The sequence below is a fragment of the Aureispira sp. CCB-QB1 genome (assembly GCF_000724545.1).
GTDB lineage: Bacteria > Bacteroidota > Bacteroidia > Chitinophagales > Saprospiraceae > Aureispira.
This window is the reverse complement of record NZ_JHBV01000026.1, coordinates 57,672-107,184: the sequence shown is the minus strand read 5'-3', so window position 1 is coordinate 107,184 and position 49,513 is coordinate 57,672. Positions and strand designations below refer to the sequence as shown.

Annotated in this window: 27 protein-coding genes (1 of these 27 running past the window's edge); 17 read left to right on the top strand and 10 right to left on the bottom strand. The window is 36.9% G+C overall.

What is annotated here, in order from left to right; translation table 11 throughout:
- Positions 1-149 precede the first annotated feature (149 nt).
- The 4 genes from CG11_RS12900 (at position 150) to CG11_RS12885 (ending at position 16,661) form a co-directional block, all read left to right on the top strand.
- Positions 150-7,580 (top strand): gliding motility-associated C-terminal domain-containing protein, encoded by a 7,431-nt coding sequence (locus CG11_RS12900; protein WP_231512793.1) that lies wholly within the window; start codon positions 150-152, stop codon positions 7,578-7,580.
- Positions 7,581-7,642: 62 nt separating this feature from the next.
- Positions 7,643-8,569 (top strand): type IX secretion system membrane protein PorP/SprF, encoded by a 927-nt coding sequence (locus CG11_RS12895; protein WP_052596811.1) that lies wholly within the window; start codon positions 7,643-7,645, stop codon positions 8,567-8,569.
- A gap of 95 nt (positions 8,570-8,664) precedes the next feature.
- Positions 8,665-11,319, top strand: a complete 2,655-nt coding sequence (locus CG11_RS12890) for an OmpA family protein (RefSeq protein ID WP_052596810.1) — start codon at positions 8,665-8,667, stop codon at positions 11,317-11,319.
- A gap of 452 nt (positions 11,320-11,771) precedes the next feature.
- The gene (locus CG11_RS12885; RefSeq protein WP_052596808.1) at positions 11,772-16,661 is read left to right on the top strand and encodes a LamG-like jellyroll fold domain-containing protein; all 4,890 of its coding nucleotides are present in this window, start codon (positions 11,772-11,774) and stop codon (positions 16,659-16,661) included.
- Between the two features lie 139 nt (positions 16,662-16,800).
- On the opposite strand, the gene CG11_RS12880 is transcribed toward CG11_RS12885, so the two are convergent.
- Complete coding sequence (locus CG11_RS12880; RefSeq protein ID WP_052596807.1) at positions 16,801-17,433, bottom strand: TetR/AcrR family transcriptional regulator; 633 nt, start codon at positions 17,431-17,433, stop codon at positions 16,801-16,803.
- 220 nt (positions 17,434-17,653) lie between these two features.
- Between CG11_RS12880 and CG11_RS12875 the strand changes: the two genes are divergently transcribed.
- Entirely contained in the window at positions 17,654-18,073 is a 420-nt protein-coding gene (locus tag CG11_RS12875; RefSeq protein WP_063833096.1) for a DUF3995 domain-containing protein, read from the top strand.
- 80 nt (positions 18,074-18,153) lie between these two features.
- Positions 18,154-19,287 (top strand): FAD-dependent monooxygenase, encoded by a 1,134-nt coding sequence (locus CG11_RS12870; protein WP_052596806.1) that lies wholly within the window; start codon positions 18,154-18,156, stop codon positions 19,285-19,287.
- A gap of 274 nt (positions 19,288-19,561) precedes the next feature.
- Here the strand turns inward: CG11_RS12870 and CG11_RS12865 are convergent, their stop codons facing one another.
- From CG11_RS12865 to CG11_RS12855, 3 genes are all read right to left on the bottom strand, one after another.
- Positions 19,562-20,632: a hypothetical protein gene (locus tag CG11_RS12865; protein ID WP_052596804.1), complete on the bottom strand. Its 1,071-nt coding sequence runs from the start codon at positions 20,630-20,632 to the stop codon at positions 19,562-19,564.
- A gap of 20 nt (positions 20,633-20,652) precedes the next feature.
- The gene (locus tag CG11_RS12860; protein ID WP_052596803.1) at positions 20,653-21,510 is read right to left on the bottom strand and encodes a hypothetical protein; all 858 of its coding nucleotides are present in this window, start codon (positions 21,508-21,510) and stop codon (positions 20,653-20,655) included.
- A gap of 236 nt (positions 21,511-21,746) precedes the next feature.
- A complete protein-coding gene (locus CG11_RS12855; RefSeq protein ID WP_052596801.1) occupies positions 21,747-23,228 on the bottom strand; it encodes a hypothetical protein in 1,482 nt (493 codons plus the stop codon).
- 898 nt (positions 23,229-24,126) lie between these two features.
- Between CG11_RS12855 and CG11_RS12850 the strand changes: the two genes are divergently transcribed.
- The 5 genes from CG11_RS12850 (at position 24,127) to CG11_RS12830 (ending at position 36,465) form a co-directional block, all read left to right on the top strand.
- Positions 24,127-26,778, top strand: a complete 2,652-nt coding sequence (locus CG11_RS12850; RefSeq protein ID WP_052596799.1) for an AAA family ATPase — start codon at positions 24,127-24,129, stop codon at positions 26,776-26,778.
- A 233-nt stretch (positions 26,779-27,011) separates the two neighbouring features.
- On the top strand, positions 27,012-32,651 hold the full coding sequence (locus tag CG11_RS12845) for an alpha-2-macroglobulin (protein ID WP_052596797.1): 5,640 nt from the start codon (positions 27,012-27,014) through the stop codon (positions 32,649-32,651).
- 297 nt (positions 32,652-32,948) lie between these two features.
- Complete coding sequence (locus tag CG11_RS12840) at positions 32,949-33,656, top strand: SatD family protein (RefSeq protein WP_052596795.1); 708 nt, start codon at positions 32,949-32,951, stop codon at positions 33,654-33,656.
- Between the two features lie 119 nt (positions 33,657-33,775).
- Entirely contained in the window at positions 33,776-34,210 is a 435-nt protein-coding gene (locus CG11_RS12835) for a hypothetical protein (RefSeq protein ID WP_052596793.1), read from the top strand.
- Between the two features lie 122 nt (positions 34,211-34,332).
- Positions 34,333-36,465 carry an OmpA family protein gene (locus CG11_RS12830; RefSeq protein WP_052596791.1) on the top strand — a complete coding sequence of 711 codons (2,133 nt, stop codon included), beginning with the start codon at positions 34,333-34,335 and terminating at the stop codon, positions 36,463-36,465.
- 62 nt (positions 36,466-36,527) lie between these two features.
- Here the strand turns inward: CG11_RS12830 and CG11_RS12825 are convergent, their stop codons facing one another.
- The 4 genes from CG11_RS12825 to CG11_RS12810 form a co-directional block, all read right to left on the bottom strand.
- Positions 36,528-38,144: a type IV pili methyl-accepting chemotaxis transducer N-terminal domain-containing protein gene (locus tag CG11_RS12825; RefSeq protein WP_052596789.1), complete on the bottom strand. Its 1,617-nt coding sequence runs from the start codon at positions 38,142-38,144 to the stop codon at positions 36,528-36,530.
- 328 nt (positions 38,145-38,472) lie between these two features.
- Positions 38,473-40,071, bottom strand: a complete 1,599-nt coding sequence (locus CG11_RS12820) for a type IV pili methyl-accepting chemotaxis transducer N-terminal domain-containing protein (protein ID WP_081909544.1) — start codon at positions 40,069-40,071, stop codon at positions 38,473-38,475.
- 206 nt (positions 40,072-40,277) lie between these two features.
- On the bottom strand, positions 40,278-41,057 hold the full coding sequence (locus tag CG11_RS12815) for a hypothetical protein (RefSeq protein ID WP_052596786.1): 780 nt from the start codon (positions 41,055-41,057) through the stop codon (positions 40,278-40,280).
- Positions 41,058-41,130: 73 nt separating this feature from the next.
- Entirely contained in the window at positions 41,131-42,369 is a 1,239-nt protein-coding gene (locus CG11_RS12810; protein WP_052596783.1) for a DUF819 family protein, read from the bottom strand.
- A 554-nt stretch (positions 42,370-42,923) separates the two neighbouring features.
- Between CG11_RS12810 and CG11_RS12805 the strand changes: the two genes are divergently transcribed.
- The 6 genes from CG11_RS12805 (at position 42,924) to CG11_RS12780 (ending at position 47,595) form a co-directional block, all read left to right on the top strand.
- Entirely contained in the window at positions 42,924-43,361 is a 438-nt protein-coding gene (locus CG11_RS12805; RefSeq protein WP_052596781.1) for a hypothetical protein, read from the top strand.
- 172 nt (positions 43,362-43,533) lie between these two features.
- On the top strand, positions 43,534-44,250 hold the full coding sequence (locus tag CG11_RS12800; protein WP_197043841.1) for a DUF998 domain-containing protein: 717 nt from the start codon (positions 43,534-43,536) through the stop codon (positions 44,248-44,250).
- A 3-nt stretch (positions 44,251-44,253) separates the two neighbouring features.
- The gene (locus CG11_RS12795; RefSeq protein ID WP_052596777.1) at positions 44,254-44,649 is read left to right on the top strand and encodes a hypothetical protein; all 396 of its coding nucleotides are present in this window, start codon (positions 44,254-44,256) and stop codon (positions 44,647-44,649) included.
- 178 nt (positions 44,650-44,827) lie between these two features.
- Positions 44,828-45,775 (top strand): cation diffusion facilitator family transporter, encoded by a 948-nt coding sequence (locus CG11_RS12790; RefSeq protein WP_052596775.1) that lies wholly within the window; start codon positions 44,828-44,830, stop codon positions 45,773-45,775.
- 173 nt (positions 45,776-45,948) lie between these two features.
- On the top strand, positions 45,949-46,773 hold the full coding sequence (locus CG11_RS12785) for an Omp28-related outer membrane protein (protein ID WP_052596773.1): 825 nt from the start codon (positions 45,949-45,951) through the stop codon (positions 46,771-46,773).
- Between the two features lie 6 nt (positions 46,774-46,779).
- Positions 46,780-47,595 (top strand): Omp28-related outer membrane protein, encoded by an 816-nt coding sequence (locus CG11_RS12780; RefSeq protein ID WP_052596770.1) that lies wholly within the window; start codon positions 46,780-46,782, stop codon positions 47,593-47,595.
- 58 nt (positions 47,596-47,653) lie between these two features.
- Here CG11_RS12780 and CG11_RS12775 read toward each other — a convergent pair whose 3' ends face one another.
- On the bottom strand, positions 47,654-48,436 hold the full coding sequence (locus CG11_RS12775; RefSeq protein WP_052596768.1) for an enoyl-CoA hydratase/isomerase family protein: 783 nt from the start codon (positions 48,434-48,436) through the stop codon (positions 47,654-47,656).
- 240 nt (positions 48,437-48,676) lie between these two features.
- Positions 48,677-49,513: the end of a C25 family cysteine peptidase gene (locus CG11_RS12770; RefSeq protein ID WP_231512792.1), read on the bottom strand. 4,221 nt of this gene lie beyond the right edge of the window; only the last 837 of its 5,058 coding nucleotides appear in the window; its start codon lies off the right edge, out of view; it ends in the stop codon at positions 48,677-48,679.

The following is a 49,513-nucleotide window of genomic DNA, read 5'->3' as shown; positions in this document are numbered from 1 at the left end:
ACATCAGCACGGATACGACTTGGTATTTAGTAGTGACGGTAAATGGCTGTTCTTCTGTAGCTGGTTCGACAACTGTCATCGTACATCCAACACCAGCAACACCAAATGTACCCGCCAATTTTGCGGTATGTGAAGGAGATAACATAACATTGAGTACAAGTACAGTAGCATCAAGTTATAATTGGAGTGGACCGAATGGTTTCACTTCAAACGTTCAAAATCCAGTAGTAATCACCAATGCGACAACATCGAATGCAGGCGTATATACCTTGTCGATTGTAGATGGGAATGGTTGTGAGAGTGGTGATACGACGGTAACGGTTACGGTAGATTCAATACCTGTGACGCCTGTACTAAGCAGCAATTCTGCGATTTGTTTTGGAGATACTTTAGAATTGAGTACAACAGCGTTGGCAACGAGTTATGAATGGATTGCGCCAGATGGATCAAGGATAACAACAGGGACAAATATCTTGTCAATAAGTTCTAATAATAGCTTGTATCAATCGGGTGATTGGATGTTGGTAACAACCAATGCATCAGGATGTACGTCTATGCCATCGTCAGTAGCGACAGTAGTTATCAATGCGAACCCAGCACAACCCGCGGTATTTAACGATGGACCAGTTTGTGAGGGAGGGAATTCAAATTTGAGTACAGCCACGGTATCGGGTGCGAGTTATGCTTGGTACAGCGATTCTAGTTTGACGAGCTTAGTGTCTACGGCTCAAAATCCGATGATTGTTAACATCAGCACGGATACGACTTGGTATTTAGTAGTGACGGTAAATGGCTGTTCTTCTGTAGCTGGTTCGACAACTGTCATCGTATATCCAACACCAGCAACACCAAATGTACCCGCCAATTTTGCGGTATGTGAAGGAGATAACATAACATTGAGTACAAGTACGGTAGCATCAGGTTATAATTGGAGTGGACCGAATGGTTTCACCTCAAACGTTCAAAATCCAGTAGTGATCACCAATGCGACCGCATCGAATGCAGGCGTATATACCTTGTCGATTGTAGATGGAAATGGTTGTGAGAGTGGTGATACGACGGTAACGGTTACAGTAAATGGTAACCCACCTGTTGCTACGATTACAAGCAATAGTCCTATTTGTTTCGGAGATACATTGACTTTGAGTTCTAGCACGAATTGCGGTCAGTCACAGTGGATAGGACCAAATGGAAATAGCAGTGGTACTTTAGGAACACCAGGAGGAAATAATGTTCTCTGGACAATAGGAAGTACTACGAATATTCCGTCTACAGATGTAAATTATTTATCAGGAGATTGGTATATGATCTGTATTGATACGATTACAGGTTGTCGTTCTGAATCAAATACTATTACTATTGAGATAAATCCAATACCAGTTGTTTCTGCGTTTAATAATGGACCAATCTGTGCTGGAGAAGATGGAGAATTGAGTGCTACGTTTATAACAGGAGCGTCGTACCGTTGGTACAGTGATGCTACTTTAACAACGTTGATTTCTACATCTAGAACTCCCATCATTTCTAGTATGATGAGTTCTGAGACCTACTATGTGGTCGCGACGGTAAACGGTTGTACCTCATTGGCGGACTCTACAACTATTGTTGTTAATCCAACACCAGTAATACCGAATCCAACGTATACACCATTGTGTCAATTAGATACTTTATTCTTGCAAGCGAATGCCGTTGGACCAATTGCAACCTATTGGTGGACAGGACCGAATGGATTTACCTCTCATTTAGAGAATCCTGTCATTCCAAATATTTATCCATTCAATGCAGGAAGTTATATTTTGACTGTAACGGATTCGTTAGGGTGTGAAGCTGTTTCTACGGTTGAGGTAACCATTTATCCGAAGCCTCAAACACCTACTATTGCACACAATGCTCCATTCTGTGAAGGGACTAATGATTTGACATTAACAACTCAAGCTTATTTTGGAACAGACGTGCGTTATATATGGACCTTGCCTAATGGTAATTTGGATACCACTTTTGTTCCCTCTTTGGTACTACCTAATGCAACTGTTCAAGATACAGGAGCTTATAGTTTGGTGGTATGGATCGATGGATGTCTGTCATTGCCTGCTGAAGAGATCATTAGAATTTATCCAACTCCAGCTACTCCAAATGTGCCTGCGGACTTTGCAGTATGTGAAGGAGAGGCAATTGTATTAACAACAACAACGAATGCAACCAGCTATTTTTGGACAGGACCGAATGGATTCCAGTCTAATTTGCAAAGCCCAAGTGTTGTGAATGCTACTTTAGTAGATGCAGGAAGTTATCATCTATATGTAACCAATACATGGGGATGCCAAAGTTTGGATACTTCTGTACAAGTTACAGTAAATGCCAACCCACCTATTGCTACGATTACAAGCAATAGTCCTATTTGCTTCGGAGATACATTGACATTGAGTTCTAGCACGAATTGTGGACAATCACAATGGATAGGACCAAATGGAAATAGTACTGGTACCTTAGGAACACCAGGAGGAAATAATGTCCTTTGGACCATAGGAAGTACGACCAATATTCCATCTACAGATTCAAATTATTTGTCAGGAGATTGGTATATGATCTGTATTGATACGATTACAGGCTGTCGTTCAGAGTCGAATACCATTACTATTGATATTAATCCAATACCTAGTACTCCTGCAGCCTTTAATAATGGACCTATTTGTATAGGAGGTACTGCACAATTGTCAACAACTACTGTTAGTGGTGCTACGTATGCATGGTATGCAGATGCTACGTTAACTACTTTAGTGGCAACTAATCAGAATCCTACGATTAGTAATATTACAACAGACAGTACTTTCTACATAGTAGTTACTGTAAATGGTTGTTCTTCTCTAGCAGGGTCAACTACTGTCAGCACATACCCTGTTCCAGCAACACCAGCTGTGCCAGCAGATTTTGCAGTATGTGAAGGAGACAATATTGTGTTGAGTACTACTACAGTCGCAGCAGGGTATAATTGGACAGGACCGAATGGGTTTACATCCAATCTTCAAAATCCATCCGTTGTGAGTGCAAGCTTGGTAGATTCTGGAACTTATACTCTATTTATTATAGATGCGAATGGTTGTCCAAGTGGAGATACTAGTGTTCAAGTTAGTGTACATCCAAATCCTGTACAACCTGTATTGAGTAGTAATAGCGCTATTTGTGATGGAGATAGTTTGGTACTAAGTACAACTGCAACCGCAACAACTTATCGATGGGTGGCACCTGATGGTGCAGATACTTTGACAACGGTCAATACGTTGGTTATTTTGCCATCTAATGCGTTCTACCAAGATGGAAATTGGACTTTAATGACGATGGATGCGAATGGTTGTCAGTCTATTTTGTCAAACCCAGAATCTGTAACCATTCACAGTATTCCAGCAGCACAAGCCGTATTTAATAATGGACCTGTGTGTCGAGGAAGTTCTGTGAATTTATCAACTTCATTTATAAGTGGTGCGACTTATGAGTGGTATGCAGATGCTGCACTAACTATCTTAGTTGCAACAAGCCAAAATCCAACGATTAACAATATTACAACAGATAGTACTTTCTACTTAGTTATTACTGTTAATGGCTGTACTTCGGCTGCTGGTGCGACAACTGTAGTGGTGCACCCAACGCCAACAACTCCAAATGTGCCGTCAAATATTACGGTATGTGAAGGAGATGCAATTGTCTTAACGACAACAACAAATGCGAGTGCTTACGTATGGTCAGGTCCCAATGGTTTTAGTTCTAACCAGCAAAGTCCAACTGTAATTAATGCTGCTACTGTTGTAGATTCAGGAAAATATAGTTTGTATGTTATAGATGCGAATGGTTGTCGTTCAGAAGACACGAGTCTTCAAGTTGTTGTTAATCCAACACCAACTACACCTTTGATTGTATCTAATAATACACCTATTTGTGAAGGAAGTAATATTGTTTTGTCAGCCAATGCTGGCGCAGCAGGAACGACCTATGAATGGTTTAATGCTTCTAACGTGTCAGTTGGAACAGGACAGACTTTAACGATAGTTGGGGCTACTGTGGCAGATGCTGGCGACTATTATGTTATCACAACTCTCAATTCTTGTTCAAGTGCTGCTTCAAGTACTACTACAGCAATCGTTGATCAGGTACCAAGCACCGCAGCGTTTGCAGGAAATGACATCAATCTTTGTAATAGTTTCACGACGACTTTAGATGCTACGCCACCAAATAGTGCTACTGGTTTCTGGACAACCAACTCTGGAGCAACTATTGCCAACCCTAATCTAGCCAACTCGGCAGTTTACAATTTGCCAACAGGAACAAGTACTTTCTATTGGACATTGAGCAACGGAGCTTGTATAGATTTTTCAGTTGATTCTATGGTTGTTGAGGTAACACCAGCAAGCACAGATGTAGCAGATGCAGGGCTAGATCAAAACTTATGTGGACAAACTAGTGCTACCCTAACTGCTGCTAATCCAAGTACTGCAACAGGACAATGGACACAAAGTGCTAGTCAAGCAGGACAAGGAATTGTTATTACGAATCCAACGAATCCAAATACGACAGTTACAGGATTGCAGCAAGGAAATAATTATACCTTTACATGGACGCTAAGTAATGGAAATTGTACAGATTATAGTACAGATATGGTTCAAATTAATGTCGATGTATCGCCTCCTGATAATGCTTATGCAGGAGTAGACATTTTATTGTGTAATCAAAATACGGCAAATCTAGATGCCTTTGTTTCTCAATATGGTACAGGGATGTGGACCAGTACTTCGTCAGCAACGATCATTGATCCTACTTTAGCAAATACAACGGTCATTAACTTGCCACAAGATACAAGTGTTTTTGTTTGGACATTAAGCAATGGGACTTGTCAGAATTATTCTACAGATAGTGTTTTGGTAGTCGTTTCAACAACGACAGATACAGCAGAAGCAGGCAATAATCAAGTTGTTTGTAGTGTTAATGCGTTGACATTGGGGGCAACAATGCCTAGTTCTGGATTTGGTACATGGTCACAAACAGCAGCACAAGCGGCACAAGGAGTGGTTATTGTAGACGTAAATGATCCGAATACACAGGTCGTTGGTCTAAATGCGGGAACAACCTATGCCTTTACATGGACGTTGAGCAATGGAACTTGTCAAGATTATTCTAGTGATGTTACAACAATATCGGTTAATGCAACACCACCAGACAATGCCTTTGCAGGAAATGATATTAATTTATGTGGGGTAGCAACGACCACTAACCTCGCTGCATCAGTACCTACGGTTGCGATGGGATTATGGACTACTACTTCAAGTGCTACGATAAGTAATCCAACACAACCTAATTCAACTGTTTCTGGTTTGAGTGCTGGACAAAACATTTTTATCTGGACATTGAGTAATGGAACTTGCCAAGACTATGATAGTGATACAGTCATTGTCACCGTGACAACTCCTTCTTCAGATGTGGCAGATGCAGGCTTAGATTCTGCGTATTGCGCACAAAGTGTTGTTACCTTAAATGCTGTTGCACCGAGTGTAGGAGGTGGCTATTGGTCACAAACGCCTTCGCAAGCAAGTTTAGGTGCTGTAATAGATAATCCAACAGATACCGCAACTACTGTGAGCAATTTAATGCCAGGGGTAACCTACACCTTTACATGGACCTTGACGAATGGAGGTTGTGTTGATTATTCTTCCGATCAGGTATTAATTACGATTGATGTCTTGCCAACCAATGTTGCTTATGCAGGAGAAGATACTATCTTGTGTGGAGGCAACGCTGTACAATTAGATGGGCTAGCTCCGCCGATAGGGACAGGTTTTTGGACAACCAATGACACAGCTACAATTGTGACACCTGTCGATCCTAATTCTTTGGTCGTAAATATAGCAGAAGATACAACCACTTACTATTGGACCTTGTCAAATGGAGCCTGTGTTGATTATTCTGTAGACTCTGTTACGGTAATCATTTCACCAGCAAGTACAGATTTGGCTTTTGCAGGATATGATGAAGTTTTGTGTGGAGTAGATTCGATTATGTTATCAGCAGCAGTTCCAACAACAAGTACTGGAATTTGGACACAATCTGCGGGGCAGGCGAGTCAAGGTATTGTAATTACGAACCCTACGAATCCTAATTCTTCTGTAACAGGAATTCAAGCAGGGCAAGTGTACACCTTCACATGGACATTGTCCACTTTTGGATGTGCCAACTTTAGCACTGATGACGTTCAATATACTATTAATGCTTTACCTCCAGAGGTAGCCTATGCTGGTCCAGATATTGTTTTGTGTACTGGTAATTCTGTTACAATGGATGCAAACAATCCAATTTTTAGCACAGGAGTTTGGTCTAGTAATTCATCAGCAGTTATCGTAAATCCTACATTGAGTAATTCTAATATTGTAAATATACCAACAGATACGGTAGCGTTTTATTGGTCGTTGAGTAATGGAAGCTGTGCAGATTATTCTATAGACACCATGTTGATTATCGTCACGCCAACCTTCTCGGTAGATACTGCCAATGCAGGTTTAGATATTAATCTTTGTAACGAGGATACAGCACAACTGATGGCAATAGCGCCGAATGTAGCTACAGGTCGTTGGACACAGCCGTTTAATCAATCTAGTGCAGGGGTTGTTATTACAGATCCTAATGCAGCGATGACTACGGCAACAGGGCTACAACTAGATTCTACCTACACCTTTACTTGGTCGGTATCGAATGGACCTTGTCGAGATTATGATAGGGATCAAGTAATTGTTCAAGTAAGTACTTTACCTACAGATGCTGCCTATGCAGGAGAAGATTTTGTCATCTGTGGAATTGATACGGCGATTGTTAGTGCAACAGCACCAAGTATAGGGGCAGGAATGTGGACAACAACAACGACGGCAACTATTGTGACACCTCCAAGTACTAGAACAGAGTTGTTAAACTTAAGCCTAGGGTCAAATGAATTTATTTGGACCTTGTCAAACGGTGCTTGTAGAGACTACTCTTCAGACACGATAGTGATTACTATGGATTCTGCACCAATTGCTAATGCCGATAGTTTTGTAGTTATTTATAATAGCAATGGTAATACGATTGATGTTACTCCGAATGATGGGCTGAATAATAATTGGGTAATTACAATATCAGAATCCATCGCTAGCGGTACACTAGATAATTTGGGAACAGGTGAATTTGATTTGTTTTTGCAAGATGTCTTAGTAGATCAACGTTTTATTTATCAACTGTGTAATCCGAATTGTCCAGCTATTTACTGTGATACCGCTTTGGTTACAATAGATGTACAAGGTGGGACGGAATGCAACTTCCCGAATATGATTACACCTAATAATGACGATGCTAATGAGACTTTCATTGTACCTTGTTTAGATGGCTTGGAAGGAACTAAGTTTGCTGTTTATAATCGTTGGGGAGATCTGATGTACGAGAATGATAATTATAAAAACGATTGGGGAGGAACTCATAATGGTGTTCCTGTGCCAGATGCAACTTATTTCTATATTATGGAATTAGCAGACGGCCAGCGTTTCCAAGGTTTTGTTGAAGTAAGACGATAAGAGAAAAAAAGCTAGTGAGATTTAATCTCACTAGTCTTTATAAAAAATAAAAAATAAGAATCATGCTTAGATTGATTTTAGTTATTGTTTTGGTCTGGACTAGTGTAGGTGTATGGGCGCAACAAGATGCTCAGTATACGCAGTTCATGTTTAATAAATTATATTTTAATCCTGCTTATGCGGGAAGCAAGAAAGCGCTGTGTATTGCTGCTATTTATCGAAACCAATGGATGGGAATAGATGGAGCACCTCAAACAGCAACTCTAAACATCCATGCGCCTGTATGGAAACGTCGAATGGGGCTAGGATTGTCTATAACCAACGATAGAATTGGTTTGACCGATCGTTGGAACTTTGATTTGAGTTACGCTTATCGAATTCGATTTAAGAACGAATCTTTTTTGAGTTTAGGCTTAAGAGGTACAGTCTCTTACATGACAATTCGTTGGGATAATGCCAAATTAACACAGACAGTTGATCAGTCGGTTCCTGCAGCTGTGTCCAGTAAGGTTTTGCCAAATTTCGGAGCGGGAGCATATTATCAGGCTCGCAATTGGTATGTTGGTTTTTCAATGCCTCGACTGTTTAGAAATCGAATTGACTTTAACAACAATGCCAATTCGTCTATTGAGCCAGAGTTAGAACAGCATTATTTTTTGATGGGAGGGGCTTCTTTTGAAATTGCTAAGAATGTGCGTATTCAACCCAATGTATTGCTTAAATATGTTCCTGACACGCCTTTTGATGCGGATATAAATTTGAGTTTTGTCTTTTTCGAAAAAGTATTGGTAGGGGTTACGTATCGAGTTGGGGATTCTATAGATGGGTTGATCCAGTGGAGGATAGTTCCTCAATTTACTATTTCAGCTGCGTATGATTTTACCTTAACTCCTTTACAACAATACAATGCGGGAAGTATAGAGGTGATGTTAGAGTACTGTTTTTGTTGTATGAAAGGCAAGCGATTACACAATCCTCGCTTTTTCTAAAAAACAATCTTTTAGTAGTCTAATGATTAAACAATTGTAGTAGGGTAGCTAACTACCAATTAAAACTATGTTAGTTAAAATTAAAATTATTAAGCATGAAATATAGTATACTTATTGTTGTGTTGATATACTGTTGGCAACCAGTATGGGCGCAAAAAACAAAAGGAAATAGTGCTAAAGCGGAGCGGTACTTCAAAAACCTAGGGTATGCAGAATATATTGCCCTGATGGGAGGCGGAGAATGGACTAAGTACGATAGAGAGACATTATCTAAATTAGGTGTAAGCTATCGCAAAGTAGGGGATTTTAAAAATGCAGAGAAGATTTACCGCACTTTAATTGAGCAAGGAGATGATACGCCGCTATATAGGTTGTATTACGCACAAGCTTTGCAAGCCAATGGCTATTATTTTAAGGCAGGAGAGGAGTACAAAAAGTGCCATCAGGCTTTAAAGGCAGATCAAATTACAGTAGAAGATGAGCGAGCAATAGAAGGATACGAAGCTTGTAATCAAGTTGCTGATTTCAAAGCCAAAGGAGCTGTAAAACTTCGAAATGTAGAGGAATTAAATACAGCTAACTTAGATTTTAGTCCTATGTATTATCAAGATGGGCTAGTATTTGTTTCTACCAGAAAGATGGCTTCTTTAGAAAAAGTAGATCAGTGGTTGAATGAAAATTGTATGGATTTGTATTATGCACCTTTAAATGGTACTCGATTTTCAGAACCTAGCACCTTCTCAGATCAATTGAATACAAAATTTCATGAAGGACCAGTTACTTTTACGGATGATGAGCAGCGGGTATTTTTTACTCGCAATAATTATCAAAATGGAAAGCGTGGGAAAAGCAAGGACAGAATTACCAAATTAAAGATTTATTCCGCTGTTCTCAAAAAAGGACTGTGGAAAGAAGTAACAGAATTGCCTTTTAACGATGACAACATTGATGTTTGTCATCCAGCATTATCGGCTGATGAACGTGTTATGGTTTTTTCTAGTAGCGCAGGAGAGAACAGTCAAGGAGGAATGGATTTATATGTGAGCTATTGGGTAGGCAATAACTGGACAACACCTGTTAATTTAGGACCAGATATTAATACCGCAGGCGATGAAGTGTTCCCTTATATTTATGCAGATGGACGTTTGTATTTTTCCTCTAATGGTCATGGAGGTGTAGGGGGCTTAGATTTGTTTATGGCAATGTCAATGGGAAATGATACCTTGACCAAATGGTCTTTTCCGATGAACATAGGGGTACCTTTTAATTCTCCACACGATGACTTTGGGTTTATTTTAAATCCAGAAGGTACAGAAGGGTATTTAACGAGTAATCGTTTAGGAGGAAAGGGACAAGATGATATTTATCATTTTCAATTGAATGAAGCTTCTTTAGAATCAGTTAAACCAAAGCCTTTGATGCCAATTGAAATTTGTGTTTATGACAAGGCTACGAACGCCAGAATAGAAGGGGCTACTGTAACGATTCGTAAAGCTAACTCTGCTACTTTGTCGGATGATTTGCGTGAAAAAATAGGAATTAAAAACGGGCAGAATATTATATTAAGCCTTACCCCTGTCCGAGAGGGATCCAATGAATATGTCATTCAGTTGAAAGGTGACGAGGATTGGATCGAAGGATTAAATGAAGAAAAAGGTGAAGTGTATGAAACCGATGATGAAGGAACTTTCTTATACAGTTTATATGCCAGTCAAGAGTATGTTTTTGAAGTGAAAAAAGAGGGGTATTTGGAGGTGCAAGAATACTTCTTGATGCCTGCGGATATTGAACTTGAGGAATTTTGTGTAGGTATGAGTAAAGGAACAGATGTCTATGCAAACTCTTGGAATTCCAATAATTCGAACAATTCCAATAACCCAAATGATCCTAACAACCCTAATGGTACGATTAATCCAAATGGCAGTAATCCTAATTATAACATAGACCCTAGTAGTTTGAGAGGCCCAGACGGAAAGCCATTGCCCAAAGGACAACCTTATGTAACAGGAGTGGTCTTAAATAAGGAGTACAACCGTCCATTGCCTAGAACAGAAGTTACTTTATTAGATCGTTGCACAGGAGAAGAGTCTGTCATTACAGTAGACAAAACAGGATTATTTGCTTTTCCATTGGAATGTGGGTGCGACTATGTGGTAAAAGCACGCAAAAATAACTTCATAGGCTCCAATAAGATTCTTTCTTTAGTAAAAGCCGAAGATTGTAAGCCTGTTGTAACTGAATTGTTGATGACGCCAGGGTTTGACAAACTAGGAGAACCAATTACCATTGCTGGACAGACGATAACAGAAAGCTTAAAGGAAGGAGACATCATTCAAATGAGGGATATTTTTTATGATTTTGATAAATATTATATCCGAGACGATGCTTCTCCTGATTTGGATCGCTTGGCAGCCTTGATGCAGCAATTTCCTAGTATGAAAATTGAATTGTCATCACATACAGATAGCCGAGGAACGGATAAATACAACAAGCAATTGTCAGAGAATAGAGCAAAATCTGCCAAAGAGTATTTGGTTCGAAAAGGAATTGCTGCTAATAGAATAAATGCTATTGGGTATGGAGAAAATCGCCTTCAGAACAATTGTAAGGATAATGTTGATTGTAATGAATACGAACATCAACGCAACCGACGTACAGAAGTGCTAATTACGTCTTTTGACCAAGCTGAATACATCAAAGTTTATTATCAAAATAATGAACCTACACGAGTGGACCCTAAAAGAAATTAAAGTTTTTTTTCCACTTGGTGTTCAAGTGATTTGGTGTAACAAGTATAATAATGATGAAGATGACTGCCAACAATTTGTTGGTGGTCATCTTTGATTTTAATAGGAATTGTCTAGCTCATAAAGTAACAAGTCTTCTATTTTTTGCATACATGATAGAGGTATACTGCTTGCTTTTTAGAAAGGTATGCCGTTGAATTTATTGTTTAATAATTGGAATGTAAATTATGTTAATTCTATAATGTGCAATGGATAAAAATAGGCTTTTGTGAATAACAATAGGTATAATATCAGTACTTTACACAATTAATATATATAAGTCCAACAAACTACTAATGAGATAATATGACTCCCCCGAGATACTATTTTATTAATATGGTACATACAAAATTAGGATAAACACTTGCTTTTTAGGTAGCTCCCAATGCTTAAAAAATCACTCAAATTACACCAATATGACACACTCAAATTACACTAAATGGGTATTCCTCTGCTTTTATTTTTGCTTTTATTACTCTAGTAATGCACAAACCTTAGATTGGGTTGGAAGCATCGCCAATCCCCTACACAATGTACAGCCGAATGCTATTATTGAAGATAAAGCAACCAACATCTATGTAGTAGGTCGATTTAGAGAAACTGCAGATTTTGACATGGATGCTGGCGTTACCAATCTTTCTTCGGCTTCTAATTACGATGGATTTGTTGCCAAATATGATTTGAATGGTGCTCTAATTTGGGCAATGAATCTAGGGGCTACTACTACTAGTTTTTCTGAAGATACAAGAGTATATGATGTAGCAGTAGACGGTGCAGACAACATTATTATAGTAGGACAATATAGAGGCGTAAATGTTAATTTCGCTCCAAGGGGAGGCAATGCAGTTTCTCTAACAAGCAATAACACAGGTAGTTTTTCAGATGCTTTTGTTGCCAAATACAATGCATCAGGGCAGTGTATTTGGGTAATGGGAATGGGCTCGACCAGTTCTAGTGATGAGTTTTTAGGAGTGGATGTAGATGCGGCTAATAATATTTATGTGACTGGACGTCTGGACGATAATTTGGGAGGAGGCATCAACATTAATTCCTTAGGAACAGCGCATTTTCTGAATACGTCTAACAATAGTAGTGATGCGGTTTTAATTAAGTATGATGCCAATGGTATCCATCAGTGGGATTTAAGTATAGGAGGAACGGACACAGATTATGGGCACGATGTAAAAGTTGACGGCAGTATCGTTTATGTAGGAGGACGTTTTAGAAATGCAATTACTGATTTTAATCCTCTAGGAACTCCTATACAACGCACTCCTGTTGGCGGTTATGATGCTTTTTTAGCACAGTACAATACTTCAAATGGCTTGTGTAACTGGGTAGTTGATTTTGGCTCTACTGGAACAGAAAGAGTCGAGGAACTAGAAATAGATTCGGATGGAAATGTATACATTACTGGTGCTTTCCAAAATACGGTTGATTTAGACCCGATAGGAGGCAGCAATAGTATCAGTGCACAAGGAGGAAACGACATTTTTGTTTCTAAGTATAATTCATCAGGAGTAAATGTATGGGGATTTGGAATTGGTGGAGCCAATTCAGACGAAGGTTTAGATATATCTATTGACGGTTCAAATTTGTATCTAACGGGTTATTTTGAGAACGCAATGGATTTTGACCCTAGCCCAAACACAGCAACGATTACAGCACAGGGAGGAGCCACTAGTGATGAAGCTTTTTTAGCAAAATACACGACAGGTGGAGCTTATCTAAATGCTTTTGCGATAGAAGGGGCGGATAATGATAGAGCTTATGGCATTGATGCTAATAACAATAGGATTTACCTGACAGGTTATTTTGGTGGTAACAATGTTGATTTTGATCCTAACGGAACGGCAACTCTTAGTGCTGCAAGTGCTTCTCCTAATCACGATGGTTTTGTGGTCGCTTATAGCGATGTTCCTCCAGCAGGTCCAGAGGTAGCTATTGTAGAGTGGTTGGCAAATCCCTCTGGAATAGACGCAGAAGAGGAGTGGGTGGAAATTTATAATTATGGCAGCGCTGCGGTTAATTTAAGAGGGTGGCGTTTGAAAGATGAAGATACTGATAATGCCCTTATTTCGGCAACAGATTTGTTTTTACCCGCTGGAGCATCTTTAATCTTAGCAAGAGATAAAAGTGAATTTGAGCAACATTGGATGAAGGGCTGTGCGAATAATCAAGTAGTCGAAGTTGCAATGATATTAAACAACGGTAACGACGAAATTGTATTAGAGGATGATTTAGGTACTGTTGTTTGGTCGGTTGCCTATCAAAATGATGAAATAGAGGGGCGTGCAACGCACTATACAGAGGTAACTTATACGACAAGCGTATTTGGTAGCAAAGCTAGTCCGGGGGTCAATCGTTCTGGAAATGATGTATCGGGAACCTTGGGATATGAACGCAATGATGCAACGGCAGATGCCAATGCTTTTGCCAACGATATTGGTGACATCGGCAGTCCTCTTTTTGAGAGTAGAATCGATGAGAATAGAGGAAATAGCGTGCTTTTAGATGGGGCAAATGATTATATTGATTTAGGAGCAACAACAGCTTTAGAAAATCAATCTGGTTTTACGTTTGAAACATGGATTAAGCCGATTACGATTGATGTAAATTCAGAACGTATTTTCTCGAAGCGTTTGAACAATACTAGTAGGATTGAAATTTTCTTGGGGAATGGAGGAACAGAGGCTACCAACCAATTTATAAAAATTAGTATTTGTAATGGAACAAGTCAAACAGCTAATGCCCCTAATTTGTCGGTTCCTGTTGGTGAATGGACGCATATTGCTGTTACTTTTGATGGCACCGCTTCGGCAGGAAATCGCCTTAAATTCTATGCCAATGGTATTCGCCAATCGTTGAGTTCGGATCCTGTTGCAACAACAACTCCTTCGGGAACAGGCAACGCTCATATAGGTAAGCGTTCTGATAATAATAACAAACCATCTAACATTGAGCTGGACGAAATTCGTTTGTGGAACCTTGCTAGAACAGAGCAGTTGATTCGAGAAAATATGCACTTGACATTAAGCGGCTGTGAGACAGGGTTGGTTTCCTATTATCAATTGAATGAAACATCAGGTACTGCAACAGAAGATGTGGTAGGAAATAATCCAGCCACCTTGGTAAATGGTGCTGCACGAATAAGTTCAGGGGTGAATACAGGCAATTCTAACCCTTCCAATAGTCAAACGATTGCAGCTATTGCTACGACAGGAGTTCAGTCTTTTTCTAATGCTCATTTGGATATTGATTTTACAGCAAAGACAGGGGCAGAAGATATAACCGTAACCTATCAGAACTATACTCCGAATACAATCTCAGGAGCTACTGCAACCACTATTTATAACAATCCTACTTGGACGATCAATAGTTCCTCTACAACAGGGACCTCTACAGGAAACTTTACATTTACTTTTCCTTCGGGGACATTTAACAGTTTAGATCCTCTAAAATACCGTTTGTATCACAGAGCAATGAACGCAGATGGAGCTTGGCAAGAAATAGCGATTGCTTCTGCTTTGACAAATACGACGGTTACATTTCTTAATATTGAAGTGTTGGGACAGTTTATGGTGGTTCAAGAAAGTGCAGATGGGATAAGTCCTGTTAGAGGAAATATGTATGCCTTTGATGGTGTAGATGATTATATTGATTTTGGAAATTTAGCAAGGTTTAATATGACCAATAATATCACCTTAGAAGCATGGGTTAAAATGACAACTACTAGTGGTGATCAGAAAATTATCACTAAGTTTGGAGATGTAGGTGGAGATGATGCTTATGCCTTGCAAGCGATTAATGGAGAACCACAATTTTTGCTCAATTTTGGTCCTACATGGGTAACCGTTGCCGCAGGGATGACCATGACAGCGAATGAGTGGTATCATATTGTTGGTGTTTATGATGGCACCGCAATGAGGATTTACGTTAATGGAATAGAGCAAAACTCTATCGTACAATCAGGAACCTTTGATGTCTCGGCTTCTACCTTCAAAATTGGAGGTTGGGCAGGCGTTGGTCATTGGAATGGTTGCATTGATGAAGTTAGAGTTTGGAATGCAGCCCGAACCCTATCGGATATTCGAGAAAATATGCATTTAACACTCAAAGGGACAGAAGCCAATTTAGTCGCTTATTATCAATTTAATACAGATGATCCAACAGGTACAGCCAACGGTGTCAAAGATGCTTTGGGCACCGCCCATGGGGTAACGGTTAATATGACTAATACAGCTTATCAAGCTTCGGAGGTGGCAGTAGCTGGAGGTATTTCTCAAACGCTTACGATTCCCAACATTGGACCATTTACAGCGAATTATTCGAGTGTGGGAATGGGAATAGAATTTGGAGCAACAACACCAGATGGAGATGTGGTGGTTTCTAGATTAGAAACAGAAAGTCCGCACGGTGCCAATACTATAGGAGGGCAAGCAGATGATGAATATTTTGTGATTCGAAACTATGGCAGCAATACCACTTTCACAACCTTAACAAGTTTATCCTTACTCAATGTTGGTTATATTGACCCTTCCGATGCTGCTCAACCAGAGGCTTCTTCTCCCTTAGGTGTTTACAAAAGAGCTTCTAATGATTATGGAGCTAGTTGGGGAAGTGCCTTAGCGAATGCAAATACCGCTACCAGTGGTCATAATGGAAGTGTCGTATTTGATAATTCCGCAGGAATTACTAGCTTTAGTCAAGTTGTGTTTGCCAATGCCAACGGTGGTTTGCCAGTAGAGTTAATAGAATTTAAGGCAACTCGCCAAAATGTAGATGAAGTGCTGTTAAATTGGGCAACTGCTACTGAAATTAACAATCAAGGATTTCAAATTGAACGCATGTTGGAAGGAGAGAGCTCCTTTAGTGAGATTGGATGGGTGAATGGAAAAGGGAATTCGGTTGTAACCAATCATTATCAATATATAGACGAAAATAGTAGCTTGGAAACTAGTTACTATCGCTTAAAGCAAATGGACTTTGATGGAACTATCAGTTATTCAGACATTAGAGCAGTAAATGGTCAATCCAGTGGAAAGTACATCGACTGGAAAATTTATCCGAATCCTGTTGGGCAGGAATTGCACCTTACTTTTAAGCAATTGCCCAAACAAGTATCTAATGCTATGTTTTCTATTTTGAATATGGAAGGTAAACGGTTGTACGAACAAAAGCATTCGATTCAGACCAATCAAACAATTGTTTTAGATTGTGTACGTACGTTGCCTAGTGGTACCTATACGTTTGTCTTAACAACGGATGATGATGAAATATCTACTTATAAATTTGTAAAAGAGTAAGCTCTAGGTTTTAGTAATGAGTAATATTTTTATCTGATTTAGAATGGTGCAAATTTCGGAGATAGGAAATTTGCACCATTTTTATGGTGTCAATTGCCAATAGGGAATTAGAGCATTTATTGTTTGACCATTTTAGCAACTACTCTATGATTTCATGAAATTGCTTTTTCCCTTTAGGTGTGAGGTAAGGGTATAAATTTTGAAAAAGAATCATATTGTATTGGTCAACAAGATCCATACTCAAATCTTCTTGCACCATAGCTGCAGACAACCAAAAATCGCCTAATATACTAGAGCGCAGATAGAGGTTGTGTAATTCTCCTTTAAATTCTTCTGGTCGCATAAGCCCTTCGTGAATCCATAACTCAAACATGCCTAAAAATTGTTGTTGTCTAAGGATACTTAATTGTTTGTAATGCGAGTGAATGGTTTGGTTTTCTCGCATGATTTGGACAAAATCAAGCATAAAAAAGCGATAGTTAAAAAAATGCTGCATCATTTTTTTAGAAGTTTGAAAAGAGCTTGCAAGTGTAGGAAGACTCAAGCCAGCTTGATGTACTTCTTTATCCATTAATGTAACTAGTTGAAGATACAGCGCCTCAAGAATGTCTTCTCGCTTCTTAAAATGGTAACACAAATTGCCTTGGCTAATTCCCATTTCTTTGGCAATACTTCGCAAGGTTACTTTGGGTAAGCCCAATTCATTAAACAGCTTTAATGCGGTTGTTAATATTTTTGATTTTGTATTTTTTGGTGTCGATTTAGATTTCACAGAAAATCTTTTAAAGTATTTAAATTAGTAATATTGACCTAAAGATAGATAAAAAAATGAATTTTGAATATTATTCATCTTGAGAATGGAAGTTTAGTTAGAATGCAAAAAAAGCCCTCGATTGTAGGAGATAAAATTATTTTTTGATTTTTTAGTAACTTTGACCTAAAGTTAATTTTTTTTTAGTAACTTTGACCTAAAGTTGATTAAAAATAAAATTATGATGGTACTTAGTAGCTTAAATATGATGATTTTTATTCTCATCAGTTTATTACACGTTTATTGGGCTTTGGGAGGAAAATGGGGGATAGATGCTGTTATCCCTGAACTAGATAACGGAACAGTAGCGTTTAGACCTCCTGTATTTGCAACCTTGGTTGTTGCTGTTGGCTTGTTAGGCTTTGCTTTAATACATGCGAATGCTATAGGACTTGTTTTTTGGATAGATACTTATTATGTGCGTATTGGTTTAGGTGTAATAGGGGGAATTTTTGCTTTGCGGGCTATTGGAGATTTTAACTATGTTGGTTGGTTCAAGAAAAAACGAACAGGTGCTTTTGCTGAAAACGATACGCGCTATTATGTGCCATTATGTGTGCTGCTTTCGTTGAATGCGTGGATGACCTATTTTTTGCTCTAGAAAATAAATTAGTAATTCCTCTCGATAGATTGATGATCAAATAGTTATTGTATGAGGGGTTGCAGTAAAAATATATTATTATGAAAGTAACAATAATCGGTGCAGGAATTGGAGGCTTGACCTTAGCAATAGCTTTGCAACAAAAGGGAATTGAAGTAGAAATTTTTGAAGCTACTCCTGAATTTAAGAAAGTAGGTGCAGGAATAGCTTTGGCAATCAATGCAATGCAAGTTTATCAACGTCTAGGATTGGCACAAAAATTAGAAGCTAGTGGCAATTGTTTGGATACGATGGCTATTACGGATGCTGCTCTTAATATCTTAGCAGAAAATGGGATGGCGTATTTTAAATCGCATTATTCTTTAAATAATGTAGCCATTCATAGAGCGACACTTCATCGCATCTTGTTAGCTCAATTGCCCAAGGTGCCTTTACATTTGAATAAAAAATTAAAAACGTTAAAGGAACATAAAGAAGGGGTGGACCTAGAGTTCTGGGATGGAACCACGCATCGAGCTGATTTGGTGATTGGAGCAGATGGAATTCATTCGGGAGTACGTCAAGCAATTTTTCCTAAGATTCAAGAGCGAATGGCCAAACAAGTTTGCTGGAGAGGAGTTGTTTCACATGATTTGGGGGACGAAAAACGAAACTTGATGCGAGAAGCTTGGGGAGGTGATCGTCGTTTTGGAATTGTTCCTATTGAAGACAAACAAATTTATTGGTTTGCATGTATTAGCTATCAAAACAATGCCGACGAGTTTACAAATACTGATATAGCGCCCTTGTTTTCAAAATTTGCCCCTTTGGTTCAAGAGTTGATTAAAAAAACGCCTAAAGATAAAATCATTACGGCAGAATTAAGTGATTTAGAAATTCTAAAAACTTGGCACAAAGGAAGAGTTTGTTTGGTGGGGGATGCTGCACATGCTACCACTCCTAATATGGGACAAGGCGCGAATCAAGCAATTGAGAGTGCTTGGGTATTGGCCGACTGTTTGACGAGCCAAAAGGATTATACGAATGCTTTTGATGCATACCAAAAAATTCGCCAAAACAAAGCCAGTCAAATTATAAAAACAAGTTGGCAAATCGGTAAACTAGCACATGTCAAAAATCCACTTTTAGTAACCTTTAGAAATGCAGCCATGCGTATGACTCCAGAGTCGGTGGGGCGCAAACAATTGGAAAAAATATTTGAATTGGATTATTAGACCTGATTAGATTGGTGTTCGTACTTATTGGTGTGCTGTCCTAAAAAAAAGTTTGCATTGTATCCATAGAGTTACCCCTAGCTTTGTGATATAGTCTCTATTGGATACGCTGCAAACTTGCTAATGAATATGAATGTTTAATAAGCAATTGTATGCTCGATAATTAAGGTTGCGAAATGTCTGATTGCCTGTGGTGCTATGAGCCAATTAATTGGTAGTGCCACAGGTATAAAAGGATTGTAATCCTTTTCTGTTCGTACTAAAATAGGCTAATTTATTCAGCCTTTAAATCCTTTGTTTTGGGAATAATGCCAGCTTTTTTCCATGAGTTGAATAGAAGCTCGTTGCCCGATTTAAACGCTAATGTGTTAGAACCTTTCTTTTCCGCTTTACATATTTTGCCTGAAGAAGATAGAGGGTTTACGATGGTTAGATACAAATCTAAAGGAATCTGTTCTAAGGGAGTATTGATTCCGAAAATTAGTTTCATAGCATCAGCTGTGTCTTTGCCTCTAGAGGCATCATCTATATATGCTTCGTGGATTTTCCACTTATTTTGCAAGAGTTGTATTGTAACTTTGAATACTCCTGCTTTTCCATTGTCCCAATCTAAACCATCTTTACTTGACTTGACCCATGCTATCATTAAAGCCATTTTTAAAACATCAGCACTAGGTAGTCTCTTGTTGAGATACGTTACTTCCCTTAACGCCGCATTTAAACTTAAGGTTGTTTTTTTAGAAGAACAGTTAGCAATTAAAGCTTGCTTAAAATGTGGAAATATAATTTTTTCATGAAGTGTAGCATTTTTTGCAAAGTTTTGCAATGCAGTTCTCCATTTCCTGCAAAACACTTCTACTTTTTCTCTAGTTTTGTCATTTGCATTACTATGGCTAGCATCAGTAGTTCCATTAATAATCTCCTTGGCAATAGCTTGACCGTACTGTGTATAGGTTTTTTTGAGAATTGATGTCATTGGTCCACCAATATATAGAGTACCTAGTTCTATTGTTAGCTTTACTAAAAAACCATTACCGGAAGAACTAGTCTTTGTCAATTTATTTTCAACAAAATCGATAGCTTTTACCATATTACTAGCCCACAAAATTAGAGAAGTAGAGAATTTGGACTTAATTTGAAGCCAGTCTTTTTCGGAAATCGAAATATTCTTTTCTCCATTGATTTGACAAGAAAGTTGGTGAATATTTAACTTTGCAAGTTTTTGAATTTGCAAGTTTTGCTTATTCTTAAGTTTACCCTTGCTAATAATTTGATTTCTTTTTTTTGCAAGAGCAATTAATTTTTTGATAATTTTTGTATTGACTTCAGATTGTTTGTTTGACATAATGAGTTAATTTTTTGGGTTTATGAAGTTTGGATAGCCTCCTCTAAAGTTAAACCTAAAGAAGCTAGTAATTTATTAATTTCATTATCAATAGAATCTACTTGAGATTCCATGATTTGAGGATCTGAAGAATCTACTTTAATGAGAGCTGTTTTAATTTTTTCTACTTTTATTTCAGCTATATTTAATTTGTTTTTTATGTCAACGAAAGTGTTTTTGAGCTTGGTTGGTAGTTGTTGGTAAATTTTTAAAGCTTGATTAATTTTGAGAAAGGTAGCATTAGCATACTCTATATCTTGAGGTGTAATTTTGTTAGTGTTGATATTTTGAATAATTTCTCCTATCTTCTTCAATTCAGGTTTAACACGCTTAACGATGTCCTTAAATTGTTGCACTAATTGTTGCTGTTCTGCTTGTTTCGGAGATACAGGAGAAGTCTCTTTTTTATCAATCGTCTTCTTTTTAGGATCAGGGATGTTATTATTATCAGGAACTCCATCTTTAAGAACAACCTCCATTTTCATCTTCTGAAATAAAGCGATTACATCGGATTTGATATTGGCAGCGCCTTTTAAAGGAGTGATTTCCAAAGCTGTTTTACCATTACTCTGTTTGACCATTTGAGTGCTCGCTACCAAAAAGAATTTAGGAGCAAGTTCCTTTTTTACTTCTTCCTTATACGTTTTTAAGGCAACTATTTTTTTGCGATAGGGAATACAAACTAATGGAACTTTTCCGTTGGTAAATTTGTGTTTAACCACACAAATCATAGCTTCTGCCTTTTTCCAGTCAACAGGTCTTTTAAAGCATTTGTAATACTCTGTCTTGGTCATTTGCTTGATTCCAGCAAATGGGATAACGTTTTCTTTTTCGTTCATTGTGGTTGGTTTATTTATTTGGGATAAATTGATACCTCTAAAATATTTGAAAATGATCAACCATAAAAGAAGAAAAAAGTAACTTTATTAAGGTCTTAAAGAATTTTTTAAATTTATAAAAACTTGTTTTTTAGTTGTTTGTGGGGTTTGTTTTCTTAGGTTTAAACACCAGTTTATAATTTTTTATCAAGGAAGATAAGTAAGAAAGCCAAATGTTTAACAATCATTTTTAGTGCTCATTTAATATTATCATCCGTCCATCGGATAAAATCAAAGAGTTGAAAAGCGCCGACTTCCATAGGGTCTTTTTGCAACTCGATTAAATCTGCTTTGAATGCTTTAAAAATTTCTTTGGTCTTTTGAGAGGAAGTAATCTGAGCACTTAATTGCCGCAATCGTTTGATTACATTAGCCTCTAGTTTGTACAATCGTTTGTTATACATCAAAAAGCGATAAGTAGATTCATTTGCATTAAGTAGATAGTATTGATGATCTAATTCATAATGAATAATTAATTCAATAAGCCTAGCTGCTATTTTTAAATCAGGAATAATGTTTTTGGTATAATATACTTGAGTCCTGTTGAGCCAATCCAATGCCCTGTGGTATTGATTTTGCCAAAAATAAGAACAAGCCAAACCATAGGGAATTATAATTTTGAAATCATACCCTATTTTATCCTTATAGATTTCAAATTCATCTTCAATATTTTTTAAATCCTTAGAGTGATTGACTTTACTTTTACTATACGTGATATAAATAAGCATTGTTTGCGCCCAAGATTCAAAAATTTGAATGGTTTCATGAGGGTTTTTTGGGGTTATTGCTTTGAGTTTTTGTGCTGTTGTCAAAAGACCTTGAAAATCTTGTAGATGCCGCTGATTTACCCCTAAGTTATTAAGAATGATAATGTAAGCTATCTGATTCAGTTCCAAAAATAATGGATGTGCTTCTAAAAGTGTAATTTGTTCTTTGAGCAGTTTGCTAGAAACTTGAAAATTTCCCTTTTGATTATAATAATCAATACAAGTATGCAACTGAAGGAATTTAGCTTTGGCACTTAAGGGAGGGGCAGATTGCTGAACGTCTTCCAAAATGGTATTGGTGATCTGATCGGAGGCATCTGTTCTGCTAGTATATTGTTGTCGACTCCAATAATTTGACTTGGTAGCTAAATATCTATAATGTCTAAGATTGAGCCATTGCTTTGTAATCTGTATTTCTTGTTCAAAACCACATTCAATATACCGTTGTAGTTCTGGTGTCATTTGTAATCTTAAAATCTCTTCTTCTTGCATTTGGAGCAAAAGCAAATGAAGAAATGCTTCGTGTTTTTGAGCTAGTTTTTGAGCTTTGTGTAGTGTTTTTAGGGCTTGTGTTAATAAAGATCGTTTGGTTAGTAGTTGGATGGTTTCAATTTGTTCATGTAATTGTGCATCAATGGACTTGTTTTTCTGGTAAGCCAACAAAGAAGTTAACAACAAATTATAAAGATAGTGCTTGGCAATAGAAAGTTGTTTTTGGGTCATCTTTCTCTTGCGAAACTTTTTGAGTAATAGCGCACTATTGTAAGTCTCTTGTTGGTCAATAGCATCAAAAAGTTTAAAATAAAAATCATCTTTTTCGCGTTGTTGTTTTCGAGCGTATTTTTTGAAATAAGCCTTCTCAGTACGGGACATGGTTTGGATGAGTTGATGCGTAGTATCTTGGTTGGACATTGGAATAAAGGAATATTTAGGTATAAATAGGATAATTCTAGAACAATTTGTTAGGATCATTCGTATTGTGGGATGAAGAATTTTGATTTTAGTCAATCAGCATGACATTATGCTCGTGTTTGAGGTGGCACAGAATGAAAGACAACGAGATAAAACAACATGGTGATTATAAGTTGATTAACAGCTTATTTCCATAATGCATAATTCAATTAAAGATACTTGACTTAGCTCAAAATTAAAGGTTCATTTAGTAGTTAATGAGCAAAAACTAATCAATGTTTTTGTTATTTATGATTAAAAAAAACACTTTAAAAGAGTTTGATAACTATGCTTATAGCTCAAATAATGAATGTTTTTTTAAGATTTGTTGGAGGTGATGTTTCTATTTAAAAGAAAAAATAGAAAGAAGTATGTTAAGAAAACTAAAAAGTTTAAAAATCTGTTATAGATAACAAACAAAACTAAGGTAAATTTATTACCTTGTATAAGTTAGAGATATTAGTATTGGCATAGTTTGCCAATTCGTTTGTTATACTAGTAAGCATGACAATTTGTAATTGTCTTTGTTACTTTACCTTTGGTACATTAGTTGTGCTACTGTTCGGTGGTTTTTACGAACTACAAGGTAGTTTAGATTCTATACTCGTTTTTATAAAAGAGCATATCTAATAACTTTGGATAGGCTCAAAAAGGAATAGGTTTGTTTTAATAGTAGTTAGCTGTGTTATGGCTGCGTAGTTTTTACGAGCCATTGTCAAAATAAACCAATAAAAAATATGAATCGTTAAGTTTATCTTAGCTAAGTAAGTGGGCAGCAAAAGTATAAGAAGCAAAGCATTCAATTTTCTTATTATTTTTTCTGAACGATTGCTTATTCTCAAAAAAATATATATACACCATGTCAAGAGTTCTTGATCCTAATTTTACAAAATACAAATTCAGAGATTTAAAAGTTTACTGTTCTACGGAATGGTTGGCTGATAATAAGAAGAAGTACCGTCAAGTATTTGATCGATACGAGGCAACTTATATCTATGCTGAGTTATCTTTTTACAACAAACTATTTGATGATGAAGACTGGAATGTTCAGATAAACATCAAATGTTATTCTCTCAAAAAGGGACGCAAAGAGCTTTGTGACTTGAACTTTGATCGTAAAGTTAGCAAATACGACAATGTTGTTTACATTCGAGAAGGATGGGGGAACAAGAAATTTGGTGCTTTTTGGAAAAAAGGTACTTACTATTGGGAGGCTTATATTGATGGTCAGAAGGTAGCGACCAAGTATTTTTATATTGAAGAAAGCTCAGAGAAATATCCAGAGCCGAATGCTTATGTAAACATCAAGTCGCTCAAATTATATGAAGGTCCTTACGATGATCTTCCAAAAGAAGAGCGGGTTTATTACAAAACCTTCTCAAAAGAAGAAACACGCTATATTTATACCGAAATTAGCTTAGAAAACTTACTGCCAAGTAAGAGTTGGTATTGTGAATTGTTTGTAAAGTTCTATAATGGTAGCCGTCAGTTAAAGGGACAAACAATGAAATTGCACCATGTTGACAAAGAGGATGAAACAATTGAATTGTCGATGCATTGGGGCTCTAACATCAAAGGTTCTTGGACCGAAGATAATTATACCGCAGAGATTATTTTTATGGATAAACTCTTAGCCGTTATTCCTTTTGAAGTGGATGTTGATTTTGAAGAAGGTGTAGCTGGAGCTGTATTGCCCAATCAGTATCAACCCGTAATATTGAATGAGGAAGGTACTGATAATGCTAATTTTGAAGAGGTAATGGGCAAGTTAGATGAGCTTATTGGCTTGCAAGATATCAAACGCCAAGTGCGTGACCATGCTAGCTATCTTCAATTTTTGCAATTAAGAAGGGAAAAAGGCTTTGAGGAAGAGGAGGAAATTAATATTCATTCTGTTTTTATTGGTAACCCTGGAACAGGAAAAACAACGGTAGCTCAGATGATGGGCAAACTCTACAAGAGCATGGGCTTATTGTCCAAAGGGCACGTTCACGAAGTTGATCGGGTTGATTTGGTAGGAGAGTATATTGGACAAACAGCACCCAAAGTAAAAGAGGCCATAGAAAAGGCTAGAGGTGGTGTGTTGTTTATTGATGAAGCGTACTCTTTGGCACGTTCTAACGACGATAGCAAAGATTTTGGACGAGAAGTAATCGAAATTTTGGTGAAAGAAATGTCTAATGGAGAGGGAGATATGGCTGTTATTGTAGCAGGTTATCCTAAGGAAATGGAGCATTTCCTAACTTCTAACCCAGGTCTAAAGTCGAGGTTTAAATTGTACTTTACATTTAGTGATTACTTGCCACACGAATTATCAGCAATATCTCAGTATGCTTGTGTCAAAAAGAATGTCGTTTTGGAGCATCATGCTAAAAAAATGATTGATGAAATCATTATTGAAGCTTACCGAAATAGAGATCGTGCTTTTGGCAATGCTCGTTTTGTTTACGACCTAATTGATCAAGCTAAAATTGCATTAGGGTTGAGAATTATGAACGATACAGATCCGAAACAATTTGATAAAGAGCAACTGGAAACGGTTTTGGTAGATGATGTACAAAAAATTGAAGTAAAACGTCCGAAGCGTCTGCCCAATCTGCCTATTGATGAAAAGTTGCTAGAATTGGCAATGGATGAACTCAAGCACATGATTGGAATTGAGAATATCAAGAAGGAAATTGATGAAATGGTTAGCTTGGTTCGTTTCTATCGTGAAAGCAGCAGAGATGTACTCAATAAGTTCTACTTGCATACTGTTTTTGTGGGTAATCCAGGAACTGGAAAAACAACGGTCGCTCGGATTCTAACAAAAATATACAAAGCCTTAGGAATTTTAGAAAGAGGACATATGGTCGAAACAGACCGTCAAGGTTTGGTCGCTGGATATGTTGGACAAACTGCCATCAAAACCGCAGAACGCATTGACGAAGCAATGGGAGGGGTGTTATTTATTGACGAGGCTTATGCCTTGACAAGCAGTGGTAGTGGTAGTTTGGCAGGAGGTTCTGACTTTGGAAATGAAGCCATTCAAACCATCCTAAAACGAATGGAAGATAGTCGAGGAGAATTTTTTGTTTTTGCAGCGGGCTATCCAGATAATATGGAAACGTTTTTAAAGGCAAATCCTGGCTTGCGCTCTCGCTTCGATAAAGTACTAAAGTTTGAAGATTATGACAGCAGTTTGTTGTATCAAATTGCGCTTCAAATGTTAGAAGAAGAAGGTCTAGAAGTTGATGAAGATGCTAAAGCACATTTAGTAAAATACTTGGACTTCTTGTACGAATATAGAGACAAGTATTTTGGCAATGCTCGTACAGTGCGAAACATTATCAACGATATTGTCAAGAATCAAAGTTTGCGCTTAGCTTCTGTTCCTAGCGAAGAAAGAGATCCTAATATTGTGAACTTGATTACCTATGAGGATGTTGCGACACTTAAGTTGAGCCACGATGATGATATTTTTAATAAAAAATCTATCGGTTTTCGTAAAAAATCAGGAGCAGGCAAATAAAACTCCTTTAGAAATATCCTAAATACAATAGGAAAAAACATTGGCCATTTCGATACCACTCGAAATGGCTTTTTTAATGCCAAATAATAAGTATTATTACGGAATACTCAATCAAAGGTGTTAACAGTTGGAAATTAGCAAGATATATTTTATTTTAGAAGACTATGTCAACAGGTATAGCGTACTTGTTGCACATGATATCCAAACACTGTTATACACAAAATTGAAGAACCATGATACCGTACCGCACTCTAGTAAGTTTACTCTTATTGCTGCTTATAACAGCTTGCCAACCCAAAACCACGTCCGATACAACAACAGAAGGCGTACCTAGTTTTAATCGTTCAAATGCCAAATACAAATACTTTGTTAGTGCCTATACTTCTGGAATGATTTCTTCAACGGCAGACATTCGAGTTCGTTTTGCCAATGATATCGTTTCAGCAACCAAAATAGGCACTGTTGCTCCTGTAGATTTGTTTAGTTTTGAGCCTGCAATAAAAGGGACGGCTGTGTGGGAAAGTCGTCAAACAATACGCTTTAAACCTGACGAGAAGTTGCCTGCGGGACAATTTTATAGCGCACAAGCAAACCTTAGAAAGGTATACCCTGATATTGATAAAGATCTGACAACTTTAAATTTTGATTTTAAAGTATTAGAACAAGGTTATGCAGTAGATATTAGAGGGTTAAGAGAACAGAGCCTAACGAACTTAAAACAGATGCGGTTGATAGGAACCGTTTATACAAATGATGTAGCGGTACCTAGTCAAGTAGAAGAAATGTTGACCATTCAACAAGCCAATAATAAAAATACTTTTTCTGTTTCGTGGGAACATTTGGATAACAACAAAGAACATCAATTTGTAATAGAAGGAGTACAAGTGTCTGAAAGTGCGAGTCGTTTGATGTTGAGTTGGGACGGTACACCTATTGGTGCAAAAAATGAAATAAAAACACAGGATACAATTGCAGTACCTTCTACAGAGTTTAGCATTATTAGTACAAAGGTTATTCAGGAGAAGAATGAAAAAGATCCTTACATCATGATCTTGTTTTCTTTGCCATTACAGCAAACTCAAAATGTGGATGGTTTGATAGGAATTGATAACTATAGAGGTAGAGATTATAATGGGAATAGTACGTTTCGATATGTGATTGATGGTAATGAATTGCGTGTTTACCCACTTCAAAATATAGAAGGAGAACATACCATTCGAGTGTCAGCAGGCATACGAAGCATTCATAAAACAGCTATTGCAGCACCAATAGAGTTTGAGGCTTCTTTTGAACGGATGAAGCCTGCGGTTCGATTAGTCGGAAATGGAGTGATTATTCCCAAAACAGAAGGATTGTATTTCCCTTTTGAAGCGACCAAGTTGAGAGCAGTACAAATAGAAATCTTTAAAGTATACGAAAATAATGTATTGCACTTTTTACAAGAAGGTGGATTAGAACGGAACTATATGCGTGAAGTAGGGCGGGTTGTTGCACAAAAACGCCTTTCTTTAGAAGATTTAAACCCTAAAGTAGGGCAGAATGGTTGGACACGCTACGGAATAGATTTAAATGATATTGTTAAAGAAGAAGAAGGGGCAATCTATCAAGTACGGCTTGGATTTTCTAAAAAAGATGCTATTTGGGATTGTTCTGACGAGCAAGATGCCCATATGGTAGAGGTTGATAATGAGCCTGAAAGAAATGAAGATGGGGAAATTATAAGCTTAAATACTATCGCTGATAATAATTATTCTTATTATGATTATGATAAAAGAGACGATCCTTGTTTCAAACAATATTATACGTCTAGTAGAATCGTTGAACGAAATGTTTTAGGGTCTAACTTGGGAGTCTTGGCAAAAAGAGGAAAAGATAAAGAAGTATTTGTGGTTGTAACAGATTTAAAAACAACTGAACCTGTTCGTGGGGCATCTGTTGAGATTTATGATAAGGTATTACAAAGAATTGCAAAAGTATCAACAGATGCAGAAGGAATTGTTCGCACCCAAACAGACTATGCGCCTGCTTATGTTGTCGTTAGTCATAACAATCAAAAAGGCTATTTAAGATTGCAAGAGGCAGAAGCATTGTCTATGTCTACGTTTGAAACTTCTGGTACAAATGATTACAAAGGAATAAAAGGAGCGTTGTATGGAGAGCGAGATGTTTGGCGTCCTGGTGATTCTTTATTTTTAACCTTTGTCTTGGAAGATAAACGAGGTGAATTTCCTGATGCCCATCCTGTTACTTTTGAGTTGTATGATGCGAGGGGCAATTTACATCAAAAATACACCACCAATAGGCACGTGCATAATATGTATGACTTTAGAACCAAGACATCTAGTGATGCAGGAACGGGCTATTGGTCGGCAAAGGTTCATGTAGGAGGAAGGACTTTTTACAAAGGTATTCGAATTGAAACCATTAAGCCCAATCGTTTAAAAGTTGATTTTAATGTAGGAAAAGAGCGTTTGTTATCGAAGGATGCGACGCTAGTTGGCGATTTGGCTGTTAAGTGGCTACATGGAGCACCTGCTTCTAATTTACGTACCCAAATAGATGTCAATTTGAATCCGTCTAATACTTCGTTTGAAGGGTACGAAGGGTATGAATTTGACGACCCAGCAAGAGCATCTTACTATGCGTCACCGATGACTATTTTTGATGCTAAAGTCGATGAAAATGGTCGAGCAAGTGTTACAGGAAATTTAGAATTGGCGTCAGCGCCTTCTGGTTTTATGCAGGCTGGGTTTACAATTCGTGCCTATGAAGAAGGAGGTGATATCAGTGCTGATAATTTTAGCATGTTGTATTCACCTTACGCTGCCTATGTGGGAATGAAGTCTCCTAAGGGAGAGTACGATAAAAGTTTGACTTTAAATGTTGCTAATGAGATTGGCTTTGTTGTGCTTGATGAGCAAGGGAAGCCATTAAAAAATGAGAAAGTTGCTGTAGGGCTATACAAAGTAAAGTGGAATTGGTGGTACGATAGTGATAATGATATTAGTAACTTTAATACGACGCAACATTTAGGAGCGATTACGACAGTTGAAGTAACTACCAATTCTAAAGGAGAAGCAAGCTGGAGTTTTGCACCTGAGGAATGGGGGCGCTATTTGATCCGTGCCGTACATACGGCATCTGGACATTCTAGTGGAGTGATTTTTCATGCTGGTTCACCATGGAATGATGAGAACTTTAATGACAAGCAAGGGGCTACGATGTTGGCATTTGCTGCGGACAAAGAGTCGTACAAAGTAGGAGATGAAGTAGTTTTGGAAGTCCCTACGGGTATGGCAGGGCGAGCTTTGCTAACATTGGAGAATGCCTTTAAAGTAGTTGAGCATCAATGGATCGATATTAAAAATGACGATGGTATACAGACCATAAAGTTCAAAACCAAACCAGGAATGGCTCCTACTATTTATGCTCATGTTACGTTATTGCAACCCCATGAGCAAGTAGAGAATGACTTGCCTATTCGCTCTTATGGCGTTTTGCCCATTAAGGTAATTGATCCTAAAACGAAGTTAGAACCTGTGTTGGATATGGCTGATGTTTTAGAACCAAACTCTAAAGTACAGATAAAAGTATCTGAAAACAATCAACAGGCCATGACGTATACGATTGCCATGGTTGATGAAGGGTTACTTGATTTAACTCGATTCAAAACGCCTGATTTGTGGGAGCATTTTTATCAAAAAGAAGCTTTAGGAGTGCGCACATGGGATATGTATAATTATGTCTTGGGAACTTATGAACTCAATCAAATGCTGGCTATTGGTGGTGGTGCAGGTGAGGAAGATGCTGGAAAAAAAGCAAATCGCTTTAAACCTGTGGTTCGTTTTGTAGGTCCTTTTCATCTAAAAAAAGGAGCTACAGCAGAGCACGTTTTGGAAATGCCGAATTATGTTGGATCAGTTAGAACTATGTTGATCGCAGCAGAAGCAGGTGCTTATGGAAAAGTGGAAAAAACAACTTCTGTGCGCAAACCATTGATGGTTTTGGGGACTTTACCAAGGGTATTGAGTCCAACAGAAGAGGTAAAGTTACCGGTTACTGTTTTTGCAATGGAAGAACAAATAAAGAAGGTGAAGGTAACCATAGAAACCAATGATTTATTAAAAATAAGAGGTGCCAAAGTCAAAGAAATTCAGTTTGATCGAATCGGTGATGCTGTTGCTAATTTTGATTTGATCGTTGCCGATAAGTTAGGAATTGGAAAGGTGAAAATATCGGTAGAAAGTGGTTTGGAAGAGGCAAGTTATGAGGTGGAGTTGGATGTTCGCAATCCGAATCCTTATAGCAATAAAGTCGAACAGGTTGTTTTGGATGGTGGCAAGTCTTGGAATGTGTCGATTGAACCCATCGGAATGAATGGAACCAATGAGGCTTACTTGGAAATCTCAACCATTCCTCCAATTGATTTGGCAAAGCGCTTAGAGTATTTGATTCGCTATCCTTATGGTTGTATAGAACAAACAACGTCAGCTGTTTTTCCGCAATTATACGTTTCGAATTTAATGTCTTTAGATGCCACAAAAGAAAAAGCCATTGAAGACAACATACGTGCGGCGATTAAGCGATTGCAAGACTTTCAAACTGGTTTAGGTGGTTTTGCTTATTGGCAAGGTGGAACAGAAAATAATAATTGGGGAACCAATTATGCGGGGCATTTCTTGTTGGAAGCGAAAGAAAAAGGATACAATGTTCCAACGTCTTTATTGGAAAACTGGAAACGTTATCAAAAGACATTAGCCAAAAACTGGCGGCAAAGAGAAGTTGCTCTTGTTGGTCCTGTTACCAATTATTCGAGAAAGGATCAAGAGGCATTGATGCAAGCATATCGTTTGTATACGCTGGCACTAGCCAAAAGCCCTGATTTGGGGGCAATGAATAAAATGCGGAATATGCAGGATATTCCAGCAACGGCTAAGTGGCGTTTAGCAGCAGGATATGCCTTGTTAGGTAAAAAAGAAGTAGCTAAACAACTTATTCGTGGATTGTCTACTCAGGTAGAGGCTTATAGAGAATTGAGCTATACCTATGGTTCTGCTTTGCGAGACGAAGCTATGATTTTAGAGACATTGACATTATTAGGAAAACGTACGGATGGGGCTAATCTTTTGATGCGTATGTCCAAAGAATTGAGTTCTCCTAAATGGTTGGCAACGCAAACAGTCGCTTATTCTTTAATGGCTATTGCCAAATTTGCAGGAGATGAGAAATTAGAGGCTGAAATACCTCTGGAATATCAGATAGGCAATCAGTCAAAACAATCCGTTGTTATTAAGAAAACGCCAATAGTTCAATATGAAATTGAGATAGAAAAAGATAACCAGCGTTCGGTATGGGTAAAGAACAGAGCTAAAACACCTTTGTTTGCTAGTGTTATCATGAGCGGGCAACCGTCGTTAGAAGATACTAGAGCTACTGCTGCTAATATTGAGATGGAGGTAGTTTATAAAGATATGAATGGAGCTATTATAGATCCAACTGCCTTGCCACAGGGAACCAACTTTGTCGCTCATGTCAGTGTTACGCATCAAGGAATTGGAGGGAATTATGATGAAATGGCTTTACATCAAGTATTCCCTTCAGGGTGGGAAATCATTAATACAAGAATGTCCGCTGCTTATGATAATTCGGGAAGCTCAAGAATGGACTATCAAAACGTCTTAGATGATCGAGTCTATACTTATTTTGATTTGCCAATGGGACGAACCTATCAGTATAAATTCTACTTAAATGCAGCGTATCAAGGAAAGTTTTATATGCCTAATATATCTTGTTCAGCAATGTATGATAATAGCATCTATGCCAATACAGCAGGTAAGTGGGTACAAGTTCAAGCACCTAAATCATCTCTATAAAGTCGTTGCCACTCTTAGAAGAGTGGCAATTTATTGCTTTTTAATTGCAATAAATATGCTTGTTGTAGGAAAATTGCAATAAAGCTATTTATTGCAATTTTTTTGCAATAAAAGATTATGTTGCAACTTTTTTGCAAAAAAAACGTTCTTAATTAAGACGAAACACATACCATACAAACAATAGCAAGTTATGTATTAACAACAATAAGATTCTAAACACTTAACTTATTCGGAAGAAAATAGTAGTTGAGTCCTTGTTGTGGTGTATGAAACAACTTGACCAAAAGCAAACGAGGCATGAAAGAGCAGCATTATATTCTGATGGCTGACATTATTGGTAGCGGAAGCCAAAATGGAGGCGATTTAATGAAGGATTTTAAAGAATTGGTGGAAAAGGTAAACCGTGAAAATAATAATAAGTTACTTTCTCCATTAACCATAACACTGGGCGATGAATTTCAAGGTGTAGCAACTTCTTTGGAGGATGCCATCAACCTTATTATTGCCTTAGAAGAAGAAATTATTGACTTGAAAAAAGCTTTTAAGCTTCGGTACGTTTTGTATCATGGAGTAATTGATACGCCTATAAATTCCGAAGTAGCTTATGGTATGTTGGGGGAAGGCTTGACACAAGCAAGAGCTTTGTTAGAATCGTTAAAAAAAGATCGAAAACGGCGGTTTCATGTCCATCTTATGACCAATGAGTATCTAATGTCTTTGCTCAATTTGACATTCTTAAATTATCAGTCTATTGTTGACGATTGGCGAATGAAAGATTGGGATATGGTTAAGAGTTTTTTAAATTTGAAGGATTATAAAAAAGTTGCAGAAGTATTGGGAAAAGATAATTCTAGTGTGTTTAGACGCAAGGATAGCTTGGAAATCTTGGAGTATTTCTCTTGCCGAGGTGTTTTGAGGTTATTGAGTTCTAATGCGTCGAATATACAAGCTTCTTTTGTACCTGAGCGAGATGAAATTTTGGAAGAAGTTGCAGAACTTTTGTAGAATAGCTTTTGTATAAATTAAAAAATAGCTAAATTGTGGAACGTCTTATTCCTTGATTCTGTGTTTCTTGATGCTTGGATAAAGAAAACCGTAACAAATTCCCTACACTAGTATTTTTTATGATAAATTTTATTCATAGCATGTTTGTTGGATATGAATTGGTTGGCATTGTACTCGTTTGGCTATTGGGAGAAGCAGTCGCATATGTGCTGTTCTCTAGATTGAATAAATTGTACAAAGTAGTAGACAACGAAGCGTTATTGTCTACAGAAGATGAAGAAAATAATGCCGTTCCTAAGCAAGTTGAATTTAAAGTCAACAATATTTTAAAAGGAATTATTGAGCGACTTTGCTTGTTCCTCTCATTTATTATTGGTTTTCCCCAAATGCTAATTGCTTTCGGAGCGTTAAAAGTCGGTACCAAGTTAGGCAAGGAATGCCAAGTGTCCAACGATTATTATTTGGTAGGTAACTTACTATCTATTATTATTGTCTTTTCTGTGTATTTGATTTGCATCAAAACAGGATTGATTGATGTCTGCCCTTGCTCATAGCTTTGCTAGATTGCTCTATTCATTCTTTATAAGGTGATAACTTCTTGTTGGAATAAGTATTTATACTAGACGCTAGAAAACAAATTGATTTTCTAAACTCTTCACTATAAATTCTTATTCTTATGAAACAAATGTACCCATTGTTGTACGGGCTGTTATTGCTTACAATTATTGAAGCAAAAGGACAAGATAATTCCCAGTCAATCTATTTTGAATCGGCAAAGTACGAATTAGATACAACGGCACAGCAAACGTTAGATACTTACCTAACGACACTATCATCCAATTGGTCGAATTATGAGTTTTTGCTAGTTGGGCATACTGATAATATAGGAAATGCTACCTATAATCAAGAGTTGTCTCAAAACCGTTGTCAATCCGTTAAAGATTATTTATTGAAAAAAGGATTCAAAGCAAAACAAATTGCTTATGAAGGAAAGGGGTACGAGGCACCTGTTGCCTCGAATGTAACAGATGAAGGCAAGGCTAAAAATCGACGGGTGGAATTGGTTTCATTAAAAAAGGGAACCTTATCTGAAGCCCCTTTTCAAGTACCCGTAGAACAAGTTGCTTTTGATGCAAAAGAAGGTCTTAATTATACTTACCAACGTTCAGGCACGATTGTTCGAATTCCCAAAGATGCTTTGGTTTATGCCGATGGAACTCCTGTACAGGGAAAGGTGGATTTCTCGTATCGAGAATTTCGAGATGCTGCGGACTTTATAGCAACAGATATTCCAATGATGTACGATCATCAACATCAGTTTGAATCGGCAGGAATGTTTGAAATGACAGCTTCACAAGCAGGACGAGCAATTTTTGTCAAAGAAGAGGCTTATATAGATGTTGATTTTAACCTAACCAACGACAGTTTAGAGGGTGTTAGCTTTTTTGAGTATCAAAATAATAAATGGTCGAATTTAGGTGTTTTAGATCGCAATACCCAGCAAAATACGTTTGAGGTTAATAATCCTTGCACACCAATTTATAGATACCGAATGCCACCTATTCAAGATACTTTTCAGACATTTTTGGATGCTATGAATGTTGGATACCAGTTATCAAAAGAAGCCCAAGTGGAACAATATTACCGTTTAGGATTTAAAACATTACAAGAACGTTTTGAAGATATGCATTATGCCTCTACAACTTATTTGCATTATGATACAGAAAAAATAGATTGGAATGCAGTTGCCATGTCTAATCACTTAATGGGCATCCGATTTAGTTATAATGACAACTACAAACAATTAGATCCAAAGATGTATAATATTCGATTGCCAGAAGGTTTGTTGATGGAATTTAAGGCAACCAACTTGATGCAACGACTGCCTGAAATGCAAGCTTTGTGTAAAAGGACGTGGATGGTTTTGCCCAAAGGTAAGCAACGACCATTGCCAAGAGTAAAAGCCCTTCAAGTCTTGGAAAATCAATACATGGACATTCGTGTCAACTATTTGGGGGACAATAATTTTCAATTTGTATTAAAAGGGATAGGTGTTTATGATACCTTAGTAGCTCAACCTGTTTTTAATGTTAAGGAGAAGCGAAATAAACTAGCTGTTTCGGATTCTTTAATAGGGCATTATAATCGAAACTTTACAAAACGTGCCCAACGATTTGATGATAAAATGGCTTATTATGAAGCCAACTGGAAGTATTTTTTAGCATTTTCTAAATCCATTATGCCGATTGAAGAACAGTGCAAAGGAATTAATAATTGGCTCAGATATTTTGGTAAGAATCCTAAAATCATGGAACCTCGATATTATGCTTATACAGGCTTAGGAGGAAATCAAGAGGTCTTAAGACCTCTAATGTCAAAAGCAGTCGCAGGTACGCCTATTCGCTTACAAGATTTTATTTTAACGAAACCAACTTCTAATTTACAGCGACTAAAGTTGAGTGGCTTTGGAGTGTTTAACTGCGATGCATTAGAACGACTAGGACCTGAACAAATAACGGTACCCGTAGAATTTGTAACAGAAGATGGAACAACTATTGACGCAAGGGTGGTTAATATAATTGACTATCGTATTAATAGTATATTGAGATTAAGTGGAAACTATATTAGTTATAACCCTACTAGAACCACAACAATTGTAATTGTCGATTATTTTGGAGATGCTTATTCGGTTTCATCAGAAGAATTGTCTAATAATTATGCACAAAAAAACAAGCTGTTTCGTTTAAAATCAATCCCAATAGAAGGAGAAAATACAAATGCGATTCGAGCTGTTATTGCTCAACAGTAAGAAATGGGTGTATCAAGAGTTTGCTTTGTTCAAAGGCAGGCTCTGTAGTTTCTAATAAAAAGCTACTGTACAATCAATTTGTCCATCAATTTTTCATACAACTCATTTAATTTATCCAACTTTGAGAACAGAGTATCGCTATGATCTAAAATAGTGAGAATAGCCTCTTGAGGATTGTTTTTAGAAGCTTTGACAATGATTTCCCATTCTTTCTGGCTACTGTGTAAGACTTGTTTAATCGCTTGTGTATTGATAGAGGAATTATTTAAAAGCTCATAGCCTTCCTCGTATTTTTGGAAGCATTGGTATAAGCGTTCTTGTGATAATTGAGAATCTTTGCCTAGGGCATTCATGATAAAATAAACGACAATACGTTGCGAATAAACACGTTGTACACCAACAGTATAAACTTGTTGAGCAATATTGTTCTGAGCACCTTTTTCATGATCGTTTTGTTCATAAAAAGCTTTGTATTCAGGAATAGTTTGTGCGTAATCTTCGATAGCTTTGGCTACTTGATCACAAGAAGCCATGATGACGTGGCTTTTTTCTAAGAGTTTCCCTACGCTAATGTCATTCATATCTTGCCAGTCTAAGGCTAATTTTCGATAATTTTTCCACATAAGATTGACAACACGTATGGCTTCTTTGGTATCCTCTGTAGGGGCAGATCGTTGCAACGAATTAATTTGTTCTTCAAACAAATCAATACTGGCGACTAATTCTCGCTTGTGTTTGGGGATTGCATATTTGTAGGTCATAGCGACATATGATTTGGCAATCCGTTGCGTCAACATATTTTGATAAGCAATGACATTTAAAGTTTTGCTAATGGATAACTTTTTCCCTAAATCTTGGTACATAGCAGCTATCTTATCGGCTTTTTGAGTCAATTCGTTGGATAGTAATAACATACTATTGACGTAGGCAGGATCTTTATCAAAGAATTGGATGTAATTACTTAAGCCCGACCAGTACTTTTGTATTTCTTTGATTTCCACTTGAATTTTAGGAGAGTTAATTTCTGCATTAGCAATTTTGGCAACAACCAAGTCGTATTCCTTAGAGGTTGCTGTTAGTTTTTTGATACAAGCATCTTTGTCAATATCTTGCTTGGCAGCCAAATAAAACAACATGATACGTTGGGTTAGCATTCGTTGATTACCTGTTTCTTTGATCAATTTGATAATATCAGATAGCTCACTATTTCTATACAATTCACCTAACTCTTGGGCATATTCTTCATAAGAAGCAACCAAATGAGTAGAAGCACGAAGCATATGATCGCATTGTGTCAGTAGTTTTGTGGCACCTTTCTCATTGATAGACCAACTAGCAACTTTCTTATATTCGAGCCATAATTCTCGAACATTTTTAATAGCTTGTTTGATTTTATCTGTAGGAGCATAATTTTTAAGCTTTTCTAGCTGAGAATCAAATGTTTCGATGGCTTGGTCTCTTTCTTGATAAAACTTAGGCTCGTAAAGATTATTGTTCAATGCAAAGTAAACTTTGGCTATACGTTGACTCAACGTTTGTTGACGCATGGCGATGTTTAGTGCTTCACGAATCGTCAAGTTTTTGTCTTTTTCGTTAACGAGAGTAGGAGGGGAGATGGTATAAGAAGGGTAGGTTAGCCCAGTTAGTAGGGCAAACCATAGCAATGTTTGACGATACATAGAAATCAAATTTAAGGACAGTTGTTTTAATAAACAAACGACTTTTTATAAAAAATAATGAATAATTGGGGGCTTATTCATTGGGGATAAAATTTTATAATATCGGGTAATAAATGCGTTGATGATTTCCAGAAAAAGATAATTACGTTCAGATAATGTTGATTATTAGCTGAATACTTATCGTTGGTAGTTCGTTACTGTATTATACAAATATATGGTAAAAAAAATTGAATAGGCAATACAATGTTTTTAAAATTAAAAAAAAAGATAAAAAAAAAGCCTGTAATGCAATAGATCACAGGCTTTGATGTATTTGGAATATTGTTATTTACTTTTGCTGCATAAACACATTGTCAATATGTTTTTCATAGCTACTATTTAATTGGTCTAATTTGTAAAATAGTGTACTACAAAGTTCTAATACAGTAGGAATCGAGTCTTGGTTAGGCGTTGCACAATGTTTTTCTATGGCTGCCCAGGCTGTTTTTGCCTCTTTTAGCTCGGCATTGATTTGACTGCTATTGACTGGTGATGCAAGCATATCTTGCATGTTTTTATTATAATCATTAATGGTATTTTTCATACGCTGACTAGAAAGGTGGGCATCAATTTCAAGCGCATTCATAATGTAGTAGATAGCAACTCTTTGAGAGTAAACTCGTTGCAAACCTGCTAAGTGCATTTGGTGTGCAATATTTTCTTGTTTGTTTGTGGGGGTACCATTTTCTTTAACAAAGAATGCTTTGTAATCAGGAATAGTTTTGGCTAGTACCTCTATTTCTTGAGCAACTCGATCGCAAGTAGCCATCATAACATGTCCTTTTTCAAGAACTTTGACAACACTAATTTCGTCTATTTTTTCCCAAGAAGTAACTAGTTTGCGATAATTTTTCCACATGGTTTTTACAACTCCAACGGTTGCTTTAAAATCCTCTGTTGCCCCTGATGAGCGAGTCATGGATAGCATGTGTTCTTCAAAAAGATCAATAGAGGTTAAAATCTCACGTTTATATTTGGCTGGTGCATAACCATAAGCAATTGCTACATACGATTTGGCAATACGTTGTGTTAACATATTTTGGTAAGAAGCCAGATTAATCGCTTTACTAATGGTTAACTTGATACCTAGTGCTTCGTATAAAATGGAAATTTTATCTGCTTTTTGAGAGATATCATCTGCTAATGACATCATTTGATTAACTTCATCTACATCATTATCTAAATTGCCAAGAAGTCCGTTTAAGGCTTTCCAATTTTCTTGAATTTTTTGAAGTTCTGTTCGAATTTCTTGAGAATGGAACTCGGCCGTTTCTAACTTTTCTTGCGTGCTTTTATATTCTTCAACAGCTTTGTCTAGTTTTCTTTTGGCTGTACTAGGATCAATGTTTTGTTTGGCGGCTAAATAGAACAGCATGATGCGTTGGGTTAACATTCGTTGTGTTCCCGTTGCTTGTATCAATTTGATAATATCTAGTGTTTCCGTATTATTAAAGGCATCTTTACTGAGTTCTTGTGCATATTCTTCGTAAGAGATAAATAGTAAGTTGGAGGCATACAGTATTTCATCACACAATCTAAGCAATTCTGTCGCACCTTCTTTGTTGATGGACCAATCAGCAACAGCTTTGTAGTCTTTCCAAAGAGTTTGTACATGCTTTAGAGAGGCTTTGATTTTGTCCGTAGGTGTATACCACTTTAGCTCATCGAGTTGACTTTGAAAGAGCTCAATAGCAGCATCTCTTTCTTGATAAAATTTAGGCTCATATAAATTGTTGTTGAGTGCCAAATAAACCTTTGCGATACGCTGAGTTAAGGTTTGTTGACGAGCGGCTTTATTGATAGCTTCTCGAATTGTAAGCTCTTCCAAAGCCATTAGTTTTCCTCCGAAGCATAGTGATAGTAATAGAATGAATATTCTAAGCGACATGATTTAATTATTGAATGAATAAATGTAGTGAATTGTTTTTTAGAGTGTGTTCTTAGGGCTACGACTATTGTACCAAAAAGTGTCATTCACTTTTGGATAGTAAAATATTAACGATAAATTAATGTAAGATTTGTTGATTAGGGGAATATTTATTTATATGTTCTCAATTAGAAAATCAAATAGAAGGGAGCTATTTAGGGACTGAACTACTGGGGATTGGTAGGGTCCTCTTTTTCTAATTGACTAATAATGGTTTTAATTTGTTGCTCGAATTTTTTTTCTACATCTTGGTCAAAAGGATCGTCATGCAACTGGCTCAATTGAATGTACTGACGAAGGCATTCTTCTTGATGCGTTAGTTCTTCTTCAATGTCATTGATAAGCAGTTTGTTATAGATAGCTTGTTTTTCTAGCTGATTGTTTCCTTCTAATTCTGCCAATTTGTTTTCGTGCAAAGATACTTTTTTGGCTTGACTATTTTGTGTTTTAACACCAGAAATTCGTTCTAGGTTTTCTTTATGAGAAAGAATTAATTTTTCAAATAGTTCTTGTTGTGTGAGTATTAATGAAATATGATTGTTATATTTTTGAACAATTTTTTTTGTATTTTCTAAAACATCAGGAGCTATATTTTTAGACAAATCACGTTGATAGTAAAAGTGACGATCTTGTGTGGTCGGGTTATAATATTCAAAATATAACGGTTTGTTCTTAATTTCTATATGCGATTTCTTGCCAATATCTTGCAGCAAATCCAATTGATTTTTACAGATGGTATTAATTTGATTTTTGCACGCCAACACATTGCGTTCGCAATCGTAAATAGCATCTCGCAATTTTTTTTCCAAAGGAATAATACCATCTACAGCAGAAGTCGTTTCTTCTGATAGCTCTTCTTGATGCAAGGTGTTTTGTCTCTTTGTTGTCCAAACACCTACAGCGATAGAAGCTATTGTTCCTACAATAAATCCAAGAATAATTTCCATAGTTGATATGTTTGTTGTTCTTATTTGTTCTCGTTATTTGCTGTTATTTTGGGAAGTAAAGGGAATAATACACTTAAGTATAACCAATCACACTAGCCACCAAAATACCTAAATAAGTACCAATAATTAGTCCCAGAACACCTAGTGCCATTCCTGGCGCCAACATTTCCTTGTTTTTGATAGCGCTGCATACTTGACCAATAAAAGGAGGACCGAATATACAAGCCGTAGAGGTGATGATAAAGGTGTCTGTATCAATTTTAAATAAAATTGCAAAAAACAAATGAAAAAGCAATAAACTCAACACCAAAATGGCATTAAATGTTAAATAGGTTGGTGCTGCTGCTGCCAATGCCGAGAAATTAGCCATAAAGCCTACTGCTATGGCAAAAATAAGCAACAAATATTGTGCAAATTCATAAACTCCCTGCAAGGATTGTATTCTAGAAGAAAAAGAAAAGAAAATACTCGTTGTTGACAAAACAATCATCAAGAGCATTTCATTTAAATTTCCATCTGCACCAGGAATTAAAAGAGCAACAAGCACGGAAAAACCGATACAAAGTATTGCTAAACCAACTGCTTTTATAATTGGAGTCAGCGATTGTTTTTTGAACGCATCTTTGAAGGACTTAGTTTCATCTAATACTTGGTTTTGTTGTAGAAGTGCAATGTCTAAAGGTGTTTCGGGAGATAGTTTGTGGGAAGTTGTGGATTTAATGCTTGCAGAAGATGGAACAAAAGCTGGTAGAAATAGACTATAAAAATGCTTGGCAACAGAGGTTAGGAATAAAAAAAAGAGTCCAGAGCAAAAAACATCGGTTGAATTCAAAATAACAAATAATTCATTAGGAGCATTCAGTGCATAACTAATGGCGACCATATTGGGAGTCCCTCCGATGTATACCCCAACCATACAGCCCGCTGTTTGTCCCAAATGGGGCAAGTCTGGATACAAATAAACAGAGAGTAATGTTGCCAATAAAACGGCAATAATACAAAGCCCAAAAGAAAGCAAAAACTGAGGTGCATGTCGAATAGAGCTTCGAATGTCACTTGTCATGAGCAGCATCGGAATAGCTAATAAAACAGAAACAGCTGTAGCGATTTCTGCAACCGAAAATGCTGCTTTTTGATACGCCTCTTGTGGGAGCCACCATTGCTGGGTATTCCCCATAATGACGCCTATTAAAAAGCAAATAACAACATCACTCAAAATTGTATTTAATTGAATTTTATGACCAATTTTTTGAAGGTAGTAAGGGGCAAAGATAAAAAAAAGGGTGAGTAGCGTTAATAAGATTGCTTGCATAAAGTATGGAGAATATGTGCGTTATAAAGTAGAATTTTTGACGAAGTCGATCCCAAAAGATGATTTTTTAGGTCTATTATTGCATACGTAATAAGAACTAGTATTTATTGAACAATGCCCTTAATGGCTGATGTTTATACAGTTGTTTGACCAAATATTTTGTGTAACTTCAGTCACAAAAGTTCGTTGAAACCACGCAGTAGCAGCCCCGCTAACTAAAAGTAAAGCGCTTGCGAAGTGAACTAATATGAATGTGGTTTTTTATCTTGTTTGTGACTCAACTTGCGATCGCACGAGTGTAGTGAGCTAAAAAAATAAAAAATCAACGAACTACTATCAGTTAATAATACAGATAATTCTACTCAAAAGCTTATTTTAGTGTATTAAAATATGGAAAGTATACAACTCATTCAATCAGAATTATTTTTGAAGAAATGTATGCTTGATATTTGTGTTACAAAAGGATTTAGTCAAGAATTAAAATAATACTTACTTGGTAGACTATAGTAGCAACGAACTAGCTATTGAGAAAATATACTAAAGATAAAAACGATATGAAAAAGCGGGTTTACATTGATATGGACAATACACTTTGTGATTTTGAAACCAAATCAAATCAAATGAAGGAAAGCAGTAAAGGTAAGTTATTTTATCCTCAGTCTCAATATGGTTTTTTTACAAGTTTAGAGCCTTTGCCAGGTGCCATTGAAGCGTATCGAACACTAGAAAAATATTTTGAAGTATATATTCTTACAGCTCCTTCTTACCTCAATCCTTTATGTTATACGGAAAAAAGAGTCTGGGTAGAACAACATCTGGGGCTAGAGACAACAAAGAATTTAATTATTTGCAAGCGTAAAGGATTGCTCAAGGGAGATTATTTGATTGACGATTATCTTTATCCCGAATTTGAGGGAGAACAGATACAGATAGGAATTGCTCCTTTTGAAACGTGGAAAGAAGTGTTAGACTATATGCTAAAATTAGTTTAGTTGATTTTGGTAAAGACGGTTGGTTCTTCTTTTGTAGACTTGGATTATGGCGTATTTTTTGTTATAATAACAGGCTAGTTTTGTGTCTCTTATTGATTACGATTTGGCGAAAAAGTAAGGTTTATTTTGAGAGGCAAAAGTTCTTGAACCAATTTAAATGAATACCAAAATTATGAAAAAAATTGCACCTATAGCAGGTCTAGCAACTTGCATTATTCTATATACCGTTATTATTATTGCAGCAATACCCTATATAGGACAGCAGGGAGAAAGCTATTCTGTTTTTAACCACTTTATATCCGAATTAGGAAGTACAAAATTTTCTGCTCAGCATTTTATTTATAACAATGGAATCATTCTATCTTCTATAGGTTTTGGGTTGTTCACTTTGGGACTAGCGCAGTATGCAGATACCAAAACAAGTCGGATAGCGGTTCGGTTTGGTGTTTTGTCTTCTATATTGTGTATTGGAGTAGGTTTGGTGCCAGAAGATAATCGGGTGCCGCACTTAGTTTTAGCCTTGAGTTTTTTCTCGTTTATGGCATTGTCAACGGCTATATTTTCTTGGAGTATATGGAAAGAGCAAGCGAATCCATTTCCTAAACATACGGCCATTCATGGCTTTTCGATTCCATTAGCATTTGTCTTATTTATGAGTATGCCGAAGGGGTTGATGGCTATTAAACGAGAAGCAGGTCCCTTGTTTGATCGTCCCGAAATTTGGTGGTTGCCTTTTTTAGAATGGATTATTTTTGTTGCCTTGACGTCTTGGATTCTTGTCATTTCCTTTAATATGTTTTTGTTACAACGAGTAGAGCATACTACTGAGTTGCTAGAAGTAGAGCATCTGTCCAATTCTAATATATCCATTCCCTCAACGAATAAATAAAAAATGGAGCATACTAATATATTAGATTCTGAACTAAAAGAAAACATTTCATCGTGTGGGAATCGAGCATTATGGTGTTTGGGGGGAAGTCTATTTTGTTTGTGGTTAACTTCTTTGTCTTTGGATTATATCGAAGAACAGACGCTTTCTACAACTTTAGAAGGTATTTTAATTGGTACTCCGTTAGGTATGATGGGAATACTAAACTGGACAGGGTGTTATTGGGGGATCAAGGGAGTTCGTTTAAAAGAATCCCAGCAATGGAAATCTGTCTTAGGGGGATTGATGAACCTTTTGTTAACACTTTTTATTGTTCTAGGAGTACTGTTAGCAATGGGGCATTCTCAAGATATTGAACCAGAAGAACTCAATGTGGTTGAATCTGTAGAGATGGAATAAAGAATCGAACAAAATGCCTAAAAATGACACAAACATTATTGTAGCAAAGTGTTTTATACAAAGTTTAATTCGTATTTTAGAAAGTGTACTTTGTGAGTGAGGATAGATGTCTTGTTGTATTAATACTTATGACACTTTTTTTGCAAGCAACGTATGAAAAAATAATGAGAGAAAAATTATGGGACATCACCACCATGACCACCACCATCACGAACTAAAATTGTCTGAGGTAAATCGGGCTTTGGTTTTTGGGATTGTACTAAATATTATTTTTGTAATCTTAGAAGCAATAACAGGCTTTTGGTTTGATTCTTTGGCTTTATTGTCTGATGCAGGACACAATTTTAGTGATGTTATTGCTTTGGTAATGGCATTAGCTGCTTTTAAGGTATTATCTATACAACCTACCAAAGAATATACTTATGGTTATCGGAAGACAACAATATGGGCAGCATTAATCAATGCTTTGTTGCTTTTAGTTGCTGTAGTTATGATTTTGTGGAAAAGCGTAGACCGGTGGTTAAATCCTGTAGAAGTTGATGGTTTAACAACCGCACTTATTGCAGCTGTAGGAATTATCATTAATGGACTTACAGCGTGGCTTTTTGTAAAAGACAAAGACAAAGATTTGAATATAAAGGGAGCTTACCTGCATATGTTGGCAGATACGCTGGTTTCTGTGGGCGTCGTTTTTAGCGGTCTTATGATTTGGCAAACGGGATGGTATTGGGTGGATACTCTTGCCAGTTGGGTAATCGTTATTATGATACTATTATCTACTTGGAGTTTACTGAAAGATAGTATTCGATTGAGCTTAGATGGTGTTCCAAAAGAAATTGATAGCTCAAAATTGAGTGAGCAAATATTGAATATAAAAGGTGTGATTTCAATGCATCATACACATATTTGGGCTTTGAGTACAGCAGAAAATGCTATGACAGCTCATTTGGTGATTGATAAAGCCTGCTCATTTGATGATGCTGCAACGATAAAAAAGGATATTCGACACTTATTGCAACATGAAAATATTCAACATGTAACCTTAGAGTTGGAAAAAGAAGGGGAACAGTGCTTGGAAAAGGATTGTAAAATTATTAGCGAGCAAGAAATACATCATCATCACTAGAATATTAAGTAATCGTTCAAAAAAATAACAAGTACCACGCAGTAGCAGTGCAACTAAAACAGCCTTCTTTTTGTGCTACTCTTCATCAGAAAAGGGAGGCGTAACTTGCTAAGACAAGTTTTTCTTCTTTGATTAACAAAAAAAGCAATAAAACTACTATAAAACAATTTATTATGAATAAAATAACAGGATTATTAACCTTAGCTGTTGGCGGATTAATGACGCTTAGTTGTGAAGAAATTCCGCCTCAGATTACACCTTGTCAAACCAATAGAGTTGTATTGGTGGAAGAGTTCACAGGTATTGATTGTGTGAACTGTCCAACAGGTGCAGAAAAATTAGAGGTTTTGTCAAAGCAGAACCCAGGAAAAATCATTGTTGTTGGGATTCATGCAGGTTATTTTGCGACTGATCACAATGGGTTTGATTTGAGATGTTCAGATGGGGTCAATCTAGAGTCGCTGTATTTAGGTCCCGTATCGGGTTATCCTGCTGCCAGCATTAATCGTAAAGTATTTGAGGGGGAAAGTGATGTCGTAACCGACTTGTCGGAATGGGCTGGTTATATTGGTTCTGAGATTTGCGAACGACCAATTGCAGAGTTATCTTTAACCAATACATTCGATGCGGCGACAAGAAAAGCATCTATTACTGTTGACATGACTCCAAGCACCTTTTTTGTAGATGCTATTGATGAAAATCTGGCAATAACAGTAATGATCACAGAAAGTAATATTGTTGGTTATCAGAAAACACCAGCTGGCTCAGACCCTGCTTATGTACACAAACACGTGTTGAGAGATGTTCTTTCTGATGATTATACAGGAGATGTTGTTATAACAAAAGGAAATGTATTATCAGCACAACAAAAAGTGATTTCAGATTATCCGATTCCTGCCGATTGGAATATTGATAATTGCTATGCGGTTGCTTTTATTCATTACAAAGGGGATAATAACAAAACAATATTACAAGCTGTTGAAGCTCATATAAAATAAGCTATTATGCCTAAAATGTATCATTATATTATTGCTACGATTGTCTTGTCTGCTCTATTGAGTATAGGTTGCGAAGAGAATCCACCTCAAATTACACCTTGTCAAACCGACAGAGTTGTATTGGTAGAGGAATTTACAGGTGTGCATTGTTCGGGTTGTCCGAAAGGGCATCAGAAAATCAAAGAATTGCAAGCTCAATATCCTAATAAAATTATTCCTATTGCGCTTCATGCAGGGTATTTGGCTAGACCTCATAATGGATGGGATTTTAGGATTGCAGAGGGTGTTGAAATTCACAGTTGGTCAAAACCTTTAGGAGAGCCAAGTATTAATGTTAATCGACAATATTTTGCAGATAAGGGTGTTTATGGGATTATATATCCTAATACATGGGCAGGACCAATAGCAGAAGAAATGTGTTTGCCTCCTGATGCTTCTATTGAGTTAACACCAACATTCGATGTAGGAACAAGAGCGTTAAGTGTTACAGTGGATGTTGCCCCTGTCAATGCTGTAAAGATGAAAGAAAATGTCGCTATTAGTGTGGTCATTACAGAGAACAATGTCATTGCACCTCAATTGACAGATTCTGGTTGGGAGAATAGTTACACCCATAATCACATGGCAAGGGCTTTTTTGACCGATACTTGGGGGACAAAAATTCAAGAGAAAGGGGCTGTTCTTGCGCCTTATCGAGAAACATACACGTACACTTTGCCAACAGGGTGGGATGAAAACAATTGTCATATCGTAGCTTTTGTCCACTATCAAGGCGACGAACGATATATTTTGCAAGCTACTGAAGAAGCTTTAATTCCATAATAGAGAAAGCCCCGACTTTACTGAATCGGGGCTTTTTATTCAAAATATGCTCTAAAGACTATTTGCCTTGAAAGTTCGCTTTGCGTTTCTCCACAAAAGCAGCGGCACCTTCTTTAAAGTCTTCTGTTTTTACCGTTTGAGCAAAAAGTAACACTTCTTGATTAAAACCATCTTTCTCTTTGTCAAAATAAGCATTGACAGCGGCAATCGTTTTTGCGATAGCAATAGGAGCTTTTTTAGCAATTTTCTGTAGTATTGCTATTGCTTTAGATACCTCTTCGCCATGAGGAACAACGTGATTTGCTAGTCCCCAGTCTAGTGCTTTTTGAGCATCAATCATATCGGCAGTCATCAACAACTCTAAAGCTCTTCCTTTGCCAATATACTGTACTAAGCGTTGTGTGCCACCATATCCAGGAATCAAACCTAGGTTAACTTCTGGTTGACCAAAAACCGCTTTTTCGCTGGCAACGCGAATGTGACAAGCCATTGCTAACTCACACCCTCCGCCTAATGCATAACCTCCTACAGCAGCAATGACAGGAACATGAAACTGTTCAATCGTCGCAAAGATGTCATGACCATTTTGAGCCATATGCAAACCACCTTGAGCATCCAAACCACTGAATTCTGTAATATCAGCACCTGCAACAAAGGCCTTTTCGCCTGATCCTGTTAAAACAACTCCTCTTAACTCTTTTAAGTCTAATGCATCTTTCTCAAATAATTCACGCAAATCACTTAATGTCTGCTTGTTGAGTGCATTTAGTGCTTTAGGTCGATTGATGGTGACGACCAAAATACCATCTTTATATTCTGTTAAAAGATTTGTATACTTCATCTGTCCTTATTTTAAAATTGATTCGTTTTTAGGTTCTCTAATTGTTGAAACAAAGATAGTATTTTTCAATCATTATCATAATAATAGCGCTACTTGATGCGATTACGAACAAGTCCATCAGTTGCTCTAAATACCTTTTTTAAAGCAGATTCAGTAGAGAGCTTATCGGGGGCATAAAAAAAGAGCTACAGTTTTGCAGCTCTTTATTAATATCATGTTTTGAGAAATTTCAATAATAATCTATCGCATTAGATACATTTTTCCAAAACCTTGTCGGAACATATAATCTGTTCTATTACTATAGGTTTCATAATCTTCTCCATCTCTTTTGGTAATAACTCGATAGAGATAAACGCCATTTGCTAATTGGTCGCCATATTCATCTTTCCCATCCCAAGCATATTCTGTTCGGTTTGTTCCAATTCGGAGTGTACCTAATTCATCTTGAGTAATTTCTCGGACAACTTTCCCTGTCACGGTTAAGATTTGGATTTTCATATAATTGGGCAATTCTCTGCCTGTTAAGGTGAATACAAATTGGGTAGACGTAGAAAAAGGATTTGGATAGTTGAGCATGTTAGAAATAGAAGGCTTATTAATAACCTCGAAGTCGACACTATAACTCAATTCACCCGAATTATTTCCAGATTTATCCGCAGCACTAACAAACAAGGTGTACATACCGTCCTCTTTTAAATCAGGATGCATGATAATTTTTGCCTTATTTTCAATATCCAACTTACTAGGGTCGGCAGGATAAAATTGCATATCTGTGGTAGCAGGAGACAAAAGCATCTCGCCATTTGGAAAACTAGGATGTCGAATGATAATGCTAAAATCCTCTAAGTCATCTAAACCTAAGTATTGATTTTCATCAGATAAAGTAATAACAATTTCAGGTGTACCAGATACAATGTCTTTATTCAAAATATGCACTCCGTCAAAGGTGACATCTAAGATAGGATTGATGTTATCTTGTAAGACTTTAAAGGAGGCTAAACCAATATTATTAAAATGATATTGCTCTGGTTGATCTCTATTCGGATTTATTTCAACCATCAACAATTGATTGGAACC

Bases quoted from the DNA above. Each gene is read 5' to 3' on its own strand.
- CG11_RS12895 (WP_052596811.1), top strand. From the start codon at position 7,643: ATGCTTAGATTGATTTTAGTTATTGTTTTGGTCTGGACTAGTGTAGGT.
- CG11_RS12890 (WP_052596810.1), top strand. From the start codon at position 8,665: ATGAAATATAGTATACTTATTGTTGTGTTGATATACTGTTGGCAACCA.
- CG11_RS12885 (WP_052596808.1), top strand. From the start codon at position 11,772: ATGACACACTCAAATTACACTAAATGGGTATTCCTCTGCTTTTATTTT.
- CG11_RS12875 (WP_063833096.1), top strand. From the start codon at position 17,654: ATGATGGTACTTAGTAGCTTAAATATGATGATTTTTATTCTCATCAGT.
- CG11_RS12870 (WP_052596806.1), top strand. From the start codon at position 18,154: ATGAAAGTAACAATAATCGGTGCAGGAATTGGAGGCTTGACCTTAGCA.
- CG11_RS12865 (WP_052596804.1), bottom strand. From the start codon at position 20,632: ATGTCAAACAAACAATCTGAAGTCAATACAAAAATTATCAAAAAATTA.
- CG11_RS12860 (WP_052596803.1), bottom strand. From the start codon at position 21,510: ATGAACGAAAAAGAAAACGTTATCCCATTTGCTGGAATCAAGCAAATG.
- CG11_RS12855 (WP_052596801.1), bottom strand. From the start codon at position 23,228: ATGTCCAACCAAGATACTACGCATCAACTCATCCAAACCATGTCCCGT.
- CG11_RS12850 (WP_052596799.1), top strand. From the start codon at position 24,127: ATGTCAAGAGTTCTTGATCCTAATTTTACAAAATACAAATTCAGAGAT.
- CG11_RS12845 (WP_052596797.1), top strand. From the start codon at position 27,012: ATGATACCGTACCGCACTCTAGTAAGTTTACTCTTATTGCTGCTTATA.
- CG11_RS12840 (WP_052596795.1), top strand. From the start codon at position 32,949: ATGAAAGAGCAGCATTATATTCTGATGGCTGACATTATTGGTAGCGGA.
- CG11_RS12835 (WP_052596793.1), top strand. From the start codon at position 33,776: ATGATAAATTTTATTCATAGCATGTTTGTTGGATATGAATTGGTTGGC.
- CG11_RS12830 (WP_052596791.1), top strand. From the start codon at position 34,333: ATGAAACAAATGTACCCATTGTTGTACGGGCTGTTATTGCTTACAATT.
- CG11_RS12825 (WP_052596789.1), bottom strand. From the start codon at position 38,144: ATGTATCGTCAAACATTGCTATGGTTTGCCCTACTAACTGGGCTAACC.
- CG11_RS12820 (WP_081909544.1), bottom strand. From the start codon at position 40,071: ATGTCGCTTAGAATATTCATTCTATTACTATCACTATGCTTCGGAGGA.
- CG11_RS12815 (WP_052596786.1), bottom strand. From the start codon at position 41,057: ATGGAAATTATTCTTGGATTTATTGTAGGAACAATAGCTTCTATCGCT.
- CG11_RS12810 (WP_052596783.1), bottom strand. From the start codon at position 42,369: ATGCAAGCAATCTTATTAACGCTACTCACCCTTTTTTTTATCTTTGCC.
- CG11_RS12805 (WP_052596781.1), top strand. From the start codon at position 42,924: ATGAAAAAGCGGGTTTACATTGATATGGACAATACACTTTGTGATTTT.
- CG11_RS12800 (WP_197043841.1), top strand. From the start codon at position 43,534: ATGAAAAAAATTGCACCTATAGCAGGTCTAGCAACTTGCATTATTCTA.
- CG11_RS12795 (WP_052596777.1), top strand. From the start codon at position 44,254: ATGGAGCATACTAATATATTAGATTCTGAACTAAAAGAAAACATTTCA.
- CG11_RS12790 (WP_052596775.1), top strand. From the start codon at position 44,828: ATGGGACATCACCACCATGACCACCACCATCACGAACTAAAATTGTCT.
- CG11_RS12785 (WP_052596773.1), top strand. From the start codon at position 45,949: ATGAATAAAATAACAGGATTATTAACCTTAGCTGTTGGCGGATTAATG.
- CG11_RS12780 (WP_052596770.1), top strand. From the start codon at position 46,780: ATGCCTAAAATGTATCATTATATTATTGCTACGATTGTCTTGTCTGCT.
- CG11_RS12775 (WP_052596768.1), bottom strand. From the start codon at position 48,436: ATGAAGTATACAAATCTTTTAACAGAATATAAAGATGGTATTTTGGTC.